The organism is Kitasatospora sp. NEAU-CNBT7, assembly GCF_057220535.1.
Genome location: NZ_JBXQQB010000003.1, coordinates 223,831 through 279,663, shown reverse-complemented (window position 1 = coordinate 279,663; position 55,833 = coordinate 223,831). Strand labels below are relative to the sequence as shown.

The 55,833-nt window shown below is 74.5% G+C and carries 51 protein-coding genes and 1 riboswitch (2 of these 52 cut by a window edge); of the genes, 27 read left to right on the top strand and 24 right to left on the bottom strand.

The window, feature by feature from the left end:
• Window positions 1-427 carry the beginning of an S-methyl-5'-thioadenosine phosphorylase gene (locus AC2TEW_RS06180; RefSeq protein WP_484622290.1) on the bottom strand. The gene continues 437 nt to the left of window position 1, outside the view, so only the first 427 of its 864 coding nucleotides appear in the window; the start codon lies at window positions 425-427; its stop codon lies off the left edge, out of view.
• Window positions 428-593: 166 nt separating this feature from the next.
• Here AC2TEW_RS06180 and AC2TEW_RS06175 point away from each other — a divergent pair, with 166 nt between their 5' ends.
• Together AC2TEW_RS06175 and AC2TEW_RS06170 are read left to right on the top strand one after the other, a co-directional pair.
• The gene (locus tag AC2TEW_RS06175) at window positions 594-1,325 is read left to right on the top strand and encodes an alpha/beta fold hydrolase (protein ID WP_484622289.1); all 732 of its coding nucleotides are present in this window, start codon (window positions 594-596) and stop codon (window positions 1,323-1,325) included.
• A gap of 81 nt (window positions 1,326-1,406) precedes the next feature.
• Window positions 1,407-2,663, top strand: coding sequence for a PP2C family protein-serine/threonine phosphatase (locus tag AC2TEW_RS06170; RefSeq protein WP_484622288.1), 1,257 nt, complete (start codon window positions 1,407-1,409; stop codon window positions 2,661-2,663).
• A 24-nt stretch (window positions 2,664-2,687) separates the two neighbouring features.
• Here AC2TEW_RS06170 and AC2TEW_RS06165 read toward each other — a convergent pair whose 3' ends face one another.
• Window positions 2,688-4,043: an MFS transporter gene (locus AC2TEW_RS06165; RefSeq protein WP_484622287.1), complete on the bottom strand. Its 1,356-nt coding sequence runs from the start codon at window positions 4,041-4,043 to the stop codon at window positions 2,688-2,690.
• Window positions 4,044-4,194: 151 nt separating this feature from the next.
• On the opposite strand from AC2TEW_RS06165, the gene AC2TEW_RS06160 reads away from it, so the two are divergent.
• Together AC2TEW_RS06160 and AC2TEW_RS06155 are read left to right on the top strand one after the other, a co-directional pair.
• On the top strand, window positions 4,195-5,082 hold the full coding sequence (locus tag AC2TEW_RS06160) for a hypothetical protein (RefSeq protein ID WP_484622286.1): 888 nt from the start codon (window positions 4,195-4,197) through the stop codon (window positions 5,080-5,082).
• Window positions 5,079-5,852 (top strand): hypothetical protein, encoded by a 774-nt coding sequence (locus tag AC2TEW_RS06155; RefSeq protein WP_484622285.1) that lies wholly within the window; start codon window positions 5,079-5,081, stop codon window positions 5,850-5,852. The genes AC2TEW_RS06160 and AC2TEW_RS06155 overlap by 4 nt, the downstream gene beginning before the upstream one ends.
• A 71-nt stretch (window positions 5,853-5,923) precedes the next feature.
• Here AC2TEW_RS06155 and katG read toward each other — a convergent pair whose 3' ends face one another.
• The gene (gene katG, locus AC2TEW_RS06150; RefSeq protein ID WP_484622284.1) at window positions 5,924-8,149 is read right to left on the bottom strand and encodes a catalase/peroxidase HPI; all 2,226 of its coding nucleotides are present in this window, start codon (window positions 8,147-8,149) and stop codon (window positions 5,924-5,926) included.
• 415 nt (window positions 8,150-8,564) lie between these two features.
• Here katG and AC2TEW_RS06145 point away from each other — a divergent pair, with 415 nt between their 5' ends.
• Both AC2TEW_RS06145 and AC2TEW_RS06140 read left to right on the top strand, forming a co-directional pair.
• Window positions 8,565-8,975, top strand: a complete 411-nt coding sequence (locus tag AC2TEW_RS06145) for a Fur family transcriptional regulator (RefSeq protein ID WP_033821139.1) — start codon at window positions 8,565-8,567, stop codon at window positions 8,973-8,975.
• Between the two features lie 179 nt (window positions 8,976-9,154).
• Window positions 9,155-9,988 carry a PIG-L family deacetylase gene (locus tag AC2TEW_RS06140; protein ID WP_484622283.1) on the top strand — a complete coding sequence of 278 codons (834 nt, stop codon included), beginning with the start codon at window positions 9,155-9,157 and terminating at the stop codon, window positions 9,986-9,988.
• A gap of 27 nt (window positions 9,989-10,015) precedes the next feature.
• Here AC2TEW_RS06140 and AC2TEW_RS06135 read toward each other — a convergent pair whose 3' ends face one another.
• The 9 genes from AC2TEW_RS06135 to AC2TEW_RS06095 form a co-directional block, all read right to left on the bottom strand.
• Window positions 10,016-11,245, bottom strand: a complete 1,230-nt coding sequence (locus tag AC2TEW_RS06135) for a TIGR02679 family protein (protein ID WP_484622282.1) — start codon at window positions 11,243-11,245, stop codon at window positions 10,016-10,018.
• Window positions 11,242-15,345: a TIGR02680 family protein gene (locus tag AC2TEW_RS06130; protein ID WP_484622281.1), complete on the bottom strand. Its 4,104-nt coding sequence runs from the start codon at window positions 15,343-15,345 to the stop codon at window positions 11,242-11,244. Before AC2TEW_RS06130 ends, AC2TEW_RS06135 begins: the two co-directional genes overlap by 4 nt.
• On the bottom strand, window positions 15,342-16,583 hold the full coding sequence (locus AC2TEW_RS06125) for a TIGR02678 family protein (protein WP_484622280.1): 1,242 nt from the start codon (window positions 16,581-16,583) through the stop codon (window positions 15,342-15,344). The genes AC2TEW_RS06130 and AC2TEW_RS06125 overlap by 4 nt, the downstream gene beginning before the upstream one ends.
• On the bottom strand, window positions 16,580-18,112 hold the full coding sequence (locus tag AC2TEW_RS06120; RefSeq protein ID WP_484622279.1) for a TIGR02677 family protein: 1,533 nt from the start codon (window positions 18,110-18,112) through the stop codon (window positions 16,580-16,582). Before AC2TEW_RS06120 ends, AC2TEW_RS06125 begins: the two co-directional genes overlap by 4 nt.
• A gap of 225 nt (window positions 18,113-18,337) precedes the next feature.
• Window positions 18,338-19,303 carry an oxygenase MpaB family protein gene (locus tag AC2TEW_RS06115; protein WP_484622278.1) on the bottom strand — a complete coding sequence of 322 codons (966 nt, stop codon included), beginning with the start codon at window positions 19,301-19,303 and terminating at the stop codon, window positions 18,338-18,340.
• 116 nt (window positions 19,304-19,419) lie between these two features.
• Window positions 19,420-19,836: a spore-associated protein A gene (locus AC2TEW_RS06110; RefSeq protein WP_484622277.1), complete on the bottom strand. Its 417-nt coding sequence runs from the start codon at window positions 19,834-19,836 to the stop codon at window positions 19,420-19,422.
• Window positions 19,837-19,971: 135 nt separating this feature from the next.
• Window positions 19,972-20,961: a PI-PLC domain-containing protein gene (locus AC2TEW_RS06105; RefSeq protein WP_484622276.1), complete on the bottom strand. Its 990-nt coding sequence runs from the start codon at window positions 20,959-20,961 to the stop codon at window positions 19,972-19,974.
• A gap of 176 nt (window positions 20,962-21,137) precedes the next feature.
• On the bottom strand, window positions 21,138-22,373 hold the full coding sequence (locus AC2TEW_RS06100) for an RCC1 domain-containing protein (RefSeq protein ID WP_484622275.1): 1,236 nt from the start codon (window positions 22,371-22,373) through the stop codon (window positions 21,138-21,140).
• Window positions 22,374-22,402: 29 nt separating this feature from the next.
• Complete coding sequence (locus AC2TEW_RS06095; protein ID WP_484622274.1) at window positions 22,403-23,644, bottom strand: RCC1 domain-containing protein; 1,242 nt, start codon at window positions 23,642-23,644, stop codon at window positions 22,403-22,405.
• A gap of 431 nt (window positions 23,645-24,075) precedes the next feature.
• Between AC2TEW_RS06095 and AC2TEW_RS06090 the strand changes: the two genes are divergently transcribed.
• Window positions 24,076-24,939 carry a hypothetical protein gene (locus AC2TEW_RS06090; RefSeq protein WP_484622273.1) on the top strand — a complete coding sequence of 288 codons (864 nt, stop codon included), beginning with the start codon at window positions 24,076-24,078 and terminating at the stop codon, window positions 24,937-24,939.
• A complete protein-coding gene (locus AC2TEW_RS06085) occupies window positions 24,939-26,291 on the top strand; it encodes a hypothetical protein (RefSeq protein WP_484622272.1) in 1,353 nt (450 codons plus the stop codon). The genes AC2TEW_RS06090 and AC2TEW_RS06085 overlap by 1 nt, the downstream gene beginning before the upstream one ends.
• Window positions 26,292-26,366: 75 nt before the next feature.
• Here the strand turns inward: AC2TEW_RS06085 and AC2TEW_RS06080 are convergent, their stop codons facing one another.
• Together AC2TEW_RS06080 and AC2TEW_RS06075 are read right to left on the bottom strand one after the other, a co-directional pair.
• On the bottom strand, window positions 26,367-27,392 hold the full coding sequence (locus tag AC2TEW_RS06080) for a hypothetical protein (protein ID WP_484622271.1): 1,026 nt from the start codon (window positions 27,390-27,392) through the stop codon (window positions 26,367-26,369).
• Complete coding sequence (locus tag AC2TEW_RS06075; protein ID WP_484622270.1) at window positions 27,389-28,354, bottom strand: hypothetical protein; 966 nt, start codon at window positions 28,352-28,354, stop codon at window positions 27,389-27,391. Before AC2TEW_RS06075 ends, AC2TEW_RS06080 begins: the two co-directional genes overlap by 4 nt.
• Window positions 28,355-28,678: 324 nt before the next feature.
• Between AC2TEW_RS06075 and AC2TEW_RS06070 the strand changes: the two genes are divergently transcribed.
• The 3 genes from AC2TEW_RS06070 to AC2TEW_RS06060 all read left to right on the top strand — a co-directional run bounded on the left by AC2TEW_RS06070 (window position 28,679) and on the right by AC2TEW_RS06060 (window position 31,636).
• Window positions 28,679-29,284: a DUF2199 domain-containing protein gene (locus AC2TEW_RS06070; RefSeq protein ID WP_484622269.1), complete on the top strand. Its 606-nt coding sequence runs from the start codon at window positions 28,679-28,681 to the stop codon at window positions 29,282-29,284.
• A 148-nt stretch (window positions 29,285-29,432) separates the two neighbouring features.
• Window positions 29,433-30,236 carry a glycerophosphodiester phosphodiesterase family protein gene (locus AC2TEW_RS06065; protein WP_484622268.1) on the top strand — a complete coding sequence of 268 codons (804 nt, stop codon included), beginning with the start codon at window positions 29,433-29,435 and terminating at the stop codon, window positions 30,234-30,236.
• Entirely contained in the window at window positions 30,233-31,636 is a 1,404-nt protein-coding gene (locus tag AC2TEW_RS06060) for an MFS transporter (RefSeq protein WP_484622267.1), read from the top strand. The genes AC2TEW_RS06065 and AC2TEW_RS06060 overlap by 4 nt, the downstream gene beginning before the upstream one ends.
• 55 nt (window positions 31,637-31,691) lie before the next feature.
• Here the strand turns inward: AC2TEW_RS06060 and AC2TEW_RS06055 are convergent, their stop codons facing one another.
• Both AC2TEW_RS06055 and AC2TEW_RS06050 read right to left on the bottom strand, forming a co-directional pair.
• A complete protein-coding gene (locus AC2TEW_RS06055; RefSeq protein ID WP_484622266.1) occupies window positions 31,692-32,441 on the bottom strand; it encodes an SDR family oxidoreductase in 750 nt (249 codons plus the stop codon).
• 160 nt (window positions 32,442-32,601) lie between these two features.
• On the bottom strand, window positions 32,602-33,504 hold the full coding sequence (locus AC2TEW_RS06050) for an AraC family transcriptional regulator (protein WP_484622265.1): 903 nt from the start codon (window positions 33,502-33,504) through the stop codon (window positions 32,602-32,604).
• Window positions 33,505-33,646: 142 nt separating this feature from the next.
• Between AC2TEW_RS06050 and AC2TEW_RS06045 the strand changes: the two genes are divergently transcribed.
• The 4 genes from AC2TEW_RS06045 to pntB all read left to right on the top strand — a co-directional run bounded on the left by AC2TEW_RS06045 (window position 33,647) and on the right by pntB (window position 38,420).
• Window positions 33,647-33,964 (top strand): putative quinol monooxygenase, encoded by a 318-nt coding sequence (locus AC2TEW_RS06045; protein ID WP_484622264.1) that lies wholly within the window; start codon window positions 33,647-33,649, stop codon window positions 33,962-33,964.
• 85 nt (window positions 33,965-34,049) lie between these two features.
• Window positions 34,050-35,015 (top strand): alpha/beta hydrolase fold domain-containing protein, encoded by a 966-nt coding sequence (locus tag AC2TEW_RS06040; RefSeq protein ID WP_484622263.1) that lies wholly within the window; start codon window positions 34,050-34,052, stop codon window positions 35,013-35,015.
• Between the two features lie 369 nt (window positions 35,016-35,384).
• Window positions 35,385-36,950, top strand: coding sequence for a Re/Si-specific NAD(P)(+) transhydrogenase subunit alpha (locus tag AC2TEW_RS06035; RefSeq protein ID WP_484622262.1), 1,566 nt, complete (start codon window positions 35,385-35,387; stop codon window positions 36,948-36,950).
• A 6-nt stretch (window positions 36,951-36,956) separates the two neighbouring features.
• Window positions 36,957-38,420: a Re/Si-specific NAD(P)(+) transhydrogenase subunit beta gene (gene pntB, locus AC2TEW_RS06030; protein ID WP_484622261.1), complete on the top strand. Its 1,464-nt coding sequence runs from the start codon at window positions 36,957-36,959 to the stop codon at window positions 38,418-38,420.
• Between the two features lie 62 nt (window positions 38,421-38,482).
• Here pntB and AC2TEW_RS06025 read toward each other — a convergent pair whose 3' ends face one another.
• Window positions 38,483-39,013 carry an O-methyltransferase gene (locus AC2TEW_RS06025; protein ID WP_484622260.1) on the bottom strand — a complete coding sequence of 177 codons (531 nt, stop codon included), beginning with the start codon at window positions 39,011-39,013 and terminating at the stop codon, window positions 38,483-38,485.
• Between the two features lie 318 nt (window positions 39,014-39,331).
• On the opposite strand from AC2TEW_RS06025, the gene AC2TEW_RS06020 reads away from it, so the two are divergent.
• From AC2TEW_RS06020 to AC2TEW_RS06005, 4 genes are all read left to right on the top strand, one after another.
• Entirely contained in the window at window positions 39,332-40,138 is an 807-nt protein-coding gene (locus tag AC2TEW_RS06020; protein ID WP_484622259.1) for an alpha/beta fold hydrolase, read from the top strand.
• Window positions 40,139-40,490: 352 nt separating this feature from the next.
• Window positions 40,491-40,664: a hypothetical protein gene (locus AC2TEW_RS06015; RefSeq protein WP_484622258.1), complete on the top strand. Its 174-nt coding sequence runs from the start codon at window positions 40,491-40,493 to the stop codon at window positions 40,662-40,664.
• Between the two features lie 9 nt (window positions 40,665-40,673).
• Entirely contained in the window at window positions 40,674-41,330 is a 657-nt protein-coding gene (locus AC2TEW_RS06010; protein ID WP_484622257.1) for a hypothetical protein, read from the top strand.
• Window positions 41,331-41,449: 119 nt separating this feature from the next.
• Window positions 41,450-43,021 carry a PTS transporter subunit EIIC gene (locus AC2TEW_RS06005; protein ID WP_484622256.1) on the top strand — a complete coding sequence of 524 codons (1,572 nt, stop codon included), beginning with the start codon at window positions 41,450-41,452 and terminating at the stop codon, window positions 43,019-43,021.
• A 26-nt stretch (window positions 43,022-43,047) separates the two neighbouring features.
• On the opposite strand, the gene AC2TEW_RS06000 is transcribed toward AC2TEW_RS06005, so the two are convergent.
• On the bottom strand, window positions 43,048-43,842 hold the full coding sequence (locus tag AC2TEW_RS06000; protein ID WP_484622255.1) for a hypothetical protein: 795 nt from the start codon (window positions 43,840-43,842) through the stop codon (window positions 43,048-43,050).
• A 138-nt stretch (window positions 43,843-43,980) separates the two neighbouring features.
• Window positions 43,981-44,460, bottom strand: a complete 480-nt coding sequence (locus AC2TEW_RS05995; protein ID WP_484622400.1) for an acyl-CoA thioesterase — start codon at window positions 44,458-44,460, stop codon at window positions 43,981-43,983.
• 198 nt (window positions 44,461-44,658) lie between these two features.
• A riboswitch (cobalamin riboswitch) is annotated at window positions 44,659-44,882 on the bottom strand.
• 153 nt (window positions 44,883-45,035) lie between these two features.
• Here AC2TEW_RS05995 and AC2TEW_RS05990 point away from each other — a divergent pair.
• Window positions 45,036-45,440 (top strand): nuclear transport factor 2 family protein, encoded by a 405-nt coding sequence (locus tag AC2TEW_RS05990; RefSeq protein WP_484622254.1) that lies wholly within the window; start codon window positions 45,036-45,038, stop codon window positions 45,438-45,440.
• Window positions 45,441-45,517: 77 nt separating this feature from the next.
• Here the strand turns inward: AC2TEW_RS05990 and AC2TEW_RS05985 are convergent, their stop codons facing one another.
• The gene (locus tag AC2TEW_RS05985) at window positions 45,518-46,120 is read right to left on the bottom strand and encodes a superoxide dismutase (protein WP_484622399.1); all 603 of its coding nucleotides are present in this window, start codon (window positions 46,118-46,120) and stop codon (window positions 45,518-45,520) included.
• A 172-nt stretch (window positions 46,121-46,292) separates the two neighbouring features.
• On the opposite strand from AC2TEW_RS05985, the gene AC2TEW_RS05980 reads away from it, so the two are divergent.
• The 3 genes from AC2TEW_RS05980 (at window position 46,293) to AC2TEW_RS05970 (ending at window position 48,326) form a co-directional block, all read left to right on the top strand.
• Window positions 46,293-46,694 carry a BlaI/MecI/CopY family transcriptional regulator gene (locus tag AC2TEW_RS05980; protein ID WP_484622253.1) on the top strand — a complete coding sequence of 134 codons (402 nt, stop codon included), beginning with the start codon at window positions 46,293-46,295 and terminating at the stop codon, window positions 46,692-46,694.
• A complete protein-coding gene (locus tag AC2TEW_RS05975) occupies window positions 46,691-47,638 on the top strand; it encodes a M48 family metalloprotease (protein WP_484622252.1) in 948 nt (315 codons plus the stop codon). The genes AC2TEW_RS05980 and AC2TEW_RS05975 overlap by 4 nt, the downstream gene beginning before the upstream one ends.
• Window positions 47,639-47,855: 217 nt before the next feature.
• Window positions 47,856-48,326: a winged helix DNA-binding protein gene (locus tag AC2TEW_RS05970; protein ID WP_484622251.1), complete on the top strand. Its 471-nt coding sequence runs from the start codon at window positions 47,856-47,858 to the stop codon at window positions 48,324-48,326.
• 100 nt (window positions 48,327-48,426) lie between these two features.
• On the opposite strand, the gene AC2TEW_RS05965 is transcribed toward AC2TEW_RS05970, so the two are convergent.
• From AC2TEW_RS05965 to AC2TEW_RS05950, 4 genes are read right to left on the bottom strand one after another with little or no spacing between them, the layout of a single operon-like run.
• Window positions 48,427-49,893, bottom strand: a complete 1,467-nt coding sequence (locus AC2TEW_RS05965; RefSeq protein ID WP_484622250.1) for an ABC transporter ATP-binding protein — start codon at window positions 49,891-49,893, stop codon at window positions 48,427-48,429.
• Window positions 49,890-50,726 (bottom strand): ABC transporter permease, encoded by an 837-nt coding sequence (locus AC2TEW_RS05960; protein WP_484622249.1) that lies wholly within the window; start codon window positions 50,724-50,726, stop codon window positions 49,890-49,892. Before AC2TEW_RS05960 ends, AC2TEW_RS05965 begins: the two co-directional genes overlap by 4 nt.
• Window positions 50,723-51,727: an ABC transporter permease gene (locus AC2TEW_RS05955; RefSeq protein ID WP_484622248.1), complete on the bottom strand. Its 1,005-nt coding sequence runs from the start codon at window positions 51,725-51,727 to the stop codon at window positions 50,723-50,725. Before AC2TEW_RS05955 ends, AC2TEW_RS05960 begins: the two co-directional genes overlap by 4 nt.
• Window positions 51,724-53,283 (bottom strand): ABC transporter substrate-binding protein, encoded by a 1,560-nt coding sequence (locus AC2TEW_RS05950; protein WP_484622247.1) that lies wholly within the window; start codon window positions 53,281-53,283, stop codon window positions 51,724-51,726. The genes AC2TEW_RS05955 and AC2TEW_RS05950 overlap by 4 nt, the downstream gene beginning before the upstream one ends.
• Window positions 53,284-53,668: 385 nt before the next feature.
• Between AC2TEW_RS05950 and AC2TEW_RS05945 the strand changes: the two genes are divergently transcribed.
• The 4 genes in view from AC2TEW_RS05945 to AC2TEW_RS05930 are tightly spaced (at most 52 nt apart) and all read left to right on the top strand, a layout consistent with a single transcriptional unit that may run on beyond the window.
• A complete protein-coding gene (locus AC2TEW_RS05945; RefSeq protein ID WP_484622246.1) occupies window positions 53,669-54,661 on the top strand; it encodes a TauD/TfdA family dioxygenase in 993 nt (330 codons plus the stop codon).
• A gap of 52 nt (window positions 54,662-54,713) precedes the next feature.
• On the top strand, window positions 54,714-55,499 hold the full coding sequence (locus AC2TEW_RS05940; protein WP_484622245.1) for an ornithine cyclodeaminase family protein: 786 nt from the start codon (window positions 54,714-54,716) through the stop codon (window positions 55,497-55,499).
• Window positions 55,500-55,514: 15 nt separating this feature from the next.
• Complete coding sequence (locus AC2TEW_RS05935) at window positions 55,515-55,721, top strand: hypothetical protein (protein WP_484622244.1); 207 nt, start codon at window positions 55,515-55,517, stop codon at window positions 55,719-55,721.
• Window positions 55,712-55,833 carry the 5' portion of a type III PLP-dependent enzyme domain-containing protein gene (locus AC2TEW_RS05930; RefSeq protein WP_484622243.1) on the top strand. The gene runs 1,222 nt beyond the window's last position, so only the first 122 of its 1,344 coding nucleotides appear in the window; its start codon is at window positions 55,712-55,714; the stop codon falls past the right edge of the window. The genes AC2TEW_RS05935 and AC2TEW_RS05930 overlap by 10 nt, the downstream gene beginning before the upstream one ends.

Sequence of the window (55,833 nt, the reverse complement as noted above, 5' to 3'; positions counted from 1 at the left end):
CCACCGACGGCAGCGAGCCGTCCGGCAGCGGCAGCCCGTCGTAGAAGGTCTGCACCCGCCCGGTCGTCCGGTCCACGAACTGGTCCGGCACCACCAGCGTCCCCGGGCCGTACTCCGGGCGCAGCCCGCCCACCGCGCACGGCCCGAGCACCTGCCGCACGCCGAGCGAGCGCAGCGCCCACAGGTTGGCGCGGTAGTTGATCCGGTGCGGCGGCAGGCTGTGGCCGCGGCCGTGCCGCGGCAGGAAGGCGACCGGACGGCCGGCCACCTCGCCGAGGAAGACCGAGTCACTGGGCGGCCCGTACGGCGTGTCGACGGTGACCTCGGTGACGTCCTCCAGCAGCGCGTACAGGCCGGAGCCGCCGATCACGCCGAGTTCGGCCCGGGCGGGACCTGCGGGGCGCGGACCTGATACCGAGTCGGCCATGGGCTGTTGTCTCCTTGCGGGTTGACGTGCGGGGGAACGGTGCGAAAGGCCCGGCGGACCCGTCGTCCACCCTATGAGCCACCGCGTCCCGGGATCCCCGGACGATGCTTACGGTTCGCGGACGGCGGCGCGTAGAGTGACACCCCGGAGCGACGGGAGTGACTGCGTGGACAGACGGACGGCACCGCCGCGGGCCGGTGCGCACCGCGCCCTGGTGTGGCGGGTACGGCCCGAGTCGCCGAGCGCCGCGGTACTGGTGCTGCACGGCGGCCAGGTGGACGGCCTGCGCGCCCCGGGCCCGGTCAACCTGCCGGGCCTGCGGATGCGCGGGTTCAGCTGCGCCGTGGAGCGGGCCACGGCCGGCGGCGGGGTCGCCGTCGGGACGGTCCGCTACCGCTGCCGCGGCTGGAACGGCGAGCGCGCCGACCCGGCCAGGGACACCCTCGCTGCCCTGTCCGACCTCACCGAGGAGCTCGGCCCGGTGCCGACGGTGCTGATCGGCCACTCGATGGGCGGGCGCGCGGCGCTGCGGGCCGCCGGGCACCCGTGTGTGACCGGCGTGGTCGCGCTCGCGCCCTGGTGCCCCGAGCAGGAGCCCTGCGACCACCTGGCCGGGCGCCGGCTGCTGATGCTGCACGGCGACCGCGACCGGGTCACCGCGCCCGCCGACACCCTGCTGTTCGCCGGCCGGGCCCGCGCCGCGGGCGCCCAGGTGGCCGGCTACCGGGTCGAGGGCAGCGGCCACGCGCTGCTGCGCCGGGCCGGCGACTGGCACCGGGCGGCCGCCCGGCTCAGCGCCGGCCTGCTCGGCCTCGACGAGCTGCCCGCCGAGGTGGCCGCGGCGCTCGCCCTGCGCTCCCCGCTGGAGGGCGGCCTGCAGCTGTCGCTGACGCGGTAGCCCGCCCGGACGCGGGAGCCTGCGGCCGGCCCGGGGCGGGCGTAGATTGGCGGCCACGATGCGACGTGAGCGAGGGACCGGGTGACCGGGCCGGGCGTGGACTACGGGGCGGTGTTCCGGGCGCTGCCCAGCCCGACCCTGATCCTCACCCCCGATCTGGTCATGGTGGACGCCAACGACGCGTACCTGCGGACCTCGGGGCGGAGCCTGGCGGACCTGGCCGGCCGGTACGTCTTCGAGGTGTTCCCCGACAATCCGGCGGACCCGGAGGCGAGCGGCGTCCGCACGCTGCGGGCGTCGCTGGAGCGGGTGGTGCGCACCGGCGCGCCGGACAGCATGGCGCTGCAGAAGTACGACGTCGAGCTGCCGGACCGCCCCGGTGAGTTCGAGGAGCGGTACTGGAGCCCGGTCAACACGCCGGTCCTCGGCCCCGACGGCCGGGTGGCGCTGATCGTCCACCGGGTGGAGGAGGTCACCGCGCTGGTCCAGCAGCTCAAGGCGCACCGGGACGGGGAGGCGCCCGGCGGGGAGCTGACCCACGAGGAGCAGATGGCGGCGGACCTGTTCGCCCGCGCCCAGGAGCTGCAGGAGCTCAACGCGGAGCTGCGGCTGGCGCACGCCCGTGAGCGGGCGGTCGCGGTCAGTCTGCAGCGGGCGATGCTGCCCGTTCTGGCGCCCGCGCACCGGTCGTTCGCGGCGGTGCGGTACCGGCCGGCGACCGGCTCGCTGAACGTGTGCGGCGACTGGTACGACCTGCTCGACCTGGACGAGCACCGGGTCGCGGTGGCGGTCGGCGACGTGGTGGGCCACGGCCTGGAGGCCGCCGGGGTGATGGGTCAGCTGCACAGCGCGCTGAACGCGGCGATCCGCGCCACCGGGCGGCCGGCCGAGGCGCTGCGCACGCTGACCCGGTTCTCCTCGGGGCTGGACGGCGCGCTGGCCACCACGGCCGTGCAGACCGTGATCGACCGGGCGGCGGGCACGGTCGTGTACAGCAGTGCCGGGCACCTGCCGCCGGTGCTGGTCCATGCCGGCGGCGAGGTCGACCTGCTGGACGCCGCGACCGACCCGCCGCTCGGGGCGTGGCCGCAGTCCGCGGCCCGTTCGGAGGCGACGGTCCGGTTCGGCCCCGGCGCGACCCTGGTGCTCTGCACCGACGGTCTGGTGGAACGGCGGGGCGAGTCCATCGACACCGGGATCCGGCGGCTCGTCGACAGCGTCGTCCGGCACCGGGCGGGCGCCCCCGACCTGCTCGCGGACGCACTGCTGGAGGATCTGTGCCCGGGCGGGGACGACGGCGCCGACGACGACACCGCCCTGGTGGTGGTCCGGCTGTGACGGCCGCGCCCCGGCCGGGCCCGGTCAGGCGACGCCGCGGATGCGGTGCACCAGGGCGCCGGCCAGCAGGGTGACGGCGGCCGTGGCGAGGTAGAGGCCGGTGTAGCCGCCGAGGTGGGCGACCAGGGGTGCGGCCAGTGCCGGGGCGAGCACCTGCGGCGCGGAGTTGGCGATGTTGATCACGCCGAGGTCCTTGGCGCGGTCGGCCGCGGCCGGGAGCACCTGGGTGACCAGCGCCTGGTCGACCGCCAGGTAGATCCCGAAGCCGGCGCCGAGCACGGCGGCCGCGGCCACCGCGGCCGGCCAGCTGTGCCACAGCGCCAGGATCACGGCGGCGGCCGCCATGGTCAGGCAGGAGACCACCACCGGCCGCTTGCGCCGGCCGGTGCGGTCGGAGATCAGGCCGGAGGGGATCGCGGTGAGCAGCGCGGCGGCGGTGTAGACGGCGGTGAGGATCAGGACGCCCTGGTCGGGCGAGGCCAGGTGGACGGCGTCGGTGAGGTAGTAGAGCAGGTAGAGGGTGCCGAGCGCGTTGCCCAGGTTGATCAGGAACCGGGTCAGCCACGACCAGCCGAAGTCCGGGTACCGGCGCGGGCTGACCCAGTAGCCGGTGAGCAGCGCGCGGCGGCCGGACGGCGCGCGGGCGCCGCGCGGCAGCACCGGCTCGCGGTGGCCGAGCACGAACGGCAGCGCGAGTGCCACGGTGAGCACCGCCGTGAGCGCGTAGCCGACCGGCACGCCGCCGCCCACCAGGGTGACCAGCAGCGCGCCGACCACCAGTCCGAGGGACTGGCTGATGCCGGTCCAGCCGGAGACCAGGGCGCGCTGGGAGAGCGGCACCTGGTCGGCGACGGGCGCGGTGACCCCGGCCAGCATGGCGTTGAGCCCGGTCTGGGCGAGGCACCAGCCGGCGGTGATCCCGGCCAGGCCGTGCCGGCCGGCGGTGAGCAGCAGGCCGGCGGCGCCGAGCAGGGCGCCGCCGAGGATCCACGGGCGGCGGCGGCCGTAGCGGGAGTGGGTGCGGTCGCTGAGCGCGCCGGCCAGCGGGTTGACGACCATCGCGACCAGGGCGCCGGTGCCGGTGACCCAGGCCAGCAGCTCGGCCTTGCGGCCCGGGTCGAGCTGTTCGAGCTGGAGCGGCAGGAGGATCTGGATGGGGGTGAAGAACCCCAGGAAGACGGCGAGCGAGGCGAGGCTGAGGGTGGCTGTCCAGCCGGCCCGGACCGGCGTCACGGGCTCGGCGAGCGCGGCGGTGGCGGTGGCGGTGGCGGGCAGGACCGTCGTGGTGGCGGGCAGGGCGGTGGTGGCCGGGGCGGGGGGTGCGGCCGGGGCCGCCGCCGGGGGTTCGGCTCCGCTGATCTCCGCCTCCTCGAGGAACATGAGCTTGGCTCGCGTTCGGCCGAGTGTAGGGGCCGGCCCCGGCGCTGCCAAGGGAACGGACGCCCCGCCGTCCCACCGGTTCCGCGGGGACGGCACCCGAACGGGCCAACGCGGCCGGGCGGCGGCGCCCGCCGGTGCTGTACTGAATCCCATGGCCAGTGGACAGGGGCGCCGCCGCAGACGCCGCGCCGAGCGGGCGGAGCGGGAGCGCCGGACACAGGAGACCCGCGACCGGGTCCGCATCCTGATCGAGCTGACCGCGCAGAACGGCACCTACCGCAAGGGCCTGCTGGCCGCCGCCGGCCTCAGCCCGCAGGAGGCCGCCATCCTGGCCGACCTGGAGGGCAACGGCCTGCAGGTCCCGCAGCTGCACGACGTGCTGTGCGGCGGCCACGTCCTGGTCGACGACCCGCAGCTGTACGAGGCCTGGCTGTTCCCCGAGGTGAGCCACCGCCGGATCTCCAGCCACCACCGCGACATCGACAAGACCCGCTACCCCGACATCGGCATGCGCGGCCTGGTGGTCCGCGAGAAGCTGCACGGCCGCACCGCGACCGGCACCTGGCTGCAGCTGGAGAAGACCCCGGCCGCGTTCGGCGCGCGCAAGCTGCCGAGCCTGGACGACGTCCGGCACCTGATGGACTACGTGGTCTACCGGGTCACCCGCAGCAACGTCGGCCCCTGGGGGCTGTCCCGGGTCACCGAGCGGCGGCCGATGTACCTCTCCCCCGCCGTCACCGCCCCGACCGAGCTGGCGCCGGCCGTCTCCCGGGCGCTGGCCGCCGCGCTGCGGCGGATCGAGGCCGACGACGACACCACCTCGGCCTCCGCCGACCTGGCCGTCCGGTTCCCGCCGCCGGAGCTGGCGGACCCCTCGGACGAGCTCGGCGAGACCCTGTTCGACCGGGCCGGGCGCGGGCTGTTCGGCAACTCGCAGGTGTGGATCAGCGAGGCGCCGCTGCCGCCCGCCGCCCGGCTCCTGTTCACCCCCGGCGAGCAGCCGCCAGCCGGGACGCAACCGACCCGGGAGGACCGGTGAGCGAGAGCGACGGCCGTGAGCCGCAGGCGGGATCCGTCTCGGTCCCGGAGGGACTGGTGACCGCCGTGGTGGGCCTGGTGCACACCGGAGCGGTCCCGCTCGGCGCCTACACCAGTGCCGAACTGACCGTGGTGGACGCGGTGGTGGACTTCCTGGAGGCCCGCCCCGGCGACGAGGTGCTGGCCGAGGCGGTCCGCTCGCTCGCCGCCCGGCAGCTGCTGGTGCCCGGCGCCGGCGCGGACCAGATCCAGGTCCGCGGCGACCTCGGCATCGCCGTGACCTTCCAGCGCCGGGCCCGGATGGTGCTGGACGCGCGGATCACCGGCGCCCGGCCGGGCGAGCCGTGGCGCGTCCTCGTCCTGCCCCAGCCGGAGCAGATCTGCCTGCTGGTGCGGATCGACGCGCTCGGGGTGCACGAGCTGTCGCTGCACACCCTGGAGGAGACCCTGCGGATGGTGACCGACTGGCTGCCGCAGGGCCCGTGGGCCGGGTCCGATGCGGCACCGGACGCCGACGCCGTGCTCGCCGCGGCCGAGCGCTCCGCGCTGCTGACCGCGGTCCACTACACCACCGACGGTTCGGCGGAGATCGCCGGGGAGCGGACGGACCTCGTGCTGGCCGCCCACCGGGAGCGGCTGCACGCCTTCGTCCGAGACTCGGCCGACCCCGCGCGGCTGGTGCCGAAGGCGGGCCGCAACCGGAGCCCGCGCGACACCGTCGCGGCCCTGCTCGGCCAGGAGCCCGCCGCGCGGCGTGAGCAGCCGCGCTGACGGTGCCCAGGAGGGCGAGAGACGGCGTCCGGGCCGGTCCGTGCGGACCGGCCCGGACGCCGTCGACGGGATCAGACCAGGTCGAACCGGTCCAGGTCCATCACCTTGGCCCAGGCCGCGACGAAGTCCGCCACGAACTTCTCCTTAGCGTCGTCGCTCGCGTAGACCTCCGCGAGCGCCCGCAGCTCGGAGTTGGAGCCGAACACCAGGTCGGCCCGGCTGCCGGTCCACCGGACCTCGCCGGTGGCCGCGTCGCGGCCCTCGAACGTGTTGGCGTCCCCGGAGGCCGCGCTCCAGGTCGTGCCCAGGTCGAGCAGGTTGACGAAGAAGTCGTTGGTCAGCGACCCGGGGGTGGCGGTCAGGACGCCGAGCTGCGACTGCTGGTGGTTGGCGCCCAGCACGCGCAGGCCGCCGACCAGGACCGTCAGCTCGGGGGCGCTGAGGTTCAGCAGGTTGGCCCGGTCGATCAGCAGGTACTCGGCGGGCAGCCGGCTGCCCTTGCCGAGGTAGTTGCGGAACCCGTCCGCGGACGGCTCCAACGCCGCGAACGACTCCACGTCGGTCTGCTCCTGCGAGGCGTCGGTGCGGCCCGGCGCGAAGGGCACCTCCACGTCGAACCCGGCGTCCTTCGCGGCCTTCTCCACGGCGGTGCCGCCGGCCAGCACGATCAGGTCGGCCAGCGAGACCTGGCGGCCGCCCGCGGCGTTGAACTCCTGCTGGACGCCCTCCAGGGTGCGCAGCACGGTCGCCAGCCGGTCGGGCTCGTTGACCTCCCAGCCGGCCTGCGGCTGCAGGCGGATGCGTGCGCCGTTGGCGCCGCCGCGCTTGTCGCTGCCGCGGAAGGAGGAGGCGGCGGCCCAGGCGGTGGAGACCAGCTCGGACACCGACAGGCCGGAGGCGAGGATCCGGGCCTTGAGGTCGGCGATCTCGGCGGCGCCGACCGGCTCGCCGGCCGCGGCGGGCAGCGGGTCCTGCCACAGCAGCGTCTCGGACGGGACCTCCGGGCCGAGGTAGCGCACGACCGGGCCCATGTCGCGGTGGGTCAGCTTGAACCAGGCGCGGGCGAAGGCGTCGGCGAACGCGGCGGGGTCCGCCAGGAAGCGCCGGGAGATCTGCTCGTACGCCGGGTCGAAGCGCAGCGACAGGTCGGTGGTGAGCATGGTCGGGGCGTGGGTCTTCGCCGCGTCGTGGGCGTCGGGGACGGTGCCGGCGCCCGCGCCGTCCTTCGGCCGCCACTGGTTGGCGCCGGCGGGGCTCTGGAACAGCTCCCACTCGTAGCCGAACAGGATCTCGAAGAAGCTGTTGTCCCAGGTGATCGGCGTGTTGGTCCAGATGCCCTCGAGGCCGCTGGTGATCGCGTCGCCGCCCTTGCCGGTACCGAAGGAGTTCTTCCAGCCGAGGCCCTGCTGCTCCAGCGGGGCGGCCTCGGGGTCGGCGCCGACGGCGTCGGCCGGGCCCGCGCCGTGGGTCTTGCCGAAGGTGTGGCCGCCCGCGATCAGGGCCACCGTCTCCTCGTCGTTCATCGCCATCCGGCGGAAGGTCTCGCGGATGTCGCGGGCCGCGGCGATCGGGTCCGGGGTGCCGTTCGGGCCCTCCGGGTTGACGTAGATCAGGCCCATCTGGACCGCGCCGAGCGGGCTCTCCAGCTCACGGTCGCCGGTGTAGCGCTCGTCGCCGAGCCAGGTGGTCTCGGGGCCCCAGTAGACGTCCTCGTCGGGCTCCCAGACGTCGGCCCGGCCGCCGCCGAAGCCGAAGGTCTCGAAGCCCATCGACTCCAGGGCCACGTTGCCGGCCAGGATCATCAGGTCGGCCCAGGAGAGGTTCTGGCCGTACTTCTTCTTGACCGGCCACAGCAGGCGGCGGGCCTTGTCCAGGTTGCCGTTGTCCGGCCAGCTGTTGAGCGGGGCGAAGCGCTGCTGGCCGGCGCCGGCGCCGCCGCGGCCGTCACTGATCCGGTAGGTGCCGGCGCTGTGCCAGGCCATCCGGATCATGAACGGGCCGTAGTGCCCGAAGTCGGCCGGCCACCAGTCCTGCGAGGTGGTCAGGACCTCGGCGATGTCCTGCTTCACCGCCGCGAGGTCGAGGGTGTTGAAGGCCGCGGCGTAGTCGAACTCCCCGCCGAGCGGGTTGGCGACGGCCGGGTTCTTGGCAAGGATCTTCAGATTGAGGCGCTCCGGCCACCACTGGCGGTTGCCGCCGCCCTGGGTGGGGTGCGGGGCCCGGCCGTGTACGACGGGGCAGCCGCCCGCGCCCTCCGACTTCGCCTCGGTGACAATGGCGTCATGGTTCTCAGACATGGGAATCCTTCCGGACCTGGCGGATCACGATGCTAAGGACGTGCTGGTGGTGGGCCCGGACACCGGCGCCGGCGGGTACGGCGCAGCCGGCCCCGGCGCTCTCCTCGAACCGGGCCGGGCGGCCCGCGGGGTCGGTCCGGCGAAGCCGGCGCGGCCGCCGTCACGGACGGTTCCGGGCAGCGCGACACGGGTACCCGTCACCCGAAGGCCGGCACCGCAACGCTCCTCGGCGGTGGCCGTCACGTCGCTCTCTCCTACCGTTCCGGGGTCGACCCGTCCCTTGGCTATCACCGGAACCGATCCTACGATGGACAGGATCCAAGTCAAGAAGGACACCAGGCTCATATCCGATCGGACCCGAGACACCCGCTGATAAACTCCGGACACCCCCATGATCCTGAATAGGTGAAGCGATATGAGTGACCTACTGGCGCGACTGCGCGAACGCGGCTGGCGGATGACCTCCCAGCGGCGTGTCGTAGCGGAGGTCCTCGACGGCGACCACGTCCACCTCACCGCCGACGAGGTGCACGCCCGCGCGGCGCAGCGGCTGCCGGAGATCTCCCGGGCGACCGTCTACAACACCCTCGGCGAACTGGTCTCCCTCGGCGAGGTCATGGAGGTCTCCACCGACGGCCGCGCCCGCCGCTACGACCCCAACGCGCACCACCCGCACCAGCACCTGGTCTGCTCCGGCTGCGGCACCATCCGCGACGTCCACCCCACCGGCAGCCCGCTGGCCGACCTCCCCGCCGAGGAGCGCTTCGGCTTCACCCTCTCCGGGGTCGAGGTCACCTACCGGGGGCTGTGCCCGGCCTGCGCGTAGCGCGCGGCCGGCGGATCCTGTGCACGGGACGCCCGGCGCCGGGAATCTTCCTCCGTCCCCGGTGGTTCAGGTGCCCGGAGCACAGAACTACGGCAAGGGCGCCCGGGATTCGGGGCGGCCGCCGGTCCGGCTGCCGCAGACTGTGGCCTGAGCACATGTCGAGCCCGAGGATGGATCTGATGGTTGAACGGCCCCTGACGCTGATGGCGGTGCACGCGCACCCCGACGACGAGGCCACCGGGACCGGGGGTGTCCTGGCCCGGTACGCGGCCGAGGGCATCAGGACGGTCCTGGTCACGTGTACCGACGGCGGCTGCGGCGACGGACCGGGGGGTGTCAAGCCGGGCGAGGCCGGGCACGATCCGGCGACCGTCGTCGCGATGCGCCGCGAGGAACTCGAGGCGAGCTGCGAGATCCTGAAGGTCGGTCACCTGGAGCTGCTGGAGTACGGCGACTCCGGGATGATGGGCTGGGCGGCCAACGACGTCCCCGGGTCGTTCTGGCGGACGCCCGTGGCGGAGGGCGCGGCCCGGCTGGCCGAACTGATGCGGCGTCACCGGCCCGACGTGGTCGTGACGTACGACGAGAACGGGTTCTACGGCCACCCCGACCACATCCAGGCGAACCGCATCACCATGGCGGCGCTGGAGCTGACCGATCTGACGCCGAAGGTGTACTGGACGACCGCGCCGCGCTCGATGATGCAGCGCTTCGGCGAGGTCATGCAGGAGTTCGGCGAGGGCCGGCCCGAGCCGGACCCGGCGGAGGCCGCCGCGCTGGCCGAGATCGGCCTGCCCGACGAGGAGATCACCACCTGGGTGGACACCACCGCGTTCGGCGGCCAGAAGTTCGACGCGCTCGCGGCGCACGCCAGCCAGGGCGAGAACATCTTCTTCCTCAAGATGGGCAAGGAGCGGTTCACCGAGCTGATGGGCACGGAGACCTTCGTACGGGTCCGGGACACCACCGGCGCGGCGCTGCCGGAGAACGACCTCTTCGCCGGACTGCGCTGACCCCCTGCGCGGTCGCGGTACGGACCCTCACCGCGGGCGGACCTGGCGCGCCAGGTCCGCCATCAGCTCGTCGGCGACCACCTCCTCGACCACCGCGGTGCGCAGCTCGGCCATCGCGTCGGCCAGGTCGCGGTCCCACGGGGCCGGCGTGAGGCGCCCGGGGTCGGGGCCGGCGGGGACCCGGGCCGCGGCGGCCCGGTAGTCGGCGGCGGCCATCCGCCAGGGCGCGGCGCCGGTCCTGGCGAGGACGTGCGCGGCGATCCGGATGCCCTCGCCGTCGAAGTCACCGTGGTGGTGCAGGGCGGCGCCGCGGTCGCCGAGCAGGTGCAGCAGCCGCACGACGGCGGTGTTGGGCCAGCCGGAGGTGCAGACCACCGGCGGGCAGGACGGGCCGAAGCGGCGCAGCGCGAGGGCGAGCACGCTGGGATTCTCGGTGATGTGCACCGGCCCGCCGAGGCCGCCGAGCGGCCCGGGTGAGCGCAGTTGGGCGAGGGTCAGGCTGACGGGGTGTCCGGCCCCGGCGCAGATCCGGGCGGTCCGGGCGAGCGGCCCGTCGCCGGGCAGGCGGAGACCGGCGGCGAGCACGGTGGCGGAGAGTTCGTCGTCGGTGACGCCGGCCCGGCTCCAGAGCGCGCGCCGGGCGGCGGCGCCCTCGGGTGCGCCGGTGCCGTACAGCACGGCCAGCGCCCGCAGGACGAGCGAGGACAGCCTGGTCCCGTCGTCGAGGGCGTGGGAGTCGCCGTCGAGCAGCCGGGCGGCGAGCACCGGGAGCGGTTCGCCGTCGGCCGGGACCGCTGCCAGGACGGTCAGCGCGGCGGTCAGCAGACCGCGGGTCCGCTCGGGTGAGCCGTCGATCAGGCCGTGGCCGCGCAGTTGGGCCGCCCACTCCAGCAGCACGGGCTGCGCCGTGACGACCTCGTGGCCGGCCAGCCAGTCCCAGACCGCGGCGCGGCGGTCCGCCTCGCGGGCGCGGTCGGCGGCCCGGTCGCCGACCGGCCCGAGGATGGCGGCCGCCACCTCCCGGACCGGCCCGCCGCAGGCCTCCGCCACCGCGGTCTCCAGCTCCGCCAGCGGGACCGTTGTCACGGCCGCGGGGAGCCGGTCGAGGCCGAGGAGGTCGGCCAGGGCCTCGCGGCCGGCCTCGTCGAGCGGCCCGACCCGGATCCGGCCGACCGGCCGCCCGGTCGAGAGGCGGTCGTGGACGGCCCGCCACAGCGGCCGCAGCGCCGGGACGTCGAGCGGGTGGCGGCCGGTCATCCCACCGCCGCGGGGCCCGGGGCGTCCTCGTCCGGCACCAGGTCGGCGCCGGTCCAGGTGAACCGGGCGCTGGTGACGGCGTCGTCGCCGTCCGTCCCGGTGATCAGCTGGTGGACGGCGATGCCGGGGAGCTCCCGGTAGGTGCCCCACTCGTGGTCGGAGGTGAGCACCAGGTCGAGGTCGAGCGCCGCCAGCAGGCCGAAGACCTGGCCGCGGTTGACCGTGTCGACGCCGACGAAGACCTCGTCGAGCAGGATCAGCCGCGGGGACTCCGGGACCGCCTCGTAGTGGGCGGCGACGGCGGCGAACAGCGGCAGGTGGAGCGCGATGGCCTTCTCGCCGCCGGAGAGCGCGCCGTGGAGCTTCTTGGTGAGCAGCTGCCAGCCGGCGCCGTTGGCCCGGTCCAGCTTGACGACGAACTGGTGCCAGGCCGTGTAGTCGAGCACCTCGGCCAGCTGTTCCTCCCAGGTGGCCGCCGTGTTGCGGGTCCTGGCCTCCTCGATCCGGCCGCGGAAGAAGGCGTGCAGCGCCTCGCGGTCGGCTTCGGTGATCCTGGCCGGGTCCTTGAGCAGGAGTTCACGGGCCGTCCTGGTGCCGGCCGGCAGGTCGGGGTGGATCTGCCAGACCAGGCGGACGGCGACCCGGGAGGCGGTCCGGACCCGTTCGAGATGGCCGTTCATCCGCTCGACCAGCTCGCCGGACTGGCGGATCCGGGACGCCAGGTGGCGCCGGATGTCACCGGTGAGGGTCTGGTCGAAGAGGTCGCGTTCGGCGGCGGTGATGTCCTCGCGGCTGCGGTCCCGGTCCTCGGTGAGGGCGGTGAGCAGGCCCGCCGCGCCGGTGCGGACACCGTCGACGGTGGCGGTCAGGACGTGGATGTCCTCGTCGGCCTCCAGTTCGAGGTCGGCGCGGGCGCCGAGGCTCTGGCGGGCCCGATGGACGGCCTCCGCCAGGCGGTTGAGCGCGTCGCCGAGGTTGCGCGGCCCGTGCGGCAGGTTCGGCCAGCCGGCGGCGGCCTCGCGGGCCGCTTCGAGGGTGGCGCGGGTGCCGTCCTCGGCGGTGAGGGCGAGCGGGTGGCCGGCGTCCTCGGGGAAGCCCAGCGCACACAGGCGCCGGAACCGCCGGGCGGCGTCGTTGCGCCCGGCCACCGCGTCGTCCCGGCGTGCCGCGTCCTGGGCGGTGGCCGTGCCCAGCGAGCCGATCCGGCCCTCCAGGGCGATCAGGGCCCTGGTGCCGTCCGCGAGTGCGGCGCGGGTCCGGCGCAGCGACGTGCGCAGGCCGCTGATCCGGGCGGCCACCTCGCGGTAGTCCGCCCCGATGGTGCTCTCGACGGCGGCCAGCGCCGCGCGCAGGCTCCGGGCGACGGCCTCGGCCTGGTCCGCCTCGGCCGCGCCGTCCTCGGCCACGGCCCGGGAGTCCTCGGCCCGGGCGCGGGCGGCTTCCCAGGACTGGCGGGCGGCCACCGCGGCGAGCCGGGAGTCCAGCCAGACGTCGGCGTGGTCGCGCAGCGCGTCGACGGCCGCGGCGGCGGACGCCAGGGCGGACCGCTCGGCCGGCAGGCCGTGCCCGGCGGCGGTGACCGCGAGCCTGCGTGACGCGCCGTCGACCGCCTCCTCGCGCCGGGCGAGCCGTTCGACGGCGGCGCGGACGGCGTCCTCGCGGGCGCCCACCTCGGACTCCGAACGCTCCCGGGCGCGCCGGTGCTGTTCCACCTCGCGGTGGTGCGGCCGGGCCGCGAGGTCGGCGCCCAGGCGCTGCCGGCGGCCGGCCAGCTCGCGCAGCTCCTCGTCGGCCGCGGCGACCTCGGCGCTCACCTCGGCCAGCCGGGCGGTGAGTTCGGTGATCCGGCGCTGCCGGGCGCGGGCCCGGGCCACCGCGCCGATGTGGCCGGACTCGTCCTTGGTCCAGCTGCCGGTGGCCGTGGCGAGCCGCCAGCCGCCGTCCGCCGCGACGGCGGCCGGGTGGCCCGCGGGGAGGGTGGGGCCGTACGCGATGCCGGCGAGCAGCCGCCGGACCAGGTCGGCCGGGACGGGGCCGTCGGGTTCGGGCTGCAGGACGTCCAGCAGTGAGCGGCCGGGGGCGGGGGCGGCCGCTGCCGGGTCGGCCAGGGTGTCGTGGCCGGGGACGGCGGTGCCGCCGTCGGGGGTGAGCCAGGCGTCCAGCAGTCCGGACGCCTCCAGGGCCGCTTCGATGCCGGCCTGGTCGGTGGCGGGCACGTCCGGGCGGAAGGCCAGCAGCTGCCACAGCGGTGCGCCCGCCAGGGCCGAGCGGTCCGCGGTGCGGGTGCGGGGCGGCGCCGGCGGGGCGCCGGCTCCGCCGGCCGCGTCGTCCAGGTCGGCGGCGGTCTGCGCACGCCGGGCGCGGGCGGCGTCCCGGGCGGCCCGCGCGGTGGTCTCGGCGGCCGTGAGGGCGCTCTCGGCGCCGCGGACGGCGGTCTCGACCAGGGCCAGGACGTCGGTCTCGGCGGCGGCCCGGGAGGCGAGCTCCTCGGGGTCGGCGATGCGCAGTTCGGCGCAGTCGGCGGTCGCCCACCGGTGCAGCCGGTCGGCGAGGGCGTCGACCGCGGACTCGTGCTCCCTGGCGCTGCGGTCGCGCCGTACGACGGCGTCGGCCAGGCCCTCGCGGGCGGTGTCCAGGTCCTCCTCCGCGGCCGTGCGCTGCGCGGTGCACCGCTCGTGGAGGTCGACGGCGGCGCGGACCTCGGCGATCTGGCCGTGCCGGGAGGTGACCGCGCCGCGCAGGAGGCGGCGGGCGGCGGACGCCTGCTCCGCCGCCTCCGCGGACGGTCCGGGGGTGTCGAGCATGGTGCGGAGCTCGGTGCAGAGGGACTCCATCGCCGCGCGGCGCGCCACGCCGCGGGTCTCCTCCTCGGCGGCGCGGGTGTGCTCGGCCCGGCGCTCCGCCAGCAGCCGTGCCTGCTCGGCCCGTTCGGCGTCCTCGGCGGCGGTCCCGGTCCGGCGGGCGGCGGCGGCGCGCAGCCGGGCGGCGGTCTCGTCGGCACCGTCGGTGCGGCGGCGGAGCTGGTCGAGTTCCTGGCCCTGCCGGTGGATCTCGGAGTCCAGCAAGCCCTCGACGGCGCCTTCGGTCTCCTGCGCGGTGTGCTCGAGCCGCTCGTTGGCGAGGGTGTGGCGCTCGCGTTCGGCGAGTGCCTCGGTGTGCTGCCGGTCGCTCTCGCGGGCGACCCGGGTGAGGTTGTCCAGTTCGGTGGTGGCGGAGATCAGCGCGGCCGCGCCGGCCCGCAGGACCCGCTGGGCGTAGCCGCGTTGCTGGGCCGCGACGGTGGTGGCCGCGGCGACCTCCTCGTCCAGGGTGCGCAGGTGCTCGCGCTGCCGGTCGAGCCGTTCGAAGCCTTCGGCGAGTTCGGCGATCTCGCCCTGGCCGAGCGGGGGCAGGGCCCGGGAGAGCAGCGAGGACAGCAGTGACGGGTCGAGCCGTTCGGAGAGTTTCGGGGTGCGCAGTTGCAGCAGGGCGGTGATCAGGGCGTCGTAGCGCTGTTCGCTGAGCCCGGGGAAGAGGGTGGTGCGTACCGCGGCGCGGTGGTCGGCGGCCGAGGCGTGCACCTCGCCGCGGCCCTGCAGGGCCTCGGCGAGTGCGGCGCGGGTCAGCGGCTGGCCGGAGCCGCCGGTGAGGGCGAGCCCGCCGGGGCGGTCGATCCGTGCGGTGGTGGTGAAGAAGTCGGCGGTGACGCCGCTGGTGTGGACGCTGGCCTGGAGCCGTGCGCCGCAGGTGAACCAGGCCGGGCGGCCGCCGCGGGCGTCGACGAACTCCAGCCAGACGTAGCCGACCCGGGTCTTGCCGGAGGCGCCCTCCCCCATCAGGTTCCAGTGCATGGTGCGTTCGGAGCCGCCGAAGGTGGACAGCCGGTTGGGGCGCAGGCTGGCGTCGAGGAGGAAGGGCAGCAGCACCTCCAGCGCCTTGGACTTGCCGGTGCCGTTCTGGCCCCTCAGCAGCAGCCGGCCCTGGTGGAAGGTGAACGTCTCGTCGTAGTAGCGCCAGACGTTGAGGATGCCGGCCCGGGCGGGCTGCCACCGTGGCACCGGCCCGGGGCCCGGGTCCGTGGTCCGGGCCGCGGACGGCTGCGGGAGGTGCGTCACGGTCATCGGGTGGGGTCCTCCGTGGTGGGGGCCGGGGTGCCGGCGGCGGGGTCGGCGGCGCGGTAGCGCAGGGCCGCGGGCCGCGGGAGCGTCCGGTCGCCCGCCCGGCGGGCCAGGCCGAAGTCGGTGAGGACCCGGACGGCGTCCGCCGCGAGCCGCGCGGCGCCGTCCTGGGACTGGTAGCCCTTCGCCCACTGCGGGAAGCGCCGCAGCAGGTCGTGGGCCTCGGCGGTGAGCTGTTCCGGGGTCAGTCCGCCGGCGGCGGCCGTCAGCGGTTCGAGCAGCAGCAGGGCCGCGACCCGGGCGGTGGCGGAGTCGTCGGGGAACCGGCTGTCCGTGGCGATGGCGTCCGGGTCGACCAGCAGCAGCCCGTCGGCCCGCTCCTCGAGGACGAAGCCGCCCTGCTCGGCCGCGCGCCGGACGATCTGGCGTCCCGTGGGCGAGGAGAGGTAGGCCAGTTCCTCGGCGGAGAGTTCGTCGTGGTGGAGCACCGGGTCGTCGAGGAGCCGCCGCAGCACCGAGTGCCGGAGCCCGAGGTTGCGCTGCGTCTCGGAGGCGTCGGCGCCGCCGTACCGCTGCTCGCGCACCGTCTCGCGGAGGAGTTCGGTGAACCGCGCCGGTACCTCCTCGGCCGGTACGGCCAGCCGGGAGGGGCCGACCGGCGCGGCGAGCAGGCGGATCAGCACGGTGGCGTCGACCCGGTAGAGGACCTTGGCGTCGGAGGAGTCGGCGAAGCTCTCCGTGGCACCGTCGACGGTGAGCAGCGCGCCGTAGGTCTCCAGCAGCTTGAGGACGTCCACGAAGGCCATCCGTTCGGCCCGGCTCGCGGTGTCGAAGGGCGGCAGGGCCGGGTCGGTGGCGCAGGCCTGGACGACGCGGTCGGCGAGCAGGCCGACGGTGGTGACGGGGACGGACAGCAGCTCGGCGGCGGCGACGCACAGCAGGGTGTAGCGGCGGCGGTCGAACGGCGCCCGGCCGGAGCGCGGCCGGCGGGCCGGGCGGGAGGCGTCGGGACCGGTCCGGATCTTGAGCAGCCGGGCGTAGCCCAGCCGTGGCTCGACCACCAGCTGCCAGCCGCAGTGGTAGTCGAACCACGTGGTCAGCGGGGCCTGCCGGCGGCGGATCAGTTCGAAGGCGGGCGGGTCCCCGCGTTCGGTGATCAGGGGGCGGCCGAGCAGCAGTCTGACGCCCCGGGCGATGTCCTCCCGCTCGGCGAGGACCAGTTGGTTGGCGAGGGTGCTCATCCGGCGGCCTCCCGGACCAGGGCGGGCCGGCCGCCGGGGCTGCGGATCTCCACCAGGTAGTCGGGGCCCTCCAGCCGGCCGCGGGAGGTGTGCAGCAGGGCCCGGCCGCCGTCGCCGGGCCGCAGGACGATCTCGACGCGGCCGTCGGAGGTGACCGCCCGGCGGGCGCCGCCGCTGTCCGGGCGGGCGGCCAGCGCCCGGCCGAGCAGGTCGAGCAGCCGCTCGAACACGGTGTGCTCCAGCCGGCCGAAGGCGGACAGCCGGACCGGGCCGTCGGTGCCCAGGACGTCCCAGGCCGCTTCGAGTTCGGCGCGCTCCTTGCGGGCGTGCTCGGCCCGGCCGGCCTTGACCTGCCCGATGTCGCGCACCCGGCCGGTGCGGGTGAAACGCTCGGTGCGGCCGCTGGTGCGCAGCAGCGCGGACACCTCGACGGGTGGCGCCTCGGCCCAGCTGTGCGAGGAGGGCACCAGTTCGGGGTCGGGATGGGCGAGGTGGGCGTGGCGGGCCGGGCCGAGCCCGAAGGCGGCCGACCACAGGCGGTGCAGGTCGTCCTCGGCGGGGGCGGCGGCGAACCAGCGGGCCAGTTCGCGGAAGTCCTGGGCGGCGCTGGAGGACCGCCGCCGCGAGTCGGTGATCCGGTCGAGGACCTGGAGGAGCGTCACGATGGCCCGTCGCGCGACGTCGTGCAGCTGCTCGACGCGCGGCCGGGTGCCGTCGGCCGGCAGGAACCAGGCCCGGAGGCCGTCCCAGCGCGCCCGGCGCCGCTCCAGCCACGCCGGTGCCGGGTCCCCGTCGGCGGCCGGGGGCAGCTCCGCGCCGTTCAGCGCGCGCCGGTGCAGCAGGTCGAGGCCGCGCTCCTCGACCCGCCGGACCGCCGAGGCGACGGCCTGGCCGCGCTGGTCGAGGTTGCGCAGGAACTCCTGGAGGTAGGCGACGGTCGCGGCCTTGACCTCCCGGAAGGTCGCCAGGTCCGCGCCCTCGGCGCGCAGCAGTCGCTGCAACTCGCCGTTGAAGGCCTTGGTGTTGGCCAGCAGTGCCTCGAGGTGGCCCTCCAGCTCCTGCAGGGTGGTGAAGACCCGGCGGTCGGAGGTGGTGGCGTCGCCGAGCAGCGTGTACAGCTCGTCGAGCCGGTCGGTGACGGCCTCCAGGACGGCGGTCTGCAGGGCACCGGTCGCGGCGAGCACGGCGAGGGCCTGCTCGACCGCGGCGAGCGCGGCCTCGCCGCGCCGGGTCAGGGAGTACTGGAGGTTGCGGCGCTCGTACTCCTCGGCCGTGCGGTAGTTCTCCGCGTGGTTCTGGACGACGTCGAGCAGGCCCCAGGTGCGCAGTTGGCGCAGGGCGTCGTGCAGCTCGTCGTCGTCGACGGCGTCGAGCCAGCCGACGGCGCGCAGCCGGGAGCGGACCTCGTCGAGCCCGAGCGCGGTCTCCAGCCGTTCGTTGGCCGCCCCGAACGCGTGCAGGACGGCGCCGTAGAGTTCGGCCCTCTCCCCGGTCGTGAACCGGAACATCTCCGGCGGGACCCTGCGCACCTGCTCCCCTCCCCTCGGCCGGTCACCCCGTACCCGGCGGGCACCACAGTACGCGGACGCACCGACAGCGCGGAGCGGGATCCGCATCTCGGGCGCCGCACCGGGCGCGCGGGGCGCTCGACGCCGGCCTGCGACGATCCCGTGCGCCGCCCGGAGGGTGGCCGGGTGCGCCGGGCCCGGCCGGGACCGGGCGGCGGGGGCGGAGGGGGCTGACCGGGCAGCCGCCTACGGGGCTTCCGGCGGGCCTGCCGTGGGGTCCGGGGCCGGTGCGGCGCCGGCCCTGGCCTGGGCGGCGGCCCGGATCGGGGACGGTCCGCAGGCCCAGACCATGACCCGGCCGCCGGTCCGGGCCACCGGCAGGTCCCAGGCGGTGCGGACCACCCCGGGCCGGTGGACACCGAGTTCGCCCCTGGCCCAGTCGGGCAGCAGGCCGAGCGAGGCGTTGGTCAGGAGCCGGACGGCGGTCCGCTCGCGGCGACTGCGGCCGAAGCCGCGCAACAGCCGCAGTACGTCCAGGGCGGGTGGCGTGACCCGCAGTTCGGGCCGGATCCGGGCCAGGTAGGCCGCCACCTCGGCGCGGGAGCGCGGTACCCCGGTGGCGCCCAGCCGTTCGGCGACCAGCGCCGCCTGCGCGTAGTAGTCGTCGGCCTCGGCGGCGGTCACGGGGGTGGTGGCGAGGGTCTGGTACCCGGTCAGGAAGCTGTACACCTCGGCGGTGTGCACCCAGGTGAGCAGGGCCGGGTCGTCGGCGCGGTACGGGCGGCCGTCCGGTGCGGTGCCGTGGATGTGCGGGTGGATCCTGCGCACGGCCTCGATCGCCGCGTCGGCGGCGGCCGTCGAGCCGAGCGTCGTGGTGGTGACGAAGCGGGCCGTCCGGTTGAGCCGCCCGGTCGGGTCGGTCCGGAAGTCGGAGTGGGCGTCGACGGCGGCCATCGCGAGCGGGTGCAGGGACTGCAGCAGCAGCGCCGCGAAGCCGCCGACCAGCATGCCGGCGGGGTGGCCGTGCACCCGCCACACCACGCTGTCCGGGCCGAACAGGCCCGGGTCGCCGGCCGGCCGGTCGTAGCGTTCCAGGTGCAGGTCGGGTCCGTGCACGGTCGCGTTGATCTCGGCCAGCAGCCGGGCCCGCAGCTTCCCCAGCACGCCCGCTCCGTCCGCCGCCACCGCCGCACCGGTCCGTACTGTCGCCATGTCCCACCCCTGCCCCGGCCGCCCGGACCACCACGGTACGCCCCCTCGAGCGACGCCGGAGACCCGCGGCCGGACAGCCGCGGGCCCCGGACGCCGCCGCGCAGATCAGCCGCGGATCAGCCGCAGTGGGAGTCGAACCCGCCGCTGACGTTCTCGCCGATACCGCCCTCCCAGTCGATGCAGGAGTTCGGCGCGTAGAGGTACACCGGGCCGGCGTAGCTGGTGTAGTAGTTCTCGTCGAGCGCCGCCCAGCCGGAAGCGCTCGACTTCTTCAGCCCGGCGAGCATCTGCAGTGCGGGGCCCGGGTTGTTGCGGACCGTCACCACGCAGTTCTTGCCGGTGGAGCGGCTGTAGGTCAGCCAGACCGTGCCGCCGGAGTTGAGGTCCCGGTGGTCGATGGTGCTGTAGCCCGAGCCGCAGGCCCCGTTGTACGAGGCGGCCTGGGCGGTCGCCGGCAGGGCCATCGCGGTGGCGCCGGCCACCAGGGCCAGCACGCCGGTCCGGGCGACGAGTCGCTTGCTTCGCTGGTGCATCCGGTACTGCGCTCCACTCTCGTTCGGCCCGCAAGGGCTGGTGCCCGGACGGGAGTTCGAGAGCGTAGGGGACGGCGGTAGCGGCCGCGTATCGCCCACCGGGCCGGCAGTAGCAGTAGGGGCGCCCGGGGGCCGCTACCGGAACAGGCGGTCCCCGGCGGTGGCCATCCGGTGGGTGCCGCTGTGGCGGTTGACCCAGTCGCGGACCAGGTTGACGGCGTTGGCGCACTGCCAGCCGTTGTCGTACTCGCGCACCCCGGTGAAGGCGCCGTAGCCCGCGATGATGCCGTCCACCCCCGCGTCACCCAGCAACTTGTCGACGTACCAAGGGTCGTTGTACGTGGTCGTCCAGGACAGCGTGGCCGCGAGCTGCCCGGCCGCGCGGTCCGCGGCGCCCTTCTTCAGCTCCGCGCAGGTGTTGTAGGTGGCCTCGGTGCAGTTGCCGAACCCCTTGGTGATGTCGCTGTCGCCGTAGTCCATCGCGCGGTGGCCGGCCGGGAACCCGGAGCCGGACCGGTTGAAGGCGTTGCGGGCCTGGTCGCGGGTCCCGGTCGTGGTGATCCCCTCCAGCGGGCCGAGCCGTCCTGCCAGGCTCTGCCAGCCCCGGCCGCCGACGTCCGGGGTACTGCCGCCGTGGTACTCGTAGAAGCCGTACAGCACCTGGATCCCGGCGGCCGTGAGCCGCTGCGCCTTGTCGCGCAGTCCGGCGACGCTGCAGCCCCGGTTCTGCTGCTCCCCGCAGTAGTTGGGGTCCTTGATGTCGAGCCAGACCAGCGCCAGCCGGCGTCCCGCGTCGGCGTTGGCGACGATCCGGTCGATCATGCTGTCGAAGCTGGGGCCGAGCCGGTTGTCCCCTGCCGAGGAACAGTCGTGGTACGCGCGCCACTCGTTCGGGTTCCACCAGGCGCAGACGTCGATCTCGATGCCGTTGGCGCCGTGGCCGAGCGCCGCGTCCACGCCGTCCAGGGTGTCGACCCGGTGCGCGATGGCGTAGACCGGGCGCCGCTGGTCGGCCGCGGCCGCGGGGGCCGTACCGAGGGTGGCGAGGCCGACGAGCGCGCACACGGCGGACATCAGCGTCGAGAGGATCCGCGCGCCTGCGCGGCGCCTGGGTCGGACGGTCACGATGGGGACTCCCTCGCGTTCGGTGACATGAAGCGGACATGTCGATCTCACCAACTGTAAGTTGACGTTCGATAAACGGACATGACGCTCGGTCGGAGCACAACGCCCCCGCCCCGGCGAGGGCCGGAGCGGGGGCGGGGACAGCGACGGGGACGGGGGCCGTGGGGCCCCGGCGGTCAGTTGGCCAGGCTGAAGTCACCGCCCACCGGTGCGGCGATCTTGTCGACGCCGGTCAGCGCGGTGAGCGTGGTGACCGGCTTGCTGCTGTCGTCGGTGGTGCCGTTGCCGAGCTGCCCGGAGCCGTTGTTGCCCCAGGAGCGGACGGTGTTGTCGCCGAGCAGCGCCACCGTGTGCTCGCGGCCGCCGGCCACCAGCTGGACGCCCTTGATGTCCGGGACCGGGACCGGGGTGATCCGGTAGTCGGTGGTGCCGTCGCCGACCTGTCCGGAGGTGTTCTGCCCCCAGGCCTTGAGGCGGTTGTCGCTGTCGGTCACGGCCAGGCTGTGGTTGCAGCCGGCCGCGATCTGCGAGACCCCGCCGAGCCAGATGCCCTGGGTGTCGACCGGCGTGTAGCGGCTGATCGTGCTGTTGTCGCCGAGCTGGCCGGTGGCGTTGTAGCCCCAGGCCTTGACCGCGTTGCCGCTGGTGGGCTTGGTGGGGCCGCTGGGCGGGCCGACCAGGGCGAGGTTGTGGTTGCAGCCGGCGGCGATCCGGGTGACGCCGGTCAGGTTGGTGACCGGGGACGGAACGCTGCGGCTGGCCGAAGTGCCGTCGCCGAGCTGGCCGTTGATGTTGTAGCCCCAGGCCCAGACGGTACCGTCCTCGCGCAGCGCCAGGCTGTGGTTGAGGCCGGCGGCGATGGCGATCACCTTGTTGAGGCCCTCGACCCGGACCGGGACGCTGCTGTCCGCGTTGGTGCCGTTGCCGAGCTGGCCGTAGTTGTTGCGGCCCCAGGAGACCACGGTCTGGTCGGCCAGCAGGGCGAGGCTGTGGGAGCCGCCCGCAGCGATGTCGGTGGCGTTGGAGAGGTTGACCACCTGCCCGGGTGCGTTGTGGCTGAACACCGAGCCGTCACCGAGCTGCCCCGACCCGTTGGCACCCCAGGACATCACGGTGCGGTCGGTGAGCAGCGCCAGCCCGTGCCCGGTGGCGGGACCGGACCCGCCGGCGGCGATCTTGACCACCTCGGCGCTGGTCAGCCCGAGCACGGTGGTCGCGGTGGTGCGGAAGTCGGTCCAGGTGCCGTCGCCGAGCTGGCCCGCGCGGTTGTTGCCCCAGGACTTCAGCCGCTTCTCCTGGGCATGCGCGCTGCCGGCCGGCAGTGCGGCCAGGCCCAGCACCGCGGCGGCGGCCACCGTGGTGGCGAGGACCGGGCGCAGCCGGTTCCGCCGTGCGGTTCGGGAGATCATCATGTGGTGCCTTCCTGCTCGATGAGGGGGAGTCAGCGCGCCAGGCTGAAGTTTCCGCTGCTGGGCGCCGCGACCATGGAGACGCTGCCCGACTTGGCCAGCACCTGGACCGGGGTGTTGCGCTGGGTGGTGGTGCCGTCGCCGAGCTGGCCCTTGTCGTTCAGGCCCCAGGCCTGGACGGTGCCGTCGGAGAGCACCGCCAGATTGTGGGCACCGCCGGCGGCGACGGCCGTCACCCCGGACAGCCCGGGGACCGGCACGCTGGTGTTGCGCTGGGTGGTGGTGCCGTCGCCGACCTGGCCGTTGGCGTTGTTGCCCCAGCCGCGCAGGGTGTGGTCCTGCAGCAGGGCGATGCTGTGGCCGGCGCCCGCGGCGAGCGCGGTGACGTCCTCGAGCTCCAGCACCGGTACCGGGTACGGCTTGTTGACCGCGGTGTCGTCACCCAGCTGGCCCTTGTCGTTCAGGCCCCAGGACATCACGGTGCCGTCGGCGAGCAGCGCCAGGGCGTGGGAGGCGCCGGCGGTGATGCCCTTGACGGTGGTCAGGCCGGGCACCGAGACGGCGGTGGTGCGGGTGGCCGGGGTGGGGGCGGGGACCGCCGCGGTGGAGCTGGCGGGGGTCGGGGTGACGCCCAGCTGGCCCTTGTCGTTGACCCCCCAGGTCTTGACCGTGCCGTCCTTCAGCAGGGCCATGCTGAACGCGTCGCCGGCCGCGATGGCCTTGACGTCCTCCAGCCCGGCGACCGTCACCGGCAGGTTGGCGTTGGTGGTGGTGCCGTCGCCCAGCTGGCCCTTGTCGTTCAGGCCCCAGGCCTTGACCGTGCCGTCCTTGAGCAGCGCGAGGGCGTGCGAGCCGCCCGCCGCCACCGCCTCGACCCCGGTCAGCCCGGCGACCGAGCCGGGGACGGACCACTCGTCGGTCGCCCCGGCGGCGCCGTTGCCGAGCTGGCCCTTGTCGTTCTTGCCCCAGGCCTCGACGGTGCCGTTGCCGAGCACGGCCAGCGCGAAGCCGGTGGTGGCGGTGCCCCCGGCGGAGACCGAGTTGACCTCGGCCCCCGACAGGCCCACCACCGAGATCGGGGTCAGCCGCTGGGTCTTGGCGGTTCCGTCCCCGAGCTGGCCGTTGGCGTTGTTGCCCCAGGCCCGGACCCGGAGGTCGTAGGCGGTGGCCGCGGAGGTGGGCAGTGCGGCGGAGCACAGCAGGGTCAGGCTCGCGACCAGCGCCGGAGCTGCGGTGACGGGCAGGCGGCGGAGCGTGTGGTGCAGCGGGAGCATCTCGTCCTCATGTTCGCGGTGGTGGGGTGGGGTGGGGTGGGTGGCGGGTGCCCGCGGCCGGCGGTCTGCGCGCCCGGCGCTCGGTGCGGTACGGCCCGACGACGGCCTGACGGCGGCCGCAACGGCGACCCGGCGCTGCGCGGCGTCCTGGCTGCGCGGCCGCAGATGGAAACGGGTGTCGGATCGAGCAATCCCTGCCCCCGGGCCGGAACGGTTGTGCGGATACGGACGGCTTTCCACACCGTTGGCCCAGCCGGAAAACCCGCCGTCGCCCTAACGGACCGTCACTGGTTGCGGTGCGTGATCGAACCATCGAAGCATGGACCGTTGGGGGCCCGGATGATCAGCGGCCCGCCGGGACAAATGCCCGACATCCAAGCCGACTTCAGTGGGAGTGAGCAGTGCAGCGGACACAGCGAGCCCGATATCTGGTGGTGACTCTCAGTTGCGCCATCGCCATGGCGGCCCCCGTTCCCGCCGGGGCGGAGGACACCGAGCCGGCCGTCGTGGTGAACGGGACCTTCTCCTCGCCCACGGTGCCGGACCCCGGCTGGTCATCCACCATCGACAGCTGGAGCGGGAACGGATCACTCGCGTCGGTCAGCCGCGCCGACCATCCGCGGGGCTTCCAGGCGGTCGCACTCCCCCCGGCGGACCTGGCTCCGGTCAGCACCCGGGTGCGCGGCGTCCGGGCCGGTGCCACGGTCACCCTCAGCTGGGACGACAACCCGGACCGTTGCGCGGCGGGCATCGCCAGGCGGACGTACACCGTGACCGTCGCGGGCGCCGCCAACCAGCCGGGCAGGTTCACCACCAATGACAACATCGGCAAGGCCAACTGGTTCCTCGGCCGTACCTACTCGTTCACCGCGGCCGAGGACGCCCCGCAGATCACCTACACCTCGACCGTCACCACGGACGTCGGTTGCCGCCCGATGATCGCCAACGTCGCTGCCAAGCAGACGGCTCCGCCTCCGAGCGCCTCCTCGAGCGACCCCTGCGCGGGCGACGCGAAGGACAACCCGCAGTGCAAGGACGTCGCCGCCGACCAGGCGAAGATCGACAAGTGCCCGGCCTCCAGCCGGGACTGCCTGGCCGAGGTGGCGGGCAAGGGCGACAAGGAGAACGCCGGCATCGACAAGGAGACCCAGGCCGTCGAGGACTTCGGCAAGGTCCCCCGCGATCAGGACCCCAACGCCGCGGCCGGCGGCCTGTGCGCCCTCCCGAATGCGCTGACCTCCTCCGTCGGACCCGGGGACGCGGTGGTCCCCCCGAGCGACTGGTGGTTCTGCTGATGGCGCGCCGGCTCCCGCACCGACTCCTGTGCACGGCCGCGACGGCCGCCCTGGCGCTGGCCGCCGCCCCGCCCGCGCGGGCCGCCGACACCGTGGAGGTGCAGGTGCCGAACGGCACCTTCGCGCTGCCCGTCGCGCCCGACAACGGCACGGCGGCCGGACACGCCGACTGGTCGCCGGACAACACCGGCGTGGTCTTCGGCAAGGCGCTCGCCCAGCACCCCCTCGGCCTCCAGGCCGCCGCGCTCAACTGGAACGGCGCCGCGCTCTCCCTGCGCACCCGCCTGTGGGGCGTGAAGGCCGGCTCGCACCTGACCCTCAGCTGGGACGACAGCCCCGGCGTGGACCGCAGGTGCAGGCCCGAGCAGGTCAAGGACGGCCAGACGTACAACGTCTCCCTGGTCACCACCGGCCCGGCACCCGATCCGCAGATCACCACCAACGGGACGGACACCGTGGGCGTCGCCAACTGGGCCACCGGGCGGGTCTTCGAGTTCACCGCGACCGAGGACAACCCGATGGTCTCCTTCGACTCCGCCGAGCAGCGCGACTCGCTCTCCTGCGGCCCGCTGATCACCAACGTCACGGCCAGGCAGACCCCGGCGCCGGTCGACCAGAAGATCCGCAAGGAGCAGCTCCCCGGCCCCAAGGCCTACCGGGGCAACGACCCGCTGGAGCCCGGCATCGCGGTCGACGACTGCGAGGGGTCCGCCGTCAACTGCGTGTTCACCGTGGACAACCGCTCCTCGTACCCGTACTACGGCCGGACCAGGATCGTCGGCGAGGTGTACATCAACTGCACCCGCAACCCGGTGGTGGACGACCACCGGATGGAGAACACCGAGCCGCCGTACGACAACCTCACCCAGTACTACGCGCTCAAGGGCGCGCCGCTGGTGCCCAGCCGCTCCGACATCTCGCAGAGCCGTCCCAACCTGGCCGCGCAGGCCGCCGCCGGGTACAGCGCGGCCGGCGGCAACGCCGCCGCGGTCTCCACCAGCACCCCGCTCACCTGGAGCAGGACCACCACCAAGGCCCTCAATCCCACCATCCAGCCCGGCGAGATGAGCTGGATCGAGGTGCAGCCGGCCCGCGAACGGGTGGTCGGCAGCTTCACCAACTCCCGTAACAAGTACCGGCTGGACGCCGTCTTCGACGTCCCCTCGAACTCCCTCCCGGACCGCTACTACCAGCGTTCCGGCCCGCTCACCGAGACCGAACTGCAGCGCTGCGGCTCCGCCCGGCCGACCGCCGGCACCCCCGACAACGGCACCGGCACCGGCCAGCGCCTGCTCACCCTGGACGCCCCACCCGCCGGGGCGCGCACCAGGGCGGTGCTGCTCGGGCCGTGATCCCGGACCCGAAGGACAGGCCGCCTGCCCCGAATTCGGGCAGGCGGCCTGTTCCTCGACGGCGCGGGCTGCTCCTCAACCGCGGGGCCGGTCCAGCGGCTCCCAGGTCCGCTCGGGCGTCAGCCGGAAGCGCCCGGTGGGTTCGGCGCCGCCGGTGTGCGGCGCCGCCTCGATCAGGCCGTCGCCGGACGGGCGGCCGGCCGAGCGGCCCGGCGGGCGCAGCGAGCGGCAGCGGTCGGTGGCGCTGAAGGTCTGCGCCACCACGGTGCTGACGTTGACGCTCGACGGGCTGTCCACCACGACGTTCTTGATCAGCTTGCCGAGGGAGTCCACCCGCAGCTCGCCGACGGTCCGGGTCATCGCGTTGAGGACGCCGAACTGGAGCTCGTCGTTGGCCTTCACGGTGAACTTGACCTGGGTGGTCTCGGTGCTGGACCGCTTCCACTCGTGCGAGTAGGTGGCCCGGAAGGCCAGCGCGAAGGTGGCCGTCGCACTGAGCTTGAGCTGCGCGGCCCCGGTGACCGTGCCGCCGACGTTCAGCGTCGCGCCGTTGGCGATGTCGGCGTTGGGCCCCTTGTCGGTCGGCGCGGTGTGGTCGGTGTGGGTGATCTCCGTGGTGTTGCTGCCGGTCGCGCTCGCGGACACGTCGGTGGTGTTGTCCACGGTGCCGGACAGGGTGGCGCTGCCCGAGATCTCACCGGCGAGGTTGTCCGTCGTGCTCGACTCCAGGACCACCGTACGGAACACGTCGATCGGGCGGTCGGTGCAGTTGACCGCCGAATTGCCGACCGAGACCACGGCGTTGGTCAGCTCGCGGGAGAGTCCCGGGATGATCCGGAACGAGCAGCCGTACTCCCGGCCGCAGGCGCGGGCGACGGCGGGTGCGTCCGGCAGCGGGGTCTCCCCGTCGAAGGCCTGCGCCACCGCGTCGGCGCCGGTGCCGGCCTCGGTGCCCGCGCCGCCGTCGACGGCGCCGGCCGGCCCGGCGCAGAGGATCAGCGCGGTCAGCGTGGTCAGCGTGGTCAGGGCGGTCAGCGCGGTCAGGGCGGTCGCGGGGGCCGGCAGCGGCCGGGCCACGGGGTGCTGCTTCCGGCGGTTCACCGCTGCCTCCAACTTCCCTGCGCCGTGCGGACGAACACGGCGTCCGGCGTCCGGCGGGCGCTCTCCGCCCGGTCGGGGGCGAGGTCGACCAGGCCGCCGCCGGCCGAGCGGCCCGGGGGTCGCAGCGACAGGCACTTGTCCGGGACGGAGAAGGTCTGGGCGACGATCGAGCTGACGTTGACGGTCGACGGGCTGTCCACCGTGATGTTCTTGATCAGCTTTCCGGTGTCGTTCACCTTCAGCTCCCCGGCGATCCGGCTGGCCGCGTTCACCAGCCCGAACTGGATCTCGTCACCGGCGCCGACGGTGAACACCACCCTGGTCGACTCGGTGTTCACGGCCTGCCACTGCCGGGAGAACGAGGCCTGGAACGCCGACTCGAAGGTGGCCTTGGCACCGAGGTGCAGGGCGTTCGAGCCCGCGACCGTGCCGGTCGCGGAGGCGGTGTTCTTCGCCTGGTCCTCGGTGTACGGGCCCTTGTCCTTGTTCGGCCCGTAGTTGGTGATGCTGTTCACCAGCCCCGCCGTCGCCGTCGCCGACCCCGAGACGGTGACCGTGGTGTCGACGCCGCCCTCCAGCGCGGCCCGGCCGGAGATCTGGCCGCCGATGTTGTCGGTGCTGCTGGTCACGAAGGTGACGGTGCGGTCGATCTCCATCAGGCCGTTGGTGCAGTTGATCGCGGCGTTGCCCACCGACAGCACCCCGCTCACGAACTCCCGCGGGGCGCCGTACATCCGGAAGCTGCAAGCCGAGGCCCGGTCGCAGAGCCGGGTGACCTCCTCGGTGGAGGCCAGCGGCGTCTCCCCGTCGAGGGACTGCGCCACCGGCGGCGGCGGAACGGCCGCGTCCTCGGCGCCGGCCGGTACCGCGAACGGGCCCAGTGCTGCTATCACCGCACCGGGCACCAGGACGGCGAACCGGGCACGGCGCCCTCCGGTCTGCGGGCATGCGGGAACAACCACAGGTGCTCTCCTCACTCAAGGGGCGGGGCCGGCGGCCGTGGGCGGGCGCTGAGGGTCCGTGAGCGGCGCCACCGAACCGGACGGCGCACGGGGCGACGCCCAACGGTGCCTCCACCGCCGAGACTTCCATCGTGGACGAAGGGCCGCCTTCGATCATGCGCCATTCGGTACGGCGCGGCCTCCGAAGGGAGCAATCCCGTTGCTGCGGGCGCCGGGTGGCACGCGGCACGGCCGAGGACGCCGGGCCCGGCCCCGAGCGCGGTCCGACGGCCGAGGCCGATGCGGAACCTGTGACTCCGTCATCATGTGATTGACTCTCCGACCATGACTTGGTGGCGAGGCAGAGACAAGAGTTCCGGGACGGGTGGCGCGGCTTCCCCGTCCGCCCCCGCGTGCACGTGCTGCGACGGCACACTTTCCGCCGGCGATCCCCGGTTCAACCTCTCCCTGCCCGATCCGGTCGCCAAGATGTCGGCCTACGCGCAGCAGACCTACATCAGGTTCATGTCCGACTTCATGGTCTCGACCGAGAACATCGGCGCCTTCACCCGCGCCCTGCTCCCGGTCACCCTGACCGACGGGCGGACGGTGACCTTCGGCGTGTGGGTCGCGATCGACGGGCAGACGTACCAGTACATCTCCGAGCTGGGCCACGACGGCACCGACGAGGAGTACGCGACCATGGAGTTCGAGGGGCTCCTCGCCAACGCCCTCGAGCCGTGGGGGCGCAAGATCCTGCGGGCCGAGGTGTCCGTCGCGATCCCCGACTCCCCGTTCGACCGGCCGACGCCGCAGATCGTCAGCAGCGGCCACGCCACGGTGACCCGCATGCTGACCGAGCCGTGGGCGCCGGGGAAGGTGCTCACGGGCAGCCGCGCCTGGGCGCTGCGGTACGACGCCGACGCACCGCCGGTCCCCCACCTCCACTGATCCACTGAGGTGCGCACTCCGGAGCGTTACTGCTTGACAGCCTGCGCAATACTGTAACGCGCACGGCCCGGGCATCGTCCGAGCGGGCAGCACGGCTCGGGCTCCGTGGCCCGAGGAGTACCTCTCCCCAGCAGCTCCGGAGCACCACATGCACCCCTTCCTCGACCACCCGGGGCCGCTCGCCTTCGCGCACCGGGGAGGCGACCTCGGCCACCCCGAGAACTCGCTCGCCGCGTTCGAGGCCGCCGTGGCCCTCGGGTACCGGTACCTGGAGACGGATGTGCACGCCACCCGCGACGGGGTGCTGGTGGCCTTCCACGACTCCCGCCTCGACCGGGTCACCGACCGCACCGGGGCGGTGGCCGAGCTGCCCTGGGAGACCGTCCGGCAGGCCCGGATCGGCGGGACCGAGCCGGTGCCGCTGCTGGAGGACCTGTTCGGGGCGTTCCCCACCGCCCGCTTCAACATCGACGTCAAGGCGGCTCCGGCCGTCGCGCCGCTGGTCGAGGCCGTCCGCCGGACCGGCGCCTGGGACCGGGTCTGCGTCGGCGGCTTCTCCGACAGCCGGCTGGCCGCCGTCCGCGCCGCGGCCGGCCCCCGGCTGGCCACCTCGCTCGGCCCGCGCGAGGTCGCCAGGCTGCGGCTGCGCTCGCTGGCCGGGCCGCTGCTCCGGGGCGGGGGGCGGCCCTTCGCGGGCCTGTGCGCCCAGGTTCCGGAGCGGCACAACGGTGTACGGGTGGTCGACCGGGCCTTCGTCCGGGCCGCCCACCGCCTCGGCCTGCAGGTCCACGTCTGGACCGTCGACGATCCCACCAGGATCCGGGCTCTGCTCGACCTGGGTGTGGATGGCATCATGGCCGATCGCATCGACGTCCTGCGGGACGTCCTGGACGAGCGCGGCTGCTGGACCGACGGCAGCACCGGCTCCAGCACGGAGACAGGAGCCCCATGAACACCACGGCCCCCTTGCCGGACCCCCTCCCGGACCAGCTGCCGGACGGTCCGGCAGCCGCCGACGACGGCCGTGCCCTGCGCCGGATGCAGTTCGGCTGGTACATCAACGACTGGGCCAACGCCGCCTTCTCGGCCACCGTCCTGACGGTCTTCCTCGGCCCGTACCTGACCACGGTGGCCAAGAACGCCGCCGACGCGTCCGGCGACGTGCACCCCTTCGGTCTGACGATCCGCGCCGGCTCGTTCTTCCCGTACACGGTCTCCTTCTCCGTCCTGATCTCGGTCGCGGTGATGCTGCTGACCGGAACGCTCGCGGACCGCACCGGGCGCCACAAGGAGCTGATGTGCGGCTTCGCCTACGTCGGCTCGATCGCCACCATGGCGATGTTCTTCCTCGGCGGCGACCACTACCTCCTCGGCGGCGCGCTGCTGGTGGTCGCCAACATCGCGTACGCGGTGTCGGTCGCCCTCTCCTACGCCTACCTGCCGGGCCTGGCCTCCCCCGACGAGCGCGACGCCGTCTCGTCCAAGGGCTGGGCCTACGGCTACGCGGGCGGCGGTCTGCTGCTGATCGCCAACCTGGCGCTGTTCGAGGGCCACGACGCGCTCGGCCTGTCCACCGGCACCGCCGTGCGCATCTGCCTGGCCTCGGCGGGCCTGTGGTGGGCGCTGTTCACCATCGTCCCGCTGCTGCGCCTGCCCTCCCGGGCCGGCGTGGCCCCCGGCCGGACGGCGGCGGCCGCCGACCGGCCCGCCGCCGGCAGCCTGCGCGAACTCGGCCGCACCCTGCGCGGGATGCGCGAGTACCCGCTCACCCTGCTCTACCTGGGTGCCTTCCTCTGCTACAACGACGGCATCCAGACCGTGGTGTCCCAGGCCTCGCTCTACGGCAGCGAGGAGCTCGGCATGGGGCAGACCTCGCTGGTCGCCGCCGTGCTGATGGTCCAGATCGTCGCGATCGGCGGAGCGCTGCTGCTCGGCCGGATCGCCCAGCGGTACGGCGCCAAGCGGACCGTGCTGGGCTCGCTGGTCGGCTGGGTGATCACGCTGGCGCTCGGGTACTTCATGCCCGCCCACCAGCCCGCCTGGTTCTTCGCCCTGGCCTGCATGATCGGCCTGGTGCTCGGCGGCAGCCAGGCGCTGTCCCGTTCGCTGTTCTCCCACCTCATCCCGGCCGGCCGGGAGGCGGAGTACTTCAGCGTCTACAAGGTCAGCGACCGCGGCACCAGCTGGATGGGCCCGCTGGTCTTCGGCCTCGCGTACCAGATCACCGGCAGCTACCGCTCGGCGATCATCTCCCTGCTGATCTTCTTCGTGATCGGCTTCGCGGTGCTGGTCAAGGTGCCGGTGCGGCGCGCCATCGAGGCCGTCGGCAACCCCGTCCCCGAGCGCCTCTGACGGTGTCCCACGCAGCGAACGGCCCGGACCGCGACGGTCCGGGCCGTTCGTCGTGTCACCTGGCCTGGGCGAGCCACAGCGCGTCCGGGCCCGCCGGGAAGCGCAGCTGCCCGGTGGTGTCGTGCACGGCGCGCCACACCGCCTCGGCGACGTCCGTCTCGGTGGTGAACAGCTCCTGCGCCGTGAAGTCCGCCATCGCCCGCCCGGCCCAGGCCGCGTACGGCGCCGGGACCAGCGCGTCCGGCGGGGTGCCGCCGGTCGCCCGCTGCGCGAAGTTGGTGGTCAGGCAGGCGCCCGGCTGGACCGTCCGCGCCCGGACGCCGAAGGGCGCGAGCTCGAGGGCGAGCGAGGCGGTGAACCCCTCGACGGCCATCTTGCTCGCCTTGTAGAGCGCGGAGAGCGGCATGTGGCCGAGCACGACGCTGGAGGTCACGTTGACCACCACGCCGCTGCCGCGCTCACGGAACCCGGGCAGGACCGCCTGGGTGGTGGCCATCACGCCGAAGGTGTTGGTCTCGAAGACCTCCCGCACCCGGGACATCGGGGTCCCCTCGAACACCCCGATCGCGGGGATGCCGGCGTTGTTGACCAGCACGTCGACCGGCCCGGCGGCCGCCACGGCGGCGGCGATGCTCTCCGGCCGGGTCACGTCGAGTGCGAGCACCCGCAGCCGCTCGGAGTCCGGGAACAGCTCCGGGCGCGGGGTCCGCATCGTGGCGATGACGTTCCACCCGCGGTCGTGGAAGTGCAGGGCGGTCTGCCGGCCGTAGCCGGACGATGCGCCGGTGATCAGAACGGTGTCCATCGGGAAGCCTCCGAGGTGAGGGGTCCGTGATGCACGGTCTGCACGGTCGTGCTCCACGGGAGAACCAGTGATTCCAGTGAACCGCCCTGACCTGCGCGGATGATAGAACGATCCTCCCGAGCCCTTGCCCGATCCTCCCGACCCCGGCTCCCGGCCGCGCTCAGGGGAGAACGGCCTCCGGGGCCGGCCCGGCGTCCCGCAGCCGGGCCGCGTCCCGGCTCGGCGGCTCGCCGAACCGGCGGCGGTACTCCCGGCTGAACTGCGAGGCGCTGTCGTAGCCGACCCGCCGGCCGACCCCGGTCACGTCGCCCGGGTGGGTGGCCAGCAGCAACCGCGCCTCCTGCAGCCGGATCTGCTTCTGGAACTGGATCGGGCTCATCGCCGTCACCGCCTGGAAGCTGCGGTAGAAGGCCGAGACGCTGAGGCCGGACAGCCGCGCCACGTCCTCGACCCGGAACGGCTCGGCGTAGTGCTCGCGGATCCACCGCACCGCCCGGGAGACGTGGCTGAGCCCGCTGTCGGCCAGGCCCAGCTGGCGTACGGTCGCCCCCTGCTCCCCCGTGATCAGCCGCCACAGGATCTCGCGTTTGACCAGCGGCGCGAGCACCGCCCGGTCGCGCGGCCGGTCGAGCAGGCGCAGCAGCCGGACCACCGCGTCGAGCAGGTCCGCCGGTGCGTCGGCGACGGCGATGCCGGACGGGGCACCGCTGTCGCGCGGGAGGTCGCCGGGCCCGGCCTGCAGCAGCAGTTCGGCGACGGCGGACGGCTCGAGGAGCAGGCCGAACCCGAGCGCCGGGTGCCCTCGGCCGATCCGGGTGAACTGCCCGGTGACGGGCAGGTCGACCGAGGCGACCAGGTACTGCCCGGCGCCGTACTCGTAGACCCGGTCGCCGAGCGCCAGCCGTTTGGCGCCCTGGGCGATCACCGCGAGGACGGTGCCGGACATGGCGGGCGCCGGGGGATCCGACCGGTCGACCCTGGAGAGCAGGACGCCGTCGATGGCGGTGGTCGCGTCGGGCCTGGCGTGGCGCGCCACCAGGGTGCGGAGTTCGTCGAGGGACATGCCCCCATTGCAGCACCGCCCCGCGCCCGATTCCCGAGGGCGCGAGGATCGTGCAAGGACCGGCGAGCATCGTTCTAACGTCTGCGCAGGTCAGGCCGGTTGACTGGAGTCACCGCACTCCACCACCGGAAGGACCGATCCGATGAGCGTCACGTACGGGTTCCACGCCACCATGACCGCCGCCCCGGGCCTGGGCGGCCGGCTGGCCGACCTGCTGCTGACCGGGCTGGACGAGGGCAGCCCCGGCGCCGACGAGCACTGCCTGGTCTACCTCGTCTCGCGTTCCACCGGCGACCCCGACCGGGTCCACGTCGTCGAGGGGTGGACCAGCGAGGAGGACCACCACCGGGTGTTCGCCGGCCGGGCGGCGCAGGAGATCGTCGCGCGGGTCGGCGAACTGCTGGCCGGGGAACCGGAGTTCACCGACCAGGTGCCGGTCCGCGGCAAGGCCGCGGGCTGACCACCGCGGACTCCCCCGTCCTCCGAGCCCCCGCCCTCCGGTCCCCCGCCCTGCGATCCCCGTCGAACCGAAAGGCCCCGCGACCATGAACCCCGGCAGCACCCGCCCCGCCCTCGACCCCGAGCTGGCCGAACTCCTCGGCGGCATGCCCCTGATGACCGAACTGGACCCGGACCTGCTGGCCCGGCTGCGCCGGCACCCCGCCACCCCCGTCGAGACACTGCTCGCCCACCGGCCGGTCCGGCGGCGGGAGTTCACCGTGCCCGGCGCCGACGGCACACCGCTCCCGCTGACGGTCCTCGCCCCCGCCGGCGACGACCGCCCCGCCGCCGCTCCGTGCGTCTACTGGCTGCACGGCGGCGGGATGGTGATGGGCGACCGCTTCTCGCAGCTCGACATCCCGCTGGAGTGGTTCGACGAGTTCGGCGCGGTGGTGGCCACGGTCGACTACCGGCTTGCACCGGAGAGCGGCGGCAGCTCGCTGGTCGAGGACTGTTACCGGGGGCTGTGCTGGCTCGTCCGGCACGCCGGCGAACTCGGCATCGACCCCGCCCGGATCGTCGTCGCGGGCGCCAGCGCGGGCGGCGGCCTCGCCGCCGGCGTCGCCCTGCTCGCCCGCGACCTCGGCACCCCGGCCATCGCCGCGCAGGTCCTGATCTGTCCGATGCTCGACCACCGCAACTCCAGTACCTCCAGCCGCCAGTTCTCCGGCGTGCCCGGGGTCTGGACCCGTGAGATGAACGCGTTCGCCTGGCGGGCGGTCCTCGGCGACACCCCCGCCGACGAGGTCTCCCCGTACGTCTCCCCCGCCCGCGCCGAGGACCTCGGCGGTCTTCCCCCCGCCTATGTCGACACCGGCTCCGCGGAGGTGTTCCGCGACGAGGACACCGCCTACGCCACCCGCATCTGGGCGGCCGGCGGGCACGCCGAACTCCACGTGTGGGCGGGCGGCTTCCACGGCTTCGACGCCCTCCACCCCGGGGCGCGGATCTCGGCCACGGCCCGCCGTACCCGAACCGCCTGGCTCGCCCGGCTGCTCGACCGGATGTGACGCATACGCACCGCCCGCCCTCACCCGGGCGGCAGGCGGACCGCCGGACGGGCCGTCATCCCGTCCCCGCCGCCGCCGAGCTGACCGACCGCGATGACCGGCCGAGGCGACCGGCGCGCGCCGGGCCCGGCGGCACTGCCCCGGCCCGCCCGGTCCGGGAGCCCTCCAGCGCGGCGACCGGGGCCGCTCGACCCCGCACCCCCATCGTCCCTCCCACCAGGCCTCACTCACTCAGTGAGGCTAATCACTGCCTCGCGCTCTCGGCCCCGGACGCCGGGGCGGTGTACGTTCCTGCGACCAGCGGGTGGAGCACCCACCGCTGCCGCAGATGCCCGGTCAGCAGCGCCTCCGACGAGAGAGACACCAGACATGTCTGCACAGGTCCCGACCCATCACCCTCCCCAGCGCATCGGCGTGGTCGCCGAGTCGTCGTCCGGGGAGACCCGCGTCGCCGCGACACCCGCGACGGTGCGGCAGTTGCTCGACCTCGGCTACCAGGTCGTCGTCGAGTCGGAGGCCGGCGCGGCCTCCGGATTCACCGACGGGGCCTACACCGAGGCCGGCGCGACCATCGGCGACGCCTGGGCGGCCGACGTGGTCCTCAAGGTCAACGCGCCGTCGGGCGGCGAGATCGAGCGGCTGCGCGCGGACGCCACCGTCGTCGGGCTGCTCACGCCCGCGCAGCGCCCCGAACTGGTGGAGCAGCTGTCCGCGCGGGGCGTCACTGCGCTCGCGCTGGACGCCGTCCCGCGGATCTCCCGGGCCCAGTCGATGGACGTGCTGAGCTCGATGGCCAACATCGCGGGGTACCGGGCGGTGATCGAGGCGGCCCACGTGTTCGGACGCTTCTTCACCGGCCAGGTCACCGCCGCGGGCAAGGTGCCGCCGGCGAAGGTCCTGGTGGCGGGGGCCGGTGTGGCCGGGCTCGCCGCCATCGGCGCGGCGTCCAGCCTGGGCGCGATCGTCCGCGCCACCGACCCGCGGCCCGAGGTCGCGGACCAGGTCCGCTCGCTGGGCGGCGAGTACCTGGCCGTGAACGTCGTCCAGGAGGCGAGCACCGACGGGTACGCCAAGGCGACCTCCGCGGACTACGACCGCGCCGCCGCCGCGCTCTACCACGAGCAGGCCGCGGACGTGGACATCATCGTCACCACGGCGCTGATCCCCGGCCGGCCCGCCCCACGGCTGGTCACGGCCGCGGACGTGGCGGCGATGAAGCCGGGCAGCGTCATCGTCGACATGGCGGCCGCCCAGGGCGGCAACGTCGAGGGCACCGTGCCCGGCCGGGCGGTGGTCACCGACAACGGCGTCACCATCATCGGCTACACCGACCTGGCCGGCCGGCTGGCCACCCAGGCCTCGCAGTTGTTCGGCACCAACCTGGTGAACCTGCTGAAGCTGCTCACCCCCGGCAAGGACGGCCGGCTGGTCGTCGACTTCGAGGACGTGGTCCAGCGGGCCGTGACGGTGGTCCGGGCCGGCGAGGTCACCTGGCCGCCGCCGCCGGTCGCCGTGTCGGCGGCCCCCGCCGCCCCCGCGGCCCCCGCCGCGCCGGTGGCGGCGAAGGAGTCCCGGATCACCCCCGCGGTACGGTTCGGCCTGATCGGCCTGGGGATGCTGGCGGTCTTCCTGGTGATCGCCTTCGCGCCGACCCAACTCGCCGAGAACTTCACGGTGTTCGCGCTGGCGGTGGTGATCGGCTACTACGTCATCGGCAAGGTGCACCACGCGCTGCACACCCCGCTGATGTCGGTGACCAACGCGATCTCCGGAATCGTGGTGATCGGCGCGCTGGTGCAGATCGGGCACGAGAGCTGGATCGTGACCGCACTGTCGTGCGTCGCCGTGCTGCTGACGAGCGTGAACATCTTCGGAGGCTTCGCCGTCACCCGCCGCATGCTGAGCATGTTCTCGACTGCCCCCGAAAGGCGCTGAGCCCCGATGACTACCACCACGGCCTCCCACGCCGCGGACCTGGTCGCCGCCCTGCTGTTCATCCTCAGCCTCGCCGGGCTCTCCCAGCACCGGACCTCGCGGGCCGGGGTCGTCTACGGCATCGCCGGCATGGCCCTCGCGCTGGTCGCCACCATCGTGCTGGCGGCGCAGAGCATCACCGCCGGCGCGGTCGCCCTGATCGTCCTCGCGATGGTGCTCGGCGGCGCGGCGGGCCTGTGGCGGGCGCGGCGGGTCGAGATGACGCAGATGCCCGAACTCATCGCCGTCCTGCACAGTTTCGTCGGCCTCGCCGCCGTCCTGGTCGGCTGGAACGGCTACCTGGAGGTCGAGGCGCACGGCTCGGCCCAGACCCTGGTCTCCGGTGACCTGCTGGGCATCCACCACGCCGAGGTCTTCATCGGCATCTTCATCGGCGGGGTCACCTTCACCGGCTCGATCGTGGCCTTCCTCAAGCTGTCCGCCCGGATCGCCTCCCGCCCGCTGACGCTGCCCGGCAAGAACGTCCTCAACCTGGGCGCGCTGGCCGCGTTCGCGGGGCTCACCGCCTGGTTCACCACCAGCCCGGGCCTCGGGCTGATGGTCGCGGTGACCGTGCTGGCGCTGCTGCTCGGCTGGCACCTGGTCGCCTCGATCGGCGGCGGCGACATGCCCGTCGTCGTCTCGATGCTGAACAGCTACTCGGGCTGGGCCGCGGCCGCCGCCGGGTTCCTGCTCGACAACAACCTGCTGATCGTCACCGGGGCACTGGTCGGCTCCTCCGGCGCGTACCTGTCGTACATCATGTGCCGGGCGATGAACCGCTCCTTCATCTCGGTGATCGCCGGCGGCTTCGGCATCGAGGCGCCGTCGGGCGGCGAGGAGGAGCAGGGCGAGCACCGCGAGGTCCGCGCCGAGGAGGCCGCGGTGCTGCTGGCGCAGGCCCGGTCGGTGGTGATCACCCCCGGCTACGGCATGGCGGTGGCCCAGGCGCAGCACCCGGTGGCGGAGCTGACCCGGCGGCTGCGCGAGCGCGGCGTGGAGGTCCGCTTCGGCGTCCACCCGGTGGCCGGGCGCCTGCCGGGGCACATGAACGTGCTGCTGGCCGAGGCGAAGGTGCCGTACGACATCGTCCTGGAGATGGACGAGATCAACGACGACTTCGCCAAGACCGACGTCGTCCTGGTCATCGGCGCCAACGACACCGTCAACCCGGCCGCCACCGACGACCCCTCCAGCCCGATCGCCGGGATGCCGGTGCTGCGGGTGTGGGAGGCGGAGCAGGTGATCGTCTTCAAGCGCTCGATGGCGTCCGGCTACGCGGGCGTGCAGAATCCGCTGTTCTTCCGCGAGAACAGCAGCATGCTCTTCGGGGACGCCAAGCAGAGCGTGGACGCGATCCTCCAGGCCCTCCCCGACGACGCCCGGACCACCGCCACCCAGCCCGTCCGCCAGCACACCACGGCCGGCTAGACCGAGAACCCCGTCCACCCGGACCGCCCGCGGCCTCGTGCCCGGGCGGTCCGTCCGCGTCCTCAGGGCCGCCTGGTGCCGATCACCGTCGACAGGTCGGCGGCGAGTCTGACCTCGGTGGCGAGCAGCGCGGGATGCTCCAGCCACGCCAGCCGGGCACCGTCCGGCCTGCCCTCGTGCACCGGGGGCCACGCGGTCAACGGGGTGAAGTCGTCGATCACGATCGAGCCGCCGGGCGTCAGCAGGCGCTCGGGATCCGCGGCGGCACCCTGCTTGCCGTTGCCACCGCCGTCGACCACCAGCAGGTCGAAGGGGCCGTGGCCGTGGACGGCCGTCCAGTCACCGTGGACGATCTCCACCCCGGGTACGCCGGCGAACAGCTCGGACGTCAGCTCCACCAGCCGGCGGTCCCGCTCCACGCTCACCACCCGCACCCCCGGCCGGCGCCCGGCGATCAACCACGCCAGGCCGACACCGCACCCGGTGCCCGTCTCCCCGATGCGCGCCCGCGCGCCCGCGGCCAGCGCGGACAGCAGCCGCCCCTGCTCCGGCCGGCAGGACTTGGTGAACCCGATCCGCCGTGCGAGGTCCACGGCCTCCGCGACCAGCGCGGGCAGGCCAACCTCTCCCGCGTACCTGTCAGTACCCCGGACCGACACCGTGCCACCCCCTCCCCCGGACACCGACTGTAGGCGGCGCGGGCCACCGGAGTCGGCGGTTTCGGTGGGCGTGCTGCGCGCCCTGCGCAGGACCTGACGGCGCTCGCGATCTGCCCCGGGGGCGGCGCCGGCGCCGGCCTGAGCCGACCAGGTGAGCCACCACGCGTGGCGTCCCGGCCGTGCCCCCAGGGCCGCCGCCGCCCGCGGATCATGGGACTTCGCCGTTGGTCCCGACCACCGAGGAGTGCCGCCATGCCGACGATCACCACCAACGACGGCGTCTCGCTGCACTACTACGACGAGGGCGACGGGCAGCCCGTCCTGCTGATCCCCGGCTACGGCGCCCCCGCCGACGACTGGGCGCTGCAGTGGGCGCCCCTGCGCGCCGCCGGCCACCGCGTCATCTCGCTGGACCGCCGCTGGACCGGCCGGTCCGGCCGCCCGTGGTGGGGACAGCGCCTGTCCCGCCACGGCAAGGACCTCGGCGAACTCCTCACCCGGCTCGACCTGCACGCGGTGGTCGCCGTCGGCCAGTCCATGGGCGCCAGCACCATCTGGGCCCGCACCAGCCTCTGCGGGACCGACCGCCTCGCGGGGATCGTCACCGTCGACCAGACCCCCAGGATGGTCAACGCCCCCGACTGGCCGTACGGCTTCTACGGCCTGACCGACGAGAACCTCGGGACGTTCTTCACCTCCCCCGAGGCCTTCGCCACCGGCCACGGCCGGCCCTGGCCCGACCCCGCCGACCTGGACGCCCGGATCAAGGCAGCCGGCGGCCGCGGCGCCGAGAGCCTGATCACTCCGGAGACCTACCCCCTCCTGCTCGACCACTCCCGTCAGGACTGGCGCGACGAGGTCACCCGCGCCGAGGTCCCGATCCTCGTCATCGCCGGCGCCGACAGCCAGTTCTGGCCCAGCGCCCACGCCGGGGCGACCGCCGCCCTCAACCCGCGCGCCACCGCCGCCGTGATCGCCGACGCCGGCCACACCACCCACCTCGACCAGCCGGACGCCGTCAACCGGCACCTGCTCGCCTTCGCCGCCTCGGTCCGCTGACACCGGCCTGCGGGAGCCTTCACGACGGATTCCGAATTTTCGGAGCTTTCCCCATCCCCGCAGGTCAGCGCGTATGTACGGCCGCCCCGGGGCGCTCTACCCACCGAGGGTGACCTGGATCCGCTACGGATTTCGTGCACACTGGGCAGCGGGCCGCTGATGTCCCGCCCCTCCGGCCGGCGGCACCGTACCCACGGTGCCGGTCCGGACCGCTCATCCCCTGCCGGGCTTCGATCACCGGCAGACCTCCACAGGCTCACCCGCCGCAGGAGAACCCGTGCCCGGCCACCCAGCGCCGCGCACCTCGCGACATCGACCCCACGTGATACCGCTCTACCGAGGAACATCACCCATGACCCACGGAGCCCACCCCCACGCTCCCGCCCCGCACGCCGACATCGACCTGGCCCGCCACTGCGCCGACTGCCGCGGCTGGGGAACCGTGATCACCCCGGACGGCCGCCACGAGCTGTGCCCCACCTGCCAGCGCCCCGGAGAGACATACTCGTCGCCCGTCCGGGCCTAGTCTGCGGTCATGGCGATCAACGGCTTCGCGACCACCGAGTTCCAGCTGGTGCTGCTGCGCCGGATGGCCGACTTCCACCCGGAGCTGGTGGAGCAGGCGGTGCACCGGCTCGGAGCGGCCCGTGGCGACCTCCGGGAGGCGAACAAGCGCTGGCAGGCGATGATCCGCTCGAGCCGCTTCCCGCACGGCGCCCGCCGCTACGCCGCGGTCCTCGGCCCACCCGAGGCGGTCCTCCCCCGCCGGATCGGCGACCTCGACTGCACGGCGCAGCAGTGGGAACTCCCGCTCTGGCCCGGTCTGCGCTTCGAGATCCTGCTCGGACCGGCCGGCGCGGGGGCCCCGCCGTGGAACGAGTGGCTGGTCCGCGCGCCGGGGGTCCCGGCGCCGACGCTGCGCTCGCTCGCGGACCTGACCCCGTGGAGCTGCGTCGTCTCGGACGTCGCGGCGGCCTTCCCGCCCGCCGTACCGCGCGAGGGCAGTGCACCGACCCGGTGGCAGCTCGACCTCACCGCACCCGACGCGAGCGGGCGGCCGCGCCCGTGCACCGCCGACTTCACCTGGGGCCTCCTCCAGGAGGTACGGGTCCGGGACGCAGGGGTCCCGGACGCAGAGGTCCGGGAGGTACGCGTCGACACCGGCGGTGAGGCGGCTGCGCCGGGCGGGTGAACCCCGGACGCCGACGCCGGGGCCCGCCGACTCCCCAGGAACACCGGGCCCGCGACACGACCGCGGCACGGGCCCGGCGCAGCGCCGACGGCGCGGCCGGGCGCGCCATTCTGGTGATCATGTCCGACGACAAGCACCGTGCCACCGCCGAGGCCGTCCTCCCGCTGGTCGGGGGCGCCGCCAACGTCCACTCCGTCGCCCACTGCATGACCCGGCTGCGGCTCGGCCTGCGTGACCGGTCCCTGGTGGACGAGGAGGGGCTCCGCGCGCTTCCCGCGGTGCTGGGCGTGGTGGAGGACGACACCTATCAGATCGTGCTCGGCCCGGGCGTCGTCTCCCGCGTGACCCCCGAGCTGCGGGCTCTGCTCGACGGAGGCCTGCCCGACGGGGCCCTGCCCGACGGGCGGCGGGACCACGGGCGCCCCGATACCCCCGATACCCCCGGTGCCCCCGCTGCCCCGCCCCCCGTCGGCGCCGGGGAGCTGGCCCGGCGGGGCGCGGCGATCAGGGCGCAGGCCGGCGCCGGGCGGGCGGCGCCGGTCCGGCGGGTGCTCGGCCGGATCGCGAGCGTCTTCGTGCCGCTGATCCCCGCGCTGATCGGTTGCGGCATCGTGGCCGCCGTCAACGGCGCGCTCGTCAACCTGGGTTGGGCCCCCGCGCTGGTGCCTGCCCTCACCGCGATCTCGGCGGGGTTCATGTCCCTGCTCACGGTCTTCGTCGGCTACACCACCGCGAAGGAGTTCGGCGGCACACCGGTGCTGGGCGGCGCCGTGGCCAGTGTGATCGTGTACGCGGGGGTCTCCAAGGTGGAGGTCCTCGGCCACCAGCTCGTACCGGGCCGGGGCGGGGTGATCGGGGCGCTCGCCGCCGCGCTGCTGGCGGTGCAGGTCGAACGGTGGACCCGGCGGGTGATGCCCGACGGCCTCGACGTCCTGCTCACCCCGACCGTCACCGTGCTGGTCACCGGCCTGGTGACGCTGTTCGGCCTGATGTTCGTGGCGGGAGAGGTCTCCTCGGCGATCGGCGAGCTCGCCACCTGGCTGCTGGCCCACGGTGGTGCGCTGGCGGGGCTGCTGCTCGGTGGGCTGTTCCTCCCCCTGGTGATGTTCGGCCTGCACCAGGCGCTGATCCCGATCCACACCACGCTGATCCAGCAGCACGGGTCCACCGAGCTGCTGCCGATCCTCGCGATGGCCGGGGCCGGGCAGGTCGGCTGCGCCGTCGCCGTCTTCCTGCGGCTACGGGGCAACGCGTCGGTCAGGGCGACCATCAGGTCCGCGCTCCCGGCGGCCCTGCTCGGCGTAGGCGAGCCGCTGATCTACGGGGTGTCGCTCCCGCTGGGGCGCCCGTTCGTCACGGCCTGTCTGGGCGGGGCGTGCGGCGGGGCCGTCGTCGGGCTGCTGGGGCAGCTCGGTGCCACCGTCGGCGCGACCGCCATCGGCCCGTCCGGCTGGGCGCTGTTCCCCCTGCTGACCGGCTCACGCGGCTTCCTGGTGAGCGCGGCCGTCTACGCCGCGGGCCTGGCGACCGGATACACCACCGGCCTGCTGGCCACGTACTACTTCGGCTTCACCCGGGAGATGCTGGACGAACTCGGTGCCGTCCCGCCGCCGCCCCGCGGCCCCGCCATCCGCACCGACGCCCCCGCCGCGGACGCCGCCCGCGACGAACCGGCGCTCCCGAAGCCGTAGCGACGGCCCTGCGCCCGGGTGTCCGGTCAGCAGTGGCAGAGGAGTTGGACGATCAGCGCGTCCTCGGGCAGTGCGCGCAGGTAGGCGTCGGCGAGCCGCCAGTACGCCTCCGGCTCGGACTCCTCCGGGCGGGGACTGCCGAGGGAGCGCAGGTTCCAGGGGTCGGCCCACTGCCCGTCGAGGGTCAGCAGTGCGTACGTGGGCACGGCCGTGGCCGCCGCACGCTCGACGAAGTCGTGCTCGCCGCAGGCGAAGAGAGCAACGGGGTCCTGGGACAGGTAGCTGTTGGGGTAGTGCCGGTCGCCGCCCTCGACCGCGTACTGGGCGAGCGCCTGGACCAGGGGCTGGGCGAGGTGCTCGCGCCTGGCCCGGTCCGCCTCGGGCGAGTGGACGCCGGGGGCGGCGCCGTGGCGCGCGCGGAACGCCGACAGCGGCTCGGCAGGCGGGTGCTCGGCGGAGAAGCGGGCCCACACGGCCCAGGTGGCCGCCGCGTCCGCCGCGCTGATCGCACGCATGCCCGCCAGGTCGAGCAGGCCGCGCGGCCCGCCGTCGCAGCGCAGCGACCCCTGCGGACGGGGCTCGTCGTTCGGCCGGGCCGGCCGGTGGACGAGCCGGGCGTCCCCGGCGTACTCGGGCCGGACGACCAGGTTGTCCTGGCCGGATATCTGCCACCCGTCCCATTCGCCCTGCGGGTTGTATCCCTCTTCCCCGGTGGCCGGGTCGACGTTCTGGTCGAAGGGGCGCATCGCCGCCGCGATGGCGGAGGCGGGATGGTCCACGGCGGCCGGGGGGAGACAGACCGTCACTCTGAACTTCGCCATGCTTCCTCCATGATCATCCGACTGCGCGCGGGCCAGGATATCGACCCGGCGCGGCGCTGGCGGTGGCCGGCGGTCCGGGCCCGGCACCCGGGGCCGCCGGGGGCGGCCACCGGGTCCCTCCGTTCCGGAGGCGGCGGGTCAGTCGGCGGCGTTGCGCATCCGCCGGGCGCGGCGCTCGCGGGCCAGCCGTTCGCGGCGCTGTTCGGCGGCGCCCTCCGGCAGCAGGACCGGTACCCGGTGCGGCTGCCCGTCCGCGTCGACGGCGACGAAGACCAGCTGGGCCGTCGCCACCCTGGTCACCGGTCCGGTGAGGTTCCAGCGTTCCGCCGTCACCACCACCGAGACGTCCATCGAGGTCCGGCCGGCGTGGTCGACCCGGGCACGGACCGTCAGGAGGTCACCGGCCCGGACCGGCGCGAGGAAGGACATCTCCTCCACCGAGACGGTGACCGCGGGCACGCCGGCGTGCCGGCCGGCGGCGGCGGCCGCGGCGTCGTCGATCAGCTTCATCACGACGCCGCCGTGCACCGTCCCGTAGAGGTTGGTGTCGTGCTCGCTCATGATGTGCGCGAGGGTGACCGCCGAGTCGGTCGGCGTCCGGGAGACGGCAGGGGGCATCGTCACGGCGCCACCACCCCGCGGCTCGTCGGCACGGCGGCGGTCGCGGCCCTGGTGGCGCGCCGGCGGTAGGTCTGCTTCACGGAACTCTCCTTCGCGAGTTCGTGAGCCCCGGGGCGCGAAGGAGCAGGAGGTACGGGATCGCCGTCCCTCCCCGCCGCCGACCCGCCCTCGGGGTCCGGTGAGACCGCGGACCACTGCGGTCCACGGGCAGCGGCAGGTCTTCGGACTCGCGGGCGCGCCCGCCCTGTGAAGGGCGGACACCTACTGGCCGTCGCTTCCCGGGCCCGGTACGGGCCCAGTGCGTATGACGGCGGTCGTTCCCGCTCACCGCTGCGGGGCAGCCCCGGATTCCCACCGGGTTCCCTCTTGCGACGCGCCTGCCTGGCGGACAGGGCGAACCAGCTGCGCAGGCCACTCTACGGTCGTCACCGCAGATCAGAACCGGCGGGCAGGGCCCGGACGCTACGCCCCCGGCCGCCGCGCGGCACGACCGGCGCCGAAAGGCGGTGGGCACGCCCTCGCTCCTAGCATGGAACGAGACGGTGGCGGCCCCGACCGAGGCGAGGTGTCCGGTGAACGAGCAGAGCATGATCGAGACGATCAGGTCGGTCTACGAGGCCTTCGGCAGCGGCGACCTGCCGGGGATCCTGGCCAGACTGGACGACGAGGTCGACTGGGCCTCGGAGACCACGTCGACCGCGGCGCCGTGGTACGGCGTCCGCCACGGGAAGGCCGAAGTGGCGGACTTCTTCGAGCAGTTCGGTTCGACCATGGCGGTGCAGGAGTTCACCCCGCTGTCCTTCGCCGCGAACGACAGCGACGTGCTGAGCGTGGTGCGGATGCGGGCCGAACACCGGGCCAGCGGCCGGGTCCTGGCGATGGACCTGCACCACCGCTTCACCTTCCGCGACGGGAAGATCGTCTACTACCGCGGCACCGAGGACACCGCCCAGACCGAGGCCGCCTTCCGGCCCTGACGCCCGGGGCCGCCCCGCGGGGCGGCGCCCCGGCGCCGGGGCGCCCGGTGCGAGCGGGCGCCCCGGCGTACGGTCCGTCAGGCGTTCTTGGCGGCGGCGAAGCGGGTGGCGACGTCGTTCCAGTTGACGACGTCCCAGAGCTTGGTGACGTAGTCCGGGCGGACGTTCTTGTACTGCAGGTAGTAGGCGTGCTCCCAGGCGTCGAAGGCCAGCAGCGGGGTGGTGCCCTGGCCGACGTTGCCGTGGTGGTCGTAGACCTGCTCGACGATCAGGCGCCGGCCCAGCGGCTCCCAGGACAGGATGCCCCAACCCGAGCCCTGGACACCGACGGTGGCGGTGGTGAGCTGCTTGCGGAACGCCTCGAAGCCGCCGAAGTGCTCCTCGATCGCGGTGCCCAGCTCACCATCGGGGCGGTCGCCGCCGTCCGGGGAGAGGTTCTCCCAGAACAGCGAGTGCAGCACATGGCCCGACAGGTGGAACGCCAGCGTCTTCTGCAGGCCCACCAGGCCGCCGAACTGCTCCTTGTCACGGGCCTCGGCCAGCTGCTCCAGGGTGTCGTTGGCGCCCTTGACGTACGCCGCGTGGTGCTTCGAGTGGTGCAGCTCCAGGATCTCGGCGGTCATCGCCGCCTCGAGCGCGGAGTAGTCGTACGGCAGATCGGGAAGTGAGTACGCGCCCATCAGGACACAGTTCCTTTCAACGGTGACGGTCATGCCGAACCCACACTATTGCGTATCACTTGCACCTGCGAACAACATGCCCCTGAACGTCGCCCCGGCCACCCCGACCGGCCCCTCCCGGGCAGTGCGATGATGAATCGACCTTGAGGTGCAGACCGGGCCGAGGTGCCGGATGCGAGTGGAGAACGGGAGTGTGACGGTGGACGAGGCCGGGGAGAGACGCCCGCACGGCGAGCTCGTCGCCGAGGTCCTGGCGGTCCTGTGGTCGGCCTCCGGGCCGCTGACCCCGGTGGAGGTGAACGCCGCGATCGGCCGGGGCCTGGCGCGGACCACGGTGACGACCATCCTGACCCGGCTCTGCGAGAAGGGGACGGTGGTGCGGACCCGCTCCGGGCGGGGATTCGCGTACTCGCCGGCCGACGACGCGGCCGGGCTGGCCGCGGGCCGGATGCGCCGGGAACTCGAGCGCGAGCCGCAGCGCGACCTGGTGCTGAAGCGCTTCGTGTCCTCGCTCTCCGAGGACGACGAGGACCTGCTGCGCCGCCTGCTGCTGGACGCCGGGGACGACCGGTGATCCTCGCCCTGGTGCCCGTCGGGCTCGCCCTCGCCCTCCCCTGGTGCGCGGCGCCGGCCGTGCGCCGGCTGGCCGGGCTGCTCCCGCCCCGGCAGGCGTCCGCGGTGCTCGCGGGCGCCGGGGCGCTGCTCGCCGGAGGTACGGTCGCGGCCCTGGTCGGCCTGTTCCATGTGCCGTTCCTGGCGCGGCTGGAGCGGATCCCGCTGCACACGGTGGCGGCTGCCTGGCCGCTGGTGCTGCCGGTGTCCGCCGTGGCGGGCGTGGTGCTCGTCGTGCAGGCGGCGGTGCTGCTGCGGCGCTGGTTCGAGCACCGGCGCCTGCTCGAGCGGGCCTGGACCTCGGTCCGGGGCGCGGTCCCGGACGGCGATCTGCTGGTGGTCCACAGTGCGGATCCGGAGGCGTTCGCGCTGCCCGCGTTCCGTGGCCGCGAAGGGCGGGTCGTGGTCACGACCGGGATGCTCGGTGTGCTCGGTCCGGCCGAGCAGGACGTGCTGTTCGCCCACGAGCGGGCGCACCTGGCCGGGCGGCACCACCTACTGTCGGTGATCGCCTACCTGGCGGCGGCGGTCCACCCCGCGCTGCGCCCGCTCCGTCCCGACCTGGACTTCCACCTGGAGCGCTGGGCCGACGAGGCGGCGGCCGCGGCGGTGGACAGCCGGAAGCGGGCCGCCACCGCGATCGCGCGGGCGGCGCTGGCGGCCGTCCCGGCCGGCCGGCGGTCCAGGGGTCTCGGGGCGCTGGCGTCGGTGGGCAGCGGGCCGGTGCCCCGGCGGGTCGAGGCGCTGCTGGCGGCGGCGCCGTCCGGGCCGGGCGGCCGCCGCGGGCGGGCCGCGGTGGCGGCCCTCGGTACGGCGGTCGTGGTGTCGGCGCTGCTGGGCCTGCTCCTGGCGTACGGTCTGCACGAGTACGTGGAGTGGGCCGCGGCGGGGTTGCGCGGGGCCTGACCGGCGCGAATGACGACATCGATGTAGACCGATGGCCGTGGCGCACGTATGGTTGGCCCCGGTTTACTTCGCGGGCCGTGCCGTGCGCGTGGAGCGCCGCGTGAGCCCGGGGGCGATGACGCCCTCCCGGTCCGGTGCACGGCCGCCCGGCTGTCGAGGCAGGCATCCCCACGCGGTCCGGGCCGGAGGACTCCCCTCCGTAGCGATGGGACAGGGCGTGTACGACAGGCGGGGCGGACCGACGAGTCCCTCCGAGTGGACCGTTCGTCTGCTGGCCGAGACCGGTCGCGCGGTGGAGACCCTGCTGGCGGGACGGCTGCGGGCGCGCGGGCTGGCGTCCCTGCACCGGTCGGTCCTGGAGGTGCTCGCCGAGCACGGTCCGCATGCCCGCACCGATCTCGCCCGGCAGTTGGCCGTGGACGGACCCGGCCTCGCCTCGGCGGTCGAGGACCTCGTGGCCCGGGGCATGGCGCAGGTCCTGGTGGTGCACATCGGCGGCCGGCAGGAGGTGGTCACCGTCACCGAGGCCGGGAAGGCCGCCCTGGGCGCGGCCCTGGACGACGCCCGGGCCGTGCAGGATCTGGTGCTGGGGCCGCTGACCCGGGGCGAGCGCACCCAACTGCAGTACATGCTGCGGCGGGTCTGCGCGGCGGCGCAGCGGGCCGCCGCCGACCCGGCCTCCTCCTGAGGGCCGGGGCCGGGGCACACCGGCCACCGGACACCGCACCGCCGCGGGCGCTGGAACACCGGGCGCCGCACCGCGGGGCCGCGGCCTCGGGTGCGTCCGGCTAAGCGGGTGCCGGGAGTTGCTCGGTGGCCCCGGTGGGGGTGGCCGGGTGGAGGGTGACGGTGACGTCGGCGTGCCGGGCGACGAGGTCGAGGTCGTGGCTGACCAGGACGACCGCCAGCCCCCGGGTGGTGCGCAGCCGTTGCAGCAGGTCCATGATCGAGTCGGCGGTGGCGGGGTCGAGCGCGGAGGTGACCTCGTCGCAGAGCAGGACGTCCGGTTCGGCGGCCAGCGCGCGGGCGATCGAGACCCGCTGGCGTTGCCCGCCGGAGAGCTGGTGCGGGTGGCGCGCGGCGAAGGATGCGGGCAGGCCGACCGCGGCGAGGAGTTCGGCGATCCGGGCGGGGTGCCGGTCGTCGGGCAGGGTGCGGTGCAGGCGGAGCGGACGGGCGAGGGTGGCCCCGACGGTGCGGGACGGGTTGAGTGCCCCGAGCGGGTTCTGCGGGACCAGCTGGATGCGGCGGAGCTGGTCACGGCCGCGCCGGCGGTGGGTGGCGGCGAGCGGCCGGCCGTGGAGGGTGAGGGTGCCGCCGGCGGCGGGGTGGAGGCCGGCGAGGGTGCGGACCAGGGTGGTCTTGCCGCAGCCGGAGGGACCGACGACCGCGGTGAGGGTGCCGGGCCGGAGGTCGAGGTCGAGCCCGCCGAGGACGTCCCGGCGGCCGGCGCCGGTTCCGGCGTGGGCGTGGAGGGAGCGGGCCGCCAGGACCGGCCCCGGTACGGGACCGGTGGCCGGGGCCGGGGCCGCCGCGGGCTGCTGGTGCGGCCGGGCGGGAGGTGTGTGCGGGCGGGCGGCGGGGGGTCCGGCGGGTGAGAGGTCGGTGGTGTCGTCGGCGCAGCGGCCGACGAAGTCGGGGTCGTGGCTGGAGAGGGCGACGGTGAGGCCTTGGCCGGCGAGTTCGCGCAGGAGGTCGGCGATCTCGTCGCGCAGGGCGGGGTCGAGGCCGGCGGTGGGTTCGTCGAGGAGCAGGAGGTCGGGGCGGCGGGCGAGGGCCCGGGCGAGGGCGACGCGGCGCTGCTGGCCGCCGGACAGGGCGGTGGGGCGGCGGCGTTCCAGGTGCTGGTCGGTGGGGAGGCGGACCTGGGCGAGGAGGGTGTGCACGGTGGTGCGGGAGGTGTCGGCGGCGCACTCGGTGATGATGCGGCCGACCCGCATCCGGGGGTTGAGGCCGGAAGCGGGGTCCTGTCCGAGGTGGCCGAGGTGGTGGCGGCGCAGCCGGCGCAGCTGCGCGGGTTCCAGGGCGAGGATGTCGTGGCCGAGGACGGTGACCTCGCCGGTCGCCTGCGCTCCCGGCGGGAGGGCCCCGGCGAGGGCGCGCAGCAGGGTGGTCTTCCCGGCGCCGGAGGGGCCGGTGACGGCGTGGATGCGGCCGGGGCGCAGGGTGAGGGTGGCGTTGTCGAGGAGCGGGGTGCCGTCGGTGAGCGCGATGGTCAGCGCGGTGACGCGCGCGGTGGGGGCGGTGCCGTTCACAGGGGTGTCTCCGGGGTGGGCCGGGCGGGGGCGATGGCGTCGGCGGCGAGGTTGACGCCGATGGCGAGCAGGCCGATGGCCAGGCAGGGGGCGGCGACGGCCCAGGGGTTGAGGAGGATGCCGGGGGCGTTCTCACGGATCATCAGGGCCCAGTCCGCTTCGGGGGGCTGGGGCCCGAGTTGCAGGAACGCGGCGATGGAGACGACGTAGACGCCTTCGACGAAGCGCAGCCCGAAGAGGGCGAGGAGGGTGGCGCGGAGGTTGGGCAGGACTTCGCGGGCCATCAGGTACGGGAGGCGTTCGCCGGAGGCGGCGGCGGTCTCGACGTAGCCGGTGGCGGCGACGGGGGCGGCGGCCGCGGCGACGACCCGCACGGCGTACGGGATGCCGAGGACGGTGGCCGCGGTGGCGACCGCGAGGCGTCCGCCGCCGGGCCAGGCGGTGGCGACCAGCATGATGCCGAGGACGGCGGGCAGCAGGATCGTGAGGTCGGCGGCCCGCTCGAGCCAGCCGCCGAGCCTCGGGCGCAGTGCGGCGAGGATGCCGATGACGGTGGCGGCGGCCGTGACGGTGGCGGCGATGGCGAGGGCGGTGGCGATCAGCGGGGCGCCGCCGGCCAGCAGGCGGCTGAGCACGTCGCGGCCGAGCAGGTCGCCGCCGAGCGCGGCGGCGGTGTCCGGTCGGCCGTAGGGGGCGGTGACGGGCCGGTCGACGGGGCTGGGTGCGATGAGCGGGCCGGTGAGGGCGAGCAGCACCAGCAGCAGCGCGGGGACGGCTGCGGCCAGGAGCTTCGCCCTGGCGGGCCGTCGGCGGACGGTCGTGGTGGTGGTCACGGTGTCGTTCCCAGGATGCGGTCGCGGATGAGGTCGGCCAGCAGCAGCAGGAGGCTGATGGCCGTGCCGGTGGCGGCGACGACTCCGGCGACGAGCGGGGTGTCGCGGTCGGCGATGGCTCCGGCGAGGACGGCGCCGATGCCGGGGTAGTTGAAGAGGGTCTCCACGACGACGGCGCCGCCGAGCAGCATGCCGGCGGAGGTGGCGGTGGAGATGGCGACGGCCGGCAGTGCCCCGGGCAGCATGTGGTGGGTGAGGACGCGGCGTCGGGGCAGGCCGTCGAGGATCGCCGCCTGGACGTGCGGGAGGGCGGCCTGGTCGGCGAGGGCGCCGCGGACGATCCGGGTGTTCCAGCCGATCTGCGGGATCGCCAGGGCGAGCAGGGGCAGCACCAGCATGTCCCAGGAGGCGGGCGCGCCGTCGGGGCCGGTGAGGGTCACGGCGGGGAACCATTCGGTCCACTGCGAGAGCAGGAGCAGCAGGGCGACGGAGACGACGAACTCGGGGAGTGCGAACGCCGCGGTGGAGACGGTCGCAACGGTGCGGTCGACCGCCCCGCCGGGCCGCAGGGCGGCCCAACTGCCGAGCGCCAGGGCGCCGGTGATGCTGAGCACGAGCGCGAGCACGCCGAGCAGCAGGGTGTTGGGGAACGGGCCGGCCAGGACGGTGGTCACGGGCTGGCCGTGGGCGGTGGTGCCGAGGTCGCCGGTGGGCAGGCCGGTCATCCAGTCGAGGAACCGGGTGGTGACGGGCCGGTCGAGGCCGAGGGCGGCGCGGCGGGCGGCGACGGCGGCCGGGCCTTCGCCGCGTTCGGCGGTGGAGCTGGCGGCGTCCCCGGGCAGCAGCTCGACCGCGGCGAACACCGTGGCGAGCAGGACGGTGAGCAGGGCCAGGCGCCGGACGGCGAGCCGGGCGGCCCGGCCCGCACCGGGGAGGGTGCGGGCCGGGCCGGACCGGGCCTTCGGCGTGGTGGCGCCGTCGGCGGAGGTGCCCCGGATCAACGGGCCAGCCAGGTCTTCTCGAGCTGGACGCGCCCGTAGCCGGGGAGCTTGGGCAGGTTGCGCACGGCCGGTCCGGCGAGGTCGATGCCGTCGGCCATGCCCCAGAGCAGGTAGCCGGATCCGGCGTACTCGATCTCCTGGAGCCGGTGCAGCAGTGCGGCGCGTTCGGTGGCGTCGGCGGTGCCGAGCGCGGTGCGGTACGCCGTGTCGAACGCGGGGTCCTTGAAGGCGGCCTCGTTCTGGCCCGCGTCGGAGAGCATCGTCTTGGAGGCGAAGAACACCACGGAGTCGTTGGTGCCCCAGTAGGTGGTGTAGAGCGGGGCCTTGAGCCAGCTCTCGTCCCAGAAGGCCTTCGACTCCTGCTTGACCACGTTGATCTTCACGCCGGCCTCGCGGGCCTGGGTGGCGAACAGGGTCGCGGACTCCGCGAGGCCGGGGATGTCCTCGGTGGTGAGCAGGTCGTAGGTCTTCGCGGTGTCGAACCCGGCTTCCGCGAGCAGCCGCGCGGCCTTGGCGAGGTCCCGGGTGCGCTGGGGGATGTCCTTGGCGAAGGCGGGGTCGCCGGTGCCGAGGATGTCGTTGGCGACGCTGCCGTAGCCGGAGAGGACCTGCTTGACCATCGCCTCGCGGTCCACGGCGAGGCGCAGCGCCTCGCGGACCCGGGGGTCGGCGAACGGGCCGTCGGCGGTGCGCATCACGATCGGCATCGCCATGTCGTTCGGGCGGCGCAGGATCTGGACGTCCTTGCGGGACTCGGCTGTCCGGGCGGCGACGGCGCCGACGTTGGAGGCGACGTCGATCTGTCCGGCGAGCAGGGCGTTGGCCATCGCCTGCGGGCTTTCGAAGATCCGCACCTCGATGGCGTCCAGCGGCGCCTTGCCGCCGTACCAGTCGTCGTTGCGCACCAGGCGGGCGTTGCCGTCGCGGAACCAGTCGAGCTTGAACGGGCCGGTGCCGGGCGCGCCGGCGATGGCGTCGTCCCCGGTGTCCTTCTTGACCACGAAGGTGGTCAGGCGGGTGAGCAGCGGCAGGTCGGCGTTGGGGTAGTCGGAGACCAGCAGCACGGTCCGGGCGTCGGCGGCGCTGATGCCTTCGGGCTGGATGCCGGGCAGGCGGCTCTTGCCGGCCGGGGTGTTGCGCAGGCGCTTGAGGGAGAACACCACGTCGTCGGCGGTGACGGGGGTGCCGTCGTGGAACCTGGCGCCCTCGGCGATGGTGAAGCGCCAGCTCCTCAGGTCCGTCGACGGGGTCCAACTCGCGGCCAGGCGGGGTGCGGTGTTGGTCTTCTCGCCCGGCACTGCGAGGGTGTCGTAGATCAGGCTGAGGATCAGGTAGTCGCTCTCGTTGGCCTGGGTGCCGTGCGGGTCGCGGGTGACGGAGGCGGCTTTGCCGAGTGCGCCGACCTTCAACGTCCCGCCGCTGCGGGGCTGTTCGCCGGGGGTGCCGGACGCTGCCCGGTCCGTCGCCCCTCCGGTGCCGCTGCTGCAGGCGGCGAGTGCGCCGGCCGCTCCGATCCCGGCACCGGCCCACAGCAGCTGTCGTCTGGTGACGCCCACGGTCGTTCCTCGTTTCAGGTCGAGCAGTACAGGTCGAGCAGGGCTTGCTTAGGTTTACCTATCCTAAGTTTTGAGGCCACCGCAAGCCGGGTGCGACAGTTTGGCCGACGGGTGACCGGTTCGGACCGTGCGTCAATTGAGCACCTCAGCAGGGACTTTGAAGCAGAGACGGTTCGCTCGTATACCGACGCTGTGACTGACGACACAAATGTAGTCAAACTCTCGAGTAAGGGTTGCCTTACCAACTCGGGGTTGTTACGTTCCTGGCTGTCCGGTCGCCGAGCCGCGCCGGACCGAAGCCGTCTGCGCTCCCCGCCCTCCCCCTGCCGGGCCGCCCGCGACCGCGCCCGGACCCCGCCCTGCCTCCGCCCCGGAAGGTGCCACCGTGCCCACCGCCGCCCCAGCCCCGGTACGCCCGCTCGACGCCGGCCAGTCCGCCGAGCTCACCGCCCTCGCGGCCGAACTGCTGGACCTCCACGGCTCGGCGACCAGCCCCGCGCTGCTCGCCGACCTGCCCCGGGTCCGCACCCGCCTCAGCGCCGGGCTGCACCACGCCCTGCGTCCCGTCGACACCGCGGACGGCCTGTTCGTCGTCCGCGGCCTGCCCGTCGACGACGCCGAACTCGGCGCCACCCCCGGCCACTGGTCCACCGTCGGCGACGCCGGCGCCCGCTGGGACGTGGTCCTGCTCCTGGTGTCCGCGCTGATGGGCACCCCGATCGCCTGGGACGGCCAGCAGGACGGACGCTACGTCCACAACATCGTCCCCTCCCCCGGCCACGAGGCGGTGCAGACCGGCGCGTCCAGCAGCGTCCTGCTCACCCCGCACACCGAGGACGCCTTCCACCCCGGCCGCGCCCACCTGCTGCTGCTGTGCTGCATGCGCAACCACGACGCGATCGCCACCACCGCCGCCAGCATCCGCCGGGCCGTGCTCACCGAGCAGGACCGGGCCGAGCTGTCCCGGCCGGTCGCGCCGATCCTGCCCGACGACGCCTACGAGGACGCGCAGCAGTACGCCGGCCCGCCCGCCCCGGTGCCCACCCTGTTCGCCGCCGACGGCGGACCGACCCTGCGCTACGACCCCGCCTACACCCCGCTCGACGCGGCGGACGACACCTGGCGCGCGGCCTACGGGCGCCTCGCGGACGAACTCGCCCGGGTCTCCGTCGCGGTGAGCCTGGAACCCGGCGACGTCCTGGTGGTCGACAACGACCTGGTCGTCCACGGCCGGGTCCCCTTCACCGCCCGCTACGACGGCACCGACCGCTGGCTCAAGCGCGCCTCCGTCCGCGTGCCCGGCCGCCGCACCCGCCCCGAGGCGGAGGCCGCCGAGCACGGCTACGGCCAGGCCGCCCTCGAGGCCTGGGCGGGCTGAACCGCCACCGGCGCCTCCCCCTCCCCGCCCACCCCCTCGAAGGGACACCCGGATGAGCACCCGGCCCACCGTGACGCCCCACGACGGCGCCCTGCGCGTTCTGAGCACCGGCGACCTCGCCGGCCTCGACATCGGCCTCGCCGACGTCGTCGACACCGTCGAACAGGCCTACCGCACCCTCGCCGCAGGGCAGTCCGACAACCCGCGCAAACTCACCGTCAAGCCCGCCGACGGCCACTCCGTCTCCTACGCGATGCTCGGCCGCGACGGCGTGCGCAACGTGGTCGCGATCAAGACCTCCTACAAGCACGGCCTGCACCGCGGCCGCGAGGAACAGCACTACTACACGACGCTGAGCATCTACGACGACACCACCGGCCTGCCGGTGGCACTGATGGACTGCTCCCGGATCGGCTCCCTGCGCACCCCGGCCGTCTCCGCCCTGCTGGCCCGCGAGTGCGCCGCCCCCGGGGCCCGCACCGCGCTGGTGATCGGCACCGGCACCCAGGGGCGCCTGGCCCTGCCGTTCCTGCTCACCACCCTGCCCGGGCTGGACCGTCTCCTGCTCTCCGGCACCCACCCCGAGGGCATCGCCGCCGTCCGCCGCGAACTGGAGCACCACTTCCCCGGCCGCACGGTGGAGTTGGTCACCGACCTCCGGCGCGCCGCGGGCGAGGCGGACGTCATCGTCGCCACCGCCGGCGGCCACACCCCCGCCGCCGTCGAAGCGGACTGGCTCAGGCCCGGCGCGGTCGCGATCCTCGTCGGCCACGGCCTGGCCCCCTCCACCCTGCACCGCGCCGACCGGGTGATCGCCACCAGCGAGGCGCAGATGTAGGTCACCGGCACCGACATGGCCGACGACGAAGGCAAACTCCCCGCCGTCGACCTCGAACTGCCCGCCGTCCTGGGCGGCGCCGCCGCCGCCCGCACCACCCCCGACCAGCGGATCTTCGCGTACAACAGCGGCCTGGTCGTCACCGACATCGCCCTCGGCCACCGCTTCGCCCAGCTCGCCGCCGACCAGGGACTGGGCACCGAGGTCGCACTGTGGCGCTGACCCTGCCCGCCCATCCCGACCCCGTCCACGACGAACTCGCCGCCGGCGGCCTGCTGCACGACCTCGCCCACGCCTTCGGCGGCCCGTTCCACTACCTGCTGCCCGAACGCTT

Coding starts and splice junctions, on each gene's coding strand:
- AC2TEW_RS06165 (WP_484622287.1), bottom strand. CDS start 4,043: ATGTTCCTCGAGGAGGCGGAGATCAGCGGAGCCGAACCCCCGGCGGCG.
- AC2TEW_RS06160 (WP_484622286.1), top strand. CDS start 4,195: ATGGCCAGTGGACAGGGGCGCCGCCGCAGACGCCGCGCCGAGCGGGCG.
- katG (WP_484622284.1), bottom strand. CDS start 8,149: ATGTCTGAGAACCATGACGCCATTGTCACCGAGGCGAAGTCGGAGGGC.
- AC2TEW_RS06145 (WP_033821139.1), top strand. CDS start 8,565: ATGAGTGACCTACTGGCGCGACTGCGCGAACGCGGCTGGCGGATGACC.
- AC2TEW_RS06140 (WP_484622283.1), top strand. CDS start 9,155: ATGGTTGAACGGCCCCTGACGCTGATGGCGGTGCACGCGCACCCCGAC.
- AC2TEW_RS06135 (WP_484622282.1), bottom strand. CDS start 11,245: ATGACCGGCCGCCACCCGCTCGACGTCCCGGCGCTGCGGCCGCTGTGG.
- AC2TEW_RS06130 (WP_484622281.1), bottom strand. CDS start 15,345: ATGACCGTGACGCACCTCCCGCAGCCGTCCGCGGCCCGGACCACGGAC.
- AC2TEW_RS06125 (WP_484622280.1), bottom strand. CDS start 16,583: ATGAGCACCCTCGCCAACCAACTGGTCCTCGCCGAGCGGGAGGACATC.
- AC2TEW_RS06115 (WP_484622278.1), bottom strand. CDS start 19,303: ATGGCGACAGTACGGACCGGTGCGGCGGTGGCGGCGGACGGAGCGGGC.
- AC2TEW_RS06110 (WP_484622277.1), bottom strand. CDS start 19,836: ATGCACCAGCGAAGCAAGCGACTCGTCGCCCGGACCGGCGTGCTGGCC.
- AC2TEW_RS06100 (WP_484622275.1), bottom strand. CDS start 22,373: ATGATGATCTCCCGAACCGCACGGCGGAACCGGCTGCGCCCGGTCCTC.
- AC2TEW_RS06095 (WP_484622274.1), bottom strand. CDS start 23,644: ATGCTCCCGCTGCACCACACGCTCCGCCGCCTGCCCGTCACCGCAGCT.
- AC2TEW_RS06085 (WP_484622272.1), top strand. CDS start 24,939: ATGGCGCGCCGGCTCCCGCACCGACTCCTGTGCACGGCCGCGACGGCC.
- AC2TEW_RS06070 (WP_484622269.1), top strand. CDS start 28,679: ATGACTTGGTGGCGAGGCAGAGACAAGAGTTCCGGGACGGGTGGCGCG.
- AC2TEW_RS06065 (WP_484622268.1), top strand. CDS start 29,433: ATGCACCCCTTCCTCGACCACCCGGGGCCGCTCGCCTTCGCGCACCGG.
- AC2TEW_RS06060 (WP_484622267.1), top strand. CDS start 30,233: ATGAACACCACGGCCCCCTTGCCGGACCCCCTCCCGGACCAGCTGCCG.
- AC2TEW_RS06055 (WP_484622266.1), bottom strand. CDS start 32,441: ATGGACACCGTTCTGATCACCGGCGCATCGTCCGGCTACGGCCGGCAG.
- AC2TEW_RS06050 (WP_484622265.1), bottom strand. CDS start 33,504: ATGTCCCTCGACGAACTCCGCACCCTGGTGGCGCGCCACGCCAGGCCC.
- AC2TEW_RS06045 (WP_484622264.1), top strand. CDS start 33,647: ATGAGCGTCACGTACGGGTTCCACGCCACCATGACCGCCGCCCCGGGC.
- AC2TEW_RS06040 (WP_484622263.1), top strand. CDS start 34,050: ATGAACCCCGGCAGCACCCGCCCCGCCCTCGACCCCGAGCTGGCCGAA.
- AC2TEW_RS06035 (WP_484622262.1), top strand. CDS start 35,385: ATGTCTGCACAGGTCCCGACCCATCACCCTCCCCAGCGCATCGGCGTG.
- pntB (WP_484622261.1), top strand. CDS start 36,957: ATGACTACCACCACGGCCTCCCACGCCGCGGACCTGGTCGCCGCCCTG.
- AC2TEW_RS06020 (WP_484622259.1), top strand. CDS start 39,332: ATGCCGACGATCACCACCAACGACGGCGTCTCGCTGCACTACTACGAC.
- AC2TEW_RS06015 (WP_484622258.1), top strand. CDS start 40,491: ATGACCCACGGAGCCCACCCCCACGCTCCCGCCCCGCACGCCGACATC.
- AC2TEW_RS06010 (WP_484622257.1), top strand. CDS start 40,674: ATGGCGATCAACGGCTTCGCGACCACCGAGTTCCAGCTGGTGCTGCTG.
- AC2TEW_RS06005 (WP_484622256.1), top strand. CDS start 41,450: ATGTCCGACGACAAGCACCGTGCCACCGCCGAGGCCGTCCTCCCGCTG.
- AC2TEW_RS06000 (WP_484622255.1), bottom strand. CDS start 43,842: ATGGCGAAGTTCAGAGTGACGGTCTGTCTCCCCCCGGCCGCCGTGGAC.
- AC2TEW_RS05995 (WP_484622400.1), bottom strand. CDS start 44,460: ATGCCCCCTGCCGTCTCCCGGACGCCGACCGACTCGGCGGTCACCCTC.
- AC2TEW_RS05985 (WP_484622399.1), bottom strand. CDS start 46,120: ATGGGCGCGTACTCACTTCCCGATCTGCCGTACGACTACTCCGCGCTC.
- AC2TEW_RS05980 (WP_484622253.1), top strand. CDS start 46,293: ATGCGAGTGGAGAACGGGAGTGTGACGGTGGACGAGGCCGGGGAGAGA.
- AC2TEW_RS05940 (WP_484622245.1), top strand. CDS start 54,714: ATGAGCACCCGGCCCACCGTGACGCCCCACGACGGCGCCCTGCGCGTT.
- AC2TEW_RS05935 (WP_484622244.1), top strand. CDS start 55,515: ATGGCCGACGACGAAGGCAAACTCCCCGCCGTCGACCTCGAACTGCCC.